General features: G+C 56.9%; 46 protein-coding genes (2 of these 46 cut by a window edge). 20 read left to right on the forward strand and 26 right to left on the reverse strand.

Translation table 11 applies throughout. From position 1 onward, the window contains the following. Positions 1–427 carry the 5' end (the start) of a metal ABC transporter ATP-binding protein gene (locus QD280_RS06040; RefSeq protein WP_347881954.1) on the reverse strand. 476 nt of this gene lie to the left of the window's left edge, so only the first 427 of its 903 coding nucleotides appear in the window; it begins with the start codon at positions 425–427; the stop codon falls past the left edge of the window. Positions 428–553: 126 nt separating this feature from the next. Between QD280_RS06040 and QD280_RS06045 the strand changes: the two genes are divergently transcribed. From QD280_RS06045 to QD280_RS06070, 6 genes are all read left to right on the forward strand, one after another. Then, entirely contained in the window at positions 554–1,618 is a 1,065-nt protein-coding gene (locus QD280_RS06045; protein WP_279838608.1) for a zinc ABC transporter substrate-binding protein, read from the forward strand. 79 nt (positions 1,619–1,697) lie between these two features. Continuing rightward, a complete protein-coding gene (locus QD280_RS06050; RefSeq protein WP_192837770.1) occupies positions 1,698–2,126 on the forward strand; it encodes a DUF4440 domain-containing protein in 429 nt (142 codons plus the stop codon). Between the two features lie 170 nt (positions 2,127–2,296). Beyond that, positions 2,297–3,196 (forward strand): GTP cyclohydrolase FolE2, encoded by a 900-nt coding sequence (gene folE2 / locus QD280_RS06055; protein WP_279838609.1) that lies wholly within the window; start codon positions 2,297–2,299, stop codon positions 3,194–3,196. Between the two features lie 513 nt (positions 3,197–3,709). Then, on the forward strand, positions 3,710–4,684 hold the full coding sequence (locus QD280_RS06060) for a TRAP transporter substrate-binding protein (RefSeq protein WP_279838611.1): 975 nt from the start codon (positions 3,710–3,712) through the stop codon (positions 4,682–4,684). Positions 4,685–4,687: 3 nt separating this feature from the next. Continuing rightward, positions 4,688–5,317 carry a TRAP transporter small permease subunit gene (locus QD280_RS06065; protein ID WP_279838612.1) on the forward strand — a complete coding sequence of 210 codons (630 nt, stop codon included), beginning with the start codon at positions 4,688–4,690 and terminating at the stop codon, positions 5,315–5,317. Beyond that, positions 5,314–6,597, forward strand: a complete 1,284-nt coding sequence (locus QD280_RS06070; protein WP_279838613.1) for a TRAP transporter large permease — start codon at positions 5,314–5,316, stop codon at positions 6,595–6,597. The genes QD280_RS06065 and QD280_RS06070 overlap by 4 nt, the downstream gene beginning before the upstream one ends. A gap of 174 nt (positions 6,598–6,771) precedes the next feature. Here QD280_RS06070 and QD280_RS06075 read toward each other — a convergent pair whose 3' ends face one another. Beyond that, positions 6,772–7,740: a DMT family transporter gene (locus QD280_RS06075; protein ID WP_279838615.1), complete on the reverse strand. Its 969-nt coding sequence runs from the start codon at positions 7,738–7,740 to the stop codon at positions 6,772–6,774. 177 nt (positions 7,741–7,917) lie between these two features. Between QD280_RS06075 and QD280_RS06080 the strand changes: the two genes are divergently transcribed. After that, a complete protein-coding gene (locus tag QD280_RS06080) occupies positions 7,918–8,838 on the forward strand; it encodes a LysR substrate-binding domain-containing protein (RefSeq protein ID WP_279832955.1) in 921 nt (306 codons plus the stop codon). 128 nt (positions 8,839–8,966) lie between these two features. On the opposite strand, the gene QD280_RS06085 is transcribed toward QD280_RS06080, so the two are convergent. From QD280_RS06085 to QD280_RS06140, 12 genes are all read right to left on the reverse strand, one after another. After that, entirely contained in the window at positions 8,967–10,547 is a 1,581-nt protein-coding gene (locus QD280_RS06085; protein WP_279838616.1) for an aldehyde dehydrogenase (NADP(+)), read from the reverse strand. Positions 10,548–10,589: 42 nt separating this feature from the next. After that, positions 10,590–11,654 carry an amidohydrolase family protein gene (locus tag QD280_RS06090; protein WP_279838617.1) on the reverse strand — a complete coding sequence of 355 codons (1,065 nt, stop codon included), beginning with the start codon at positions 11,652–11,654 and terminating at the stop codon, positions 10,590–10,592. Positions 11,655–11,697: 43 nt separating this feature from the next. Next, positions 11,698–12,633, reverse strand: coding sequence for a YncE family protein (locus QD280_RS06095; protein WP_192837778.1), 936 nt, complete (start codon positions 12,631–12,633; stop codon positions 11,698–11,700). Between the two features lie 101 nt (positions 12,634–12,734). Next, a complete protein-coding gene (locus QD280_RS06100) occupies positions 12,735–13,787 on the reverse strand; it encodes a TRAP transporter substrate-binding protein (RefSeq protein ID WP_279838618.1) in 1,053 nt (350 codons plus the stop codon). 146 nt (positions 13,788–13,933) lie between these two features. After that, positions 13,934–15,214 (reverse strand): TRAP transporter large permease subunit, encoded by a 1,281-nt coding sequence (locus tag QD280_RS06105; RefSeq protein WP_192837780.1) that lies wholly within the window; start codon positions 15,212–15,214, stop codon positions 13,934–13,936. Then, positions 15,211–15,915 (reverse strand): TRAP transporter small permease, encoded by a 705-nt coding sequence (locus QD280_RS06110; protein ID WP_279838619.1) that lies wholly within the window; start codon positions 15,913–15,915, stop codon positions 15,211–15,213. Before QD280_RS06110 ends, QD280_RS06105 begins: the two co-directional genes overlap by 4 nt. Before the next feature lie 145 nt (positions 15,916–16,060). Next, positions 16,061–17,104, reverse strand: a complete 1,044-nt coding sequence (locus tag QD280_RS06115; protein WP_279838620.1) for a TRAP transporter substrate-binding protein — start codon at positions 17,102–17,104, stop codon at positions 16,061–16,063. Between the two features lie 68 nt (positions 17,105–17,172). Next, positions 17,173–18,207 (reverse strand): amidohydrolase family protein, encoded by a 1,035-nt coding sequence (locus QD280_RS06120; RefSeq protein WP_279838621.1) that lies wholly within the window; start codon positions 18,205–18,207, stop codon positions 17,173–17,175. A 38-nt stretch (positions 18,208–18,245) separates the two neighbouring features. After that, a complete protein-coding gene (locus tag QD280_RS06125) occupies positions 18,246–19,244 on the reverse strand; it encodes a TRAP transporter substrate-binding protein (RefSeq protein WP_192837784.1) in 999 nt (332 codons plus the stop codon). Between the two features lie 167 nt (positions 19,245–19,411). Then, positions 19,412–20,425: an AraD1 family protein gene (gene araD1, locus QD280_RS06130; RefSeq protein ID WP_279838622.1), complete on the reverse strand. Its 1,014-nt coding sequence runs from the start codon at positions 20,423–20,425 to the stop codon at positions 19,412–19,414. A gap of 10 nt (positions 20,426–20,435) precedes the next feature. Next, a complete protein-coding gene (locus QD280_RS06135) occupies positions 20,436–21,608 on the reverse strand; it encodes an L-rhamnonate dehydratase (protein ID WP_024952543.1) in 1,173 nt (390 codons plus the stop codon). Positions 21,609–21,668: 60 nt separating this feature from the next. Next, positions 21,669–22,697, reverse strand: coding sequence for a 4-hydroxythreonine-4-phosphate dehydrogenase PdxA (locus QD280_RS06140; RefSeq protein ID WP_215823095.1), 1,029 nt, complete (start codon positions 22,695–22,697; stop codon positions 21,669–21,671). A gap of 224 nt (positions 22,698–22,921) precedes the next feature. On the opposite strand from QD280_RS06140, the gene QD280_RS06145 reads away from it, so the two are divergent. Further along, positions 22,922–23,650 (forward strand): FadR/GntR family transcriptional regulator, encoded by a 729-nt coding sequence (locus tag QD280_RS06145; protein ID WP_054556160.1) that lies wholly within the window; start codon positions 22,922–22,924, stop codon positions 23,648–23,650. A gap of 96 nt (positions 23,651–23,746) precedes the next feature. Here the strand turns inward: QD280_RS06145 and QD280_RS06150 are convergent, their stop codons facing one another. The 4 genes from QD280_RS06150 to QD280_RS06165 form a co-directional block, all read right to left on the reverse strand. Next, positions 23,747–24,370 (reverse strand): XRE family transcriptional regulator, encoded by a 624-nt coding sequence (locus QD280_RS06150; protein ID WP_279838623.1) that lies wholly within the window; start codon positions 24,368–24,370, stop codon positions 23,747–23,749. A gap of 250 nt (positions 24,371–24,620) precedes the next feature. Beyond that, positions 24,621–25,001 carry a nuclear transport factor 2 family protein gene (locus QD280_RS06155; RefSeq protein WP_279838624.1) on the reverse strand — a complete coding sequence of 127 codons (381 nt, stop codon included), beginning with the start codon at positions 24,999–25,001 and terminating at the stop codon, positions 24,621–24,623. A gap of 145 nt (positions 25,002–25,146) precedes the next feature. Next, positions 25,147–26,523, reverse strand: coding sequence for an FAD-binding oxidoreductase (locus QD280_RS06160; protein ID WP_279838625.1), 1,377 nt, complete (start codon positions 26,521–26,523; stop codon positions 25,147–25,149). Between the two features lie 153 nt (positions 26,524–26,676). Beyond that, positions 26,677–28,440, reverse strand: a complete 1,764-nt coding sequence (locus tag QD280_RS06165) for a BCCT family transporter (protein WP_279838626.1) — start codon at positions 28,438–28,440, stop codon at positions 26,677–26,679. Between the two features lie 680 nt (positions 28,441–29,120). Between QD280_RS06165 and QD280_RS06170 the strand changes: the two genes are divergently transcribed. Further along, complete coding sequence (locus QD280_RS06170; protein ID WP_279838627.1) at positions 29,121–30,851, forward strand: thiamine pyrophosphate-dependent enzyme; 1,731 nt, start codon at positions 29,121–29,123, stop codon at positions 30,849–30,851. A gap of 186 nt (positions 30,852–31,037) precedes the next feature. Here QD280_RS06170 and QD280_RS06175 read toward each other — a convergent pair whose 3' ends face one another. From QD280_RS06175 to QD280_RS06190, 4 genes are all read right to left on the reverse strand, one after another. Beyond that, positions 31,038–33,266 carry a YjbH domain-containing protein gene (locus QD280_RS06175; protein ID WP_279838628.1) on the reverse strand — a complete coding sequence of 743 codons (2,229 nt, stop codon included), beginning with the start codon at positions 33,264–33,266 and terminating at the stop codon, positions 31,038–31,040. Between the two features lie 65 nt (positions 33,267–33,331). Next, a complete protein-coding gene (locus QD280_RS06180; protein ID WP_279838629.1) occupies positions 33,332–34,273 on the reverse strand; it encodes a capsule biosynthesis GfcC family protein in 942 nt (313 codons plus the stop codon). Between the two features lie 109 nt (positions 34,274–34,382). Further along, the gene (locus tag QD280_RS06185; protein ID WP_279838630.1) at positions 34,383–35,219 is read right to left on the reverse strand and encodes a hypothetical protein; all 837 of its coding nucleotides are present in this window, start codon (positions 35,217–35,219) and stop codon (positions 34,383–34,385) included. A gap of 5 nt (positions 35,220–35,224) precedes the next feature. Further along, positions 35,225–35,911 carry a hypothetical protein gene (locus QD280_RS06190; protein ID WP_279838631.1) on the reverse strand — a complete coding sequence of 229 codons (687 nt, stop codon included), beginning with the start codon at positions 35,909–35,911 and terminating at the stop codon, positions 35,225–35,227. 1,833 nt (positions 35,912–37,744) lie between these two features. On the opposite strand from QD280_RS06190, the gene QD280_RS06195 reads away from it, so the two are divergent. The 11 genes from QD280_RS06195 to QD280_RS06245 all read left to right on the forward strand — a co-directional run bounded on the left by QD280_RS06195 (position 37,745) and on the right by QD280_RS06245 (position 55,420). Further along, complete coding sequence (locus QD280_RS06195; protein ID WP_279838632.1) at positions 37,745–38,908, forward strand: polysaccharide export protein; 1,164 nt, start codon at positions 37,745–37,747, stop codon at positions 38,906–38,908. 81 nt (positions 38,909–38,989) lie between these two features. Next, entirely contained in the window at positions 38,990–41,218 is a 2,229-nt protein-coding gene (locus QD280_RS06200) for a polysaccharide biosynthesis tyrosine autokinase (RefSeq protein WP_279838633.1), read from the forward strand. A 49-nt stretch (positions 41,219–41,267) separates the two neighbouring features. Continuing rightward, positions 41,268–42,563, forward strand: coding sequence for a sugar transferase (locus QD280_RS06205; RefSeq protein WP_279838634.1), 1,296 nt, complete (start codon positions 41,268–41,270; stop codon positions 42,561–42,563). A gap of 2 nt (positions 42,564–42,565) precedes the next feature. Continuing rightward, entirely contained in the window at positions 42,566–43,852 is a 1,287-nt protein-coding gene (locus QD280_RS06210; protein ID WP_279838635.1) for a hypothetical protein, read from the forward strand. 24 nt (positions 43,853–43,876) lie between these two features. Continuing rightward, a complete protein-coding gene (locus QD280_RS06215; protein WP_279838636.1) occupies positions 43,877–45,046 on the forward strand; it encodes a glycosyltransferase in 1,170 nt (389 codons plus the stop codon). A 1,333-nt stretch (positions 45,047–46,379) separates the two neighbouring features. Then, positions 46,380–47,567: a glycosyltransferase gene (locus tag QD280_RS06220; protein WP_279838637.1), complete on the forward strand. Its 1,188-nt coding sequence runs from the start codon at positions 46,380–46,382 to the stop codon at positions 47,565–47,567. Next, complete coding sequence (locus QD280_RS06225; RefSeq protein ID WP_279838638.1) at positions 47,564–48,988, forward strand: mannose-1-phosphate guanylyltransferase/mannose-6-phosphate isomerase; 1,425 nt, start codon at positions 47,564–47,566, stop codon at positions 48,986–48,988. Before QD280_RS06220 ends, QD280_RS06225 begins: the two co-directional genes overlap by 4 nt. A gap of 93 nt (positions 48,989–49,081) precedes the next feature. Further along, positions 49,082–50,248, forward strand: a complete 1,167-nt coding sequence (locus QD280_RS06230) for a nucleotide sugar dehydrogenase (protein WP_279838639.1) — start codon at positions 49,082–49,084, stop codon at positions 50,246–50,248. A gap of 523 nt (positions 50,249–50,771) precedes the next feature. Next, positions 50,772–52,670 carry an acyltransferase family protein gene (locus QD280_RS06235; protein ID WP_279838640.1) on the forward strand — a complete coding sequence of 633 codons (1,899 nt, stop codon included), beginning with the start codon at positions 50,772–50,774 and terminating at the stop codon, positions 52,668–52,670. A gap of 529 nt (positions 52,671–53,199) precedes the next feature. After that, positions 53,200–54,537, forward strand: coding sequence for an O-antigen ligase family protein (locus tag QD280_RS06240; protein WP_279838641.1), 1,338 nt, complete (start codon positions 53,200–53,202; stop codon positions 54,535–54,537). Positions 54,538–54,769: 232 nt separating this feature from the next. After that, on the forward strand, positions 54,770–55,420 hold the full coding sequence (locus QD280_RS06245) for a DsbA family oxidoreductase (protein ID WP_279838642.1): 651 nt from the start codon (positions 54,770–54,772) through the stop codon (positions 55,418–55,420). 328 nt (positions 55,421–55,748) lie between these two features. Here QD280_RS06245 and QD280_RS06250 read toward each other — a convergent pair whose 3' ends face one another. The 4 genes from QD280_RS06250 to QD280_RS06265 all read right to left on the reverse strand — a co-directional run. After that, positions 55,749–56,258 carry a glycine-rich domain-containing protein-like gene (locus QD280_RS06250; RefSeq protein ID WP_279838643.1) on the reverse strand — a complete coding sequence of 170 codons (510 nt, stop codon included), beginning with the start codon at positions 56,256–56,258 and terminating at the stop codon, positions 55,749–55,751. 2 nt (positions 56,259–56,260) lie between these two features. After that, the gene (locus QD280_RS06255; protein ID WP_279838644.1) at positions 56,261–56,566 is read right to left on the reverse strand and encodes a hypothetical protein; all 306 of its coding nucleotides are present in this window, start codon (positions 56,564–56,566) and stop codon (positions 56,261–56,263) included. Between the two features lie 62 nt (positions 56,567–56,628). Beyond that, positions 56,629–57,405 (reverse strand): hypothetical protein, encoded by a 777-nt coding sequence (locus QD280_RS06260; protein ID WP_279838645.1) that lies wholly within the window; start codon positions 57,403–57,405, stop codon positions 56,629–56,631. Beyond that, a protein-coding gene (locus tag QD280_RS06265) for a hypothetical protein (protein WP_279838646.1) crosses the window boundary here: on the reverse strand, positions 57,392–57,671 show its 3' portion. The gene runs 80 nt beyond the window's last position; 280 of the gene's 360 nt are visible here — the last part of the coding sequence; the start codon falls outside the window, past its right edge — the gene reads right to left on this strand; it ends in the stop codon at positions 57,392–57,394. Before QD280_RS06265 ends, QD280_RS06260 begins: the two co-directional genes overlap by 14 nt.

Below are 57,671 nucleotides of genomic sequence, written 5' to 3' on the forward strand. Positions count from 1 at the left end.
GCAGCAATATATCGGGCGAATCCATCAGGGCACGGGCCAGCAGAATACGCTGGAACTGTCCCCCCGAAAGATCGGCGATCTGCTGTTGCTCGACGCCAGGGATGCCGGCCTGCGCCAAGGCATTTGCCACCGCCGCGCGCGAATGGCGATGGGGCAGATTCAGGAAACGCACCACCGTCATCGGCAGTGTCGGGTCCAGGCTCAGGCGCTGGGGCACGTAGCCAATTCTGCAGCCTTGCTGACGATGAATCCGCCCGCTCGTCGGGGACACCGCCCCGATGATGCTGCGCAGCAACGTGGACTTGCCTGAGCCATTGGGGCCTACCAGGGTAACGATTTCGCCGCGCTCAACCTCGAGATCGATCGCATCGAGGATGCGATGCCTGCCGAGCGTGACACACAGATTCTTGATCGATAACAGCGACATTGGGACCTCTTGGCGCTGAAGAGTTGACGGGTCAGTGACCATTAATGTTATGTTATAACATATTGAGGGTGGCCATTGCAGCCTTCGATCTTCCTTCCGTGATTTCGCTTCTATTGGAGAACCGCCATGCGCCATCGGTTACTGCCTTCCCTCTCTCTGCCCCTGATGCTGGCACCTGCCATGGCAGTGGCCGAGGTGCCATCGGTCGCGGTGGACATCCCCCCGGTGCACTCACTGGTGGCACGTGTCATGGGGGAGCTGGGCAGCCCCGATCTGGTCATCCAGTCAGGCGCTTCACCGCATGGCTATTCCATGCGTCCCTCCGAGGCCAGGGCACTGTCCGATGCGGATGTGATGTTCTTCGTCAGTGGTGAGCTGACGCCCTGGCTTGCCAAGGCGCGTGCAACGCTGGCCGCGGATGCCGATGCCGTCGAGTTGATGGAGGTGCCCGGCACCCTGCACCTGACCTATCGTTCGGGCCCCACCTTCGAGGCACATCATCACGCTGATGAAGCGTCTTCCGCACATGGCGAAGAGCAGGGTGAAGAGCATGGCGAAGAGCACGACGGGCATCACGATCACGAAGCCCATGCGGATGACGATGAGCATCACGATGGCGATCACGAAGCCCATGCGGATGACGATGAGCATCACGACGAGCATGGTCACGACGGCGAGAATCCCCATGGCTGGCTGGACCCGGTAAATGCTCACACCTGGCTGGACGCCATTGCGGAGTCACTGGCGGCGCAGGACCCGGAGCACGCGGCGACCTATCGCAGCAATGCCCAGGCGGGGCAGCAGGAGCTCGAGGCGCTGACCGAGTCACTGTCAGCGCGTCTGGCTCAGGTGCAGGGCACTCGCTACATCGTCTTCCATGATGCCTACCAGTACTTCGAGCACCGCTTCGACGTGCCGGCGTCTGGTGCCATCTCGCTGGGCGATGCCTCCACGCCCAGCCCGGCCCGTGTCAAGGAGATCCAGGCGCGCGTGAAGCAGGACGACATCCAGTGCGTCTTCCGAGAGCCACAGTACAACCCGGCGTTGATCGAGAGCGTCTTCGAGGGGACCGGGGTCAAGACCTCCATCGTCTTCGAGCCGCTGGGTGTCGGACTGCCGCTGGGCGAGACGCTGTATCCGCAGCTGATCGAGCGCCTTGGGCAGGGCATCCTTGGGTGTGCCGACGCCTGATCGCCCCGTGACACGACGACGGGGCGCTGTCAGCCCCCGTCTTTCCTCAAGTGCCTCATCCTCAAGGGAGAGCCACCGCATGCCCCACCCGACATCCCCACCACTGAGTGAGCGTGACGCAGAGTTCTGCATCAATGCCGCGACGCGCACGCTGGAGCGCTGGGCGATCGCCGTCACGCGCGGGGAGAAGGAGACGCTTCTCTCGCTGTATGCAGAGGACGCGATTCTGGTGCCGACGGTCGCCGATGATGTGCGTGAGAATCGCCAGCAACGCCAGGCCTACTTCGATGGCTTTCTCGCCAATGAAGCACTGGCCTGCGAGTTGGGGGAGTACTCACCCCGAGTCAGCCGCAAGCTGGGTACCGTGGTGATCGGAGGGCACTACACCTTCGAATATCGCGCCGCTGACGAGACGGTCACGATTGCGGCCCGTTTTCTGTTCACCTTCGAGGAGATTCTCGGCGAGTGGAAGATCACCGGCCATCATTCCTCGCGACTGGCGGGATGATCCTGCGCTGACGACGAGCCGTCCGCGCTCTGTTGCTTCGGTCTCTGCTTTTGCAGCGCTCTGTTCTTCTCCTCTCGCTACACTCCCCACACTTCGGCTGAGCTCAGTGCCGCCTTCCTGCATCACGAGGGAGGCGGTCACTGACGAGGGCCGCTTTGGATATCTGACGAATGACCGCAATACTCCCCGACGTTTCCCTGACCGAGCGCTCGCGCTCCTTGAGTCCCCTGGAATGGGTGGGCATGCAGGGGATCGATCTGCCTGTACTCATCGAGGAGGGCGATTATCGCCGTGAATTGCATGCCCACGTGGATGCGCAGGTCGACCTGCCGATGCCGCACACCAAGGGCATTCACATGTCGCGCCTTTACTGCCTGATGGATGGGCTGGCGGAGGGCAAGCCACTGACTCCGGGCAACCTGCAGGAGGTGCTCGCTGCGATGGTGGCAAGCCATCACGACTGCGCCTCGCGCAATGCCCGCGTCAGGCTGGAATTCGCGCTGCTGGTGAAGCGTCCGGCGCTAGTCACGCCTAAGCTCTCTGGCTGGAAGTCCTACCCCGTCACGCTGGAGGCCAGTCTGCACGAGGGCAGGTTCACGCTGCAGGCCAGTGTCACGGTGGGGTATTCCTCCACCTGTCCGTGCTCGGCGGCCCTGTCGCGCCAGCTGATCGAGCAGGCATTCCTGGCGGCTCATCGCAATGACACCACGCTGACGCCTGAGCAGGTCGCCGAGTGGCTCACCCATAACGCCACCTTGGCCACGCCCCACAGCCAGCGTAGCGAGGCGCAGGTCCAGGTCGAGCTGAAGCCCACGGCGCAGGATCTGGGGCTGATCGCACTGATCGATGCCATCGAGCAGGCCGTGGCCACGCCGGTCCAGACGGCCGTGAAACGCGCCGATGAGCAAGCCTTCGCGGCGCTCAATGGCCAGAATCTGATGTTCGTCGAAGACGCCGCACGCAGGTTGATCAATGGCCTGGCGATCTCAGACGGCGAGGCACATGTCCACGTGCGGCATATCGAAAGCCTTCATCCGCACGACGCTGTGGCCTGGGGTCGTCGTGACTGAGTGACGCCGTGGCTGAGCGACGACGTGGCTGAGTGACGCCCAGCCGTGCTCTTGCCTGGCGCTCAATTCGCGTTCTCCAGCCCCATTCGCCCGTTATGCTTTTTCGAGATGTTGACGTCTCTGGTCCGCATGCACGCCCCGCCGAGGAAATCGGCGGGGCTTTTGGTTTTGCAGGGCTGAAAAACCTCCAGACACCGCTGCTGACGACAGCAGACGGTTGATGTCGGTATGTGGTTTGCCATCCAGTCCAGATGAAGCTGTGGAAGGAGGATTGTTGCGTATTTCGCTAGACAAAGGTCTATTTCTGCGGCGCTATGATTGACCGATGCGGCAGTGGACGACTAAGTTTTGTTTCATCTGGTATGGTTTGCAGTCCACTTGAGGGAGGTGGAATTTGAACGTGACGCACGTGAGTCAGTCTCGCCAACACAGACTCAGGTCCGGAGCGATCAAGCGGCAAGCCAGACCCGATACGTCCATACCCCACAACAGAACAATCAAAGGGATTCGACAATGAAGCGAGCCATGCTTGCCGCCACGCTGTTAGCCGCCGCCCTGGGTACCACCACTGCGCATGCCGAGAAGATCGTGTTTGCCATCGGCGGTAGCCCCAACAGTCTGCAAGGTCTGACTGCACAACATTTCGCCGATAGTTTGCAGGCACGACTCGGGGATGAGCATCAGGTCGAGTACTACCACAGCGGTCAGCTGGGCGATGAGCGCCAGCTGATCCAGAAGCTGCGCCTCGGCACGGTCGATCTGGCCGCGATTTCCTCGGTGATGTCATCCGTCTCGCCAAGCTTTGCGCTGTTTGACATGCCGTTCATGGTCAAGGATCGCGAGCATCTCAAGCGCATCGATGACGAGATCGTGATGACGGACCTGGCCGAGGATGCCAAGGCCAAGGGCCTCAAGCTGGTCTCCACCTGGGAGAACGGCTTCCGCCAGATCACCAACAATGAACATCCCGTGGTGGAGCCGAAAGACCTGGACGGGCTGAAGCTGCGCACCCCGCAGAGCGAATGGCGTACCGGCATGTTCACGGCGTGGGGTGCCAATCCGACACCGATGGCCTTCTCGGAAGTCTTCGTGGCACTCCAGACCGGGGTGGTCGATGGCCAGGAGAACCCGCTGTCCAACATCGATGGCGCCAAGTTCCAGGAGGTCCAGAAGTACCTGTCACTCTCCAATCATGTCTATTCGCCCATCTGGCTAACCAGCAGTCAGGCCGGCTGGAGCAAGATGCCCGAGGACGTGAAGGCCGCGATTGACGAAGTGTCCGCCGAGACCCAGAGCTGGGCCTTCGCCAAGGGTGCAGAGCTGGATGACAAGCTGCTGGCAAGCCTCAAGGCGGGTGGCATGGCCGTCAATGAGGTGGACCGGGATGCCTTCGTCACCGCGAGCGCGCCGGTCTATCAGGCGTTCTCCGACAAGGTCGACGGTGGCCAGGCGATGGTCGACCGGGCCATGGCACTGGCCAAGGAGTAAGTCATGAGCTCGCATTCCCATGCGGCCAAGGCAACCTTCCCCACCGAGAGTGGGGAAGGACTGACGGCCACGGCTGATGTGACCCTGCTGGACAGAGTCAATCGGGTGGTGGAGCGCTGCCTGGAAGTGTTCACCGTCGGGTTGCTGCTCTCGCTGACGGTGATCGTGCTGGCGGCGGTGGCCTTGCGCACCTTCGGTGGCTCCTTGCCCTGGTATGACGAGGTCGCCTCGATCAATCTGGCCTGGCTCAGCTTCTATGGCGCTGGCCTGGCGGCTCTGAAGCGTTCCCATATGGGCTTTCCGGGCCTGATCACCAAGGCGCCCATCGCACTGCGCAGTACGCTGTTCGTTACCTCTGAGCTAATCGTGATCGGATTCTTTGCCGTGGTGGGCTGGTTCGGTTACCAGGTGCTGGACGTGCTGGCGTGGGACTCCCTCATCGCCTTGCCGACCATCGGTCTGGATGTCACCCAGTCGGTGATTCCGATCAGTGCGGCGCTCTTCATTCTGTGTGAACTGCTGAGTCTGCCTCATGCCTGGCGCAAGATGTGTGCAGGCGTCAACAGCGAAGAGGAAGAGATCGCGGAAGCCATCCGTCTCGCCGAGCAAGACCTCAAGGAGCACCGTTCATGACGCTACTGATCATTATCGCGGCGCTGTTCGCACTGGTGTTGATCAACGTGCCCATTGCGGTCGCCATCGGCACCGTCGGGGTCGTCGGAGTGGTGATCTACATGGGCGTGGATGCGCTGGTGAACGTGCCACTGACGCTCTTTAATGGCGCCACCAAGTTCCCGCTGATCGCAATTCCGCTGTTTATTCTGGCCGGCGCGCTGATGAATACCTCGGGCATCTCCATGCGACTGATCAATCTTGTCACGGCCATGGTTGGATTCGTGCGGGGTGGTCTGGCGATGGTCAATGTCGGGGTGTCACTGTTCTTTGCCGAGATTTCCGGCTCGGCTGTCGCGGACGTGGCAGCCACGGGGTCGGTGCTGATTCCCGAGATGAAGAAGCGCAAGTACACGCCAGAGTTCTCGGCGGCCATTACGTCATCCTCCGCGTCATTGGCAATCATCATTCCGCCGTCGCTGTCGATGATCCTGTATGGCGCCATCGCGGATACCTCCATCGTCAAACTGTTCGTGGCGGGAATCATTCCGGGCCTGTTGGGGGGATTCGGCCTGGCAGTACTCTGCTACTACTATGCCCGCAAGTACGACATGCCGCGTGAGGCTGCCTTCTCGCTGTCGACACTCGGCAAGGCGTTCCGCGAGGCCTTCTGGGCCCTGACGCTGCCGGTCATCATTCTGGGCGGCATCTTCGGCGGCTTCGTCACCGCTACCGAAGGCGCGGGCATCGCCGTGCTGGCGGCACTGGTCATCGGGGGCCTGGTCTACCGTGAGCTGAACCTGCAGGTGCTGTATCGCGCGGTGATCGATGGCGTGATCCAGACTTCCGTCGTGATGCTGCTGGTCGCCACATCCGCGGTGCTGGGGCTGTTCCTGACCGAGATGCAGCTGCCGCAACAGCTGGCCCAGGAGATCACCGCGATCACCACGGACCCGGTGGCGGTGCTGGCGTTGCTCAACATCCTGCTGCTCCTGCTCGGCATGTTTCTGCATGGTGCCGCTGCCATCATTCTGGTGGTACCGATCGTGATGCCATTGATCCAGCAGATCGGCATCGACCCCATCCACTTCGGTCTGATCCTGACCCTCAATCTGGCCATCGGTCAGCAGACGCCGCCCGTGGCCTCGGTACTGGCCACCTCATGCTCCATCGCCAAGACGGACATGTGGGAAACCACCAAGGTCAATCTGCCGATGATCTTCGTGCTCTTCCTGGTGCTGATGCTGGTCACCTACGTGCCGGCGATTCCCATGAGTCTTGTCGAGCACTTCTATGGTTAAGCATTATGGCTGAGAGGGTAGTGGTGGAGACTGCCCGCCAGACATGCCAAGGCCGCCCTTTGAGGCGGCCTTGGCATGTCTGAAATAGGTGAGTGAAATAGGTGAGTGAAATAAGCGAGTGAAATGTGCGGGGAATGACCATCGGCCAACCCAGACTTCATCAGGTGGGGTATTTCACTGCTCTGATCCCGTAACAGGTACGCCTTTCGCAACCTCCCGAGGGCCGGGCACACGCTGCTCGGCGCGCAGCGTCCACATCACACCGCCGAGAATCAACAGCATGCCCAGCACTTCATTGCTCTGCGGCCATTGCCATGCCAGCAGATATCCGTAGAGCAACGCACAGCAGGTCTCGAAGATAATCATCTGTCCGCCTACCGACACCGGCAGGCGCTGGGCCGAGGAATTCCACAGGGCGTTGGCGATCCAGGAGCCCCCGACCGACATGAACAGGGCTGCGGCAGCGAAGGCCAGCCAGCGTTCAGACGAGAGCTCCAGCGGCAATATCCGCGGCTGCAAGACGGCGACCAGCACAAGAATCATCACTGCCACGACCCCGGTCGCGATGCCTTGCAGGGTGGACCACTCTCGCGCGGAAAAACGACCGGCCTTGAGCTGCTGGGCATTGCGCAGCGCGAACCATGCCCAGGACATCACGCCGAGCGAGCCACACAGCACGCCGATCAGGTCTCGCCACTCTCCCGCGCCCTGCAGGAAACGAAGCAGAACAGCCACGTTCATGCAGACGATTCCCACCCCGATCAGCGTCAGGGACAGGCTCACGGACAGGCGGCTCGCCTGAATATGGCGTCTCCCGATCAACATCACCGCCACCGGCACCAGCCCGTTGATCAAGGCCGCGATGGCCACGCCGGCATATTGGACGGCCGCCGTCAGCAGGATGAAATACGCCACATTGCCTGTCAGTGCCAACTCCAGCAGCAAGCGGGTATCGCGTGTAGTGAGGCGAGCGGCCAGACGGCGAGCATGGGGCAACGCGATCGCCGCGGCAAACAGCCCATAGAGCCCGAAACGCGCGCAGCTGATGACTACTGGATGGATATCGCCAAGCAGTGAGGGCAACACGATGACGCCTCCCCAGAGGGCGCCTGCCATGCCAGCATGGACTATTGCTTTCTTCATGATGAGTCGCCCTTGTCTTGATCAAGGGGCCACTCTAATGCGTTACTTCGTGATCAAGCAGCGACTTTGCCGCATCAAGCCATTCCATCAAGGAATGTGCGGCGAGAGAGCTGCCTGGAGCCATCCGCGCGAGCGCAATGACGAAGACAGACACAATTCCAAATACAGGGAGCCACCATGGCAGGACGTTTCCGCCATCTTCCCCCACTGGAGGGACTCGCGGCCTTCGAGTCCGTGAGTCGCTTGGGAAGCTTCACCCGCGCCGCCGATGAGCTGTGCCTGACCCAGAGCGCCATCAGCAAGCAGATTCGCGCGCTGGAAGCGTCACTTGGCACGCCGCTGTTCGTGCGCAAGGCGCGCGGTGTAACGCTCTCCAAGGCGGGAATGCTCTACCAGCAGCACATTCTCCCGGCGCTGCAAGGGCTCGAGATGGCCGGACAGCGCCTGCGCGCGCTCCAGCATCCTGACACCGTCAGCGTGCTGGCAACGCATGCCGTCTCCCAGTACTGGCTGTTCCCCTGCCTGTTGCGCTTCAGCGTCGAGCACCCCGAGATCACCGTGCACATCCACGCCAGCAACGAGATGGATGCCAGCATGGTGCCGGACCATGATCTCGCGATCCTCTATGGCGACGGCGAATGGCCAGCGTTGGGTGCCACGCCGCTGATTCACGAAGATATCTATCCGGTGGCGCGCCCGGATGTGATCAAGGAGCAGGGACTTTCGCTGGAAGAGCTGGCCCAGCGTCCGCTGATTCAGCTGGACTCCTCCTGGAACTGCATGGACTGGTCTCATTGGTTCGCCCATTTCGGTATTCGCTACCGCCCGCCCAAGTCCGACATCACCTTCAATCAGCTGACGCTGACCTACGCCGCCATTCAGCGAGGCGCCGGCATCGGGCTGGCGTGGGACTTCATGGCGGCGGAGGCCATCGCCAAGGGCGAGCTGGTACATGTCACGGATCATCGCGCGATCACCGGCCTCGCGGAGCATCTCGTGTTTGATCTCGATCGTCCGCTCTCGGACTCCGCGCGACTGTTCCGGGATTGGCTGATCGCCAAGGCTGGGGAGGGTGGTGTGACAGGGCAGAATGTCTGAGCAAGAGGGCTGAGCATGAGTCCTGGGCACAGTGTCTAGACATGAGCCCTGAACGAGAAAGAGCCACCCCGTGGGGTGGCTCTTCTGGCAGGTGTGGACTGCACTACACCTTGTTCAATGGCGGGGTATCACCCCTCCCGCTCGCCATCCACCAGTCGACTGATGCCAGAGGGCGCGTCGTGCTTGAGTTCCGGTGGCAGCAGGGCATCCGGCAGGTCCTGATAGCAGACCGGACGCAGGAAGCGGTGAATCGCGGCGGTGCCCACCGAGGTGGTGCGGCTATCGGAGGTGGCGGGCCAGGGGCCACCGTGGACCATGGCGTCACAGACTTCGACCCCTGTCGGCCAGCCATTGACGAGGATGCGTCCGGCGCGGCGCTCCAGCACCGGCAGCAGCTGACGTGCGGCGTCGTGATCGGCGTCATCCAGGTGCAGAGTGGCGGTCAGCTGGCCTTCCAGCGCGCTGCAGACCTGCTTGAGCTGAGCGAGATCATCGCATTCGATGATCAACGAGCTGGAGCCGAAGACTTCCGCCTGCATGGCCTCATTGGCCAGGAAGTCACTCGCCTGGGTGCTGAACAGCTGGGTCTGGCAGGGGCTGGCGATGGGCGAGTCGCTTTCGCCACTGGCCAGGCAGGTGATGCCGGCCTGTGAGGACAGGCTCGCCACGCCCTCGGCATAGGCCTTGTGGATGCCCGGCGTCAGCATGGTCTGCACCGGACTTGTCTGGATAGCGGGAATGGCGGCTTGCTTGAAGCGTTCCAGTGCTTCGCCCTTGACGGCCAGCACCAGCCCCGGGTTGGTGCAGAACTGACCGGCGCCCATGTTGAGCGAGCCGACGAATGCGCTGCCCAGCGCTTCGGCGCTGGCTTCCAGTGCGGCCGGCATCAGGATGACCGGGTTGATGCTGCTCATCTCGGCATAGACCGGAATCGGCTGCGGGCGCGCCTGAGCGAGGGCCAGCAGGGCGGTGCCCCCGCTGCGCGAGCCGGTAAAGCCGACCGCCTGGATCTCGGGATGCTTGACCAGCGCCTGGCCGACCTCATTGCCCGGGCCAAATAGCAGCGAGAAGACACCTTCCGGCATGTCGCAACGCTTGGCGGCGCGCGCCACGGCCTGGCCGACCAGTTCCGAGGTGCCCGGGTGAGCCGAATGCCCCTTGACCACCACCGGACAGCCTGCGGCCAGCGCGGAAGCGGTATCGCCACCGGCCACCGAGAAGGCCAGCGGGAAGTTGCTGGCCCCGAAGACGGCCACCGGGCCCAGCGGGATCTGACGCTGGCGCAGGTCGGCACGCGGCAGGGGCGCACGTTCCGGCAGCGCAGGGTCGACGCGCACACCCTGCCACTCACCGCGACGCAGTACCTTGGCGAACAGCTTGAGCTGTCCGCAGGTGCGGCCGCGTTCACCGTTCAGGCGTGCCTCGGGTAGGCCTGTCTCCTGCATGGCGCGCTGGGTCAGAGTATCGCCCAGCGCATCGATTTCCTCGGCGATGGTCTCGAGGAAGACGGCTCTCGCGTCGGGCGACGTGGCGCGATAGGCATCGAAGGCCTGACTGGCCAGTTGGCAGGCCTCTTCCACCGTACTCGCGTTGGCACCCGGATAGGCGGGCTCCAGACGTTCACCCGTGGCCGGATTGATGGCGTGGATCGCCTCGCCCTGAGCGGCGAAGCTGCGTTGTCCGATAAGCTGATGACCTTTGAGTGACATCGTGTCTTCTCCTTGATAAGTGAAGCCCTGAGGCAGGTTGAGTCAGGCCGTGGGTGTCGTGTGGGTTGCAGTAGAGAACGTAATAGAAGGTGTAGTAGCGGTGGAGCTGGGGACAGCGGCAGCATCCGTGGGCGATGCGATAGTGGCAATCGGTAGGCGATACCAGTGAATGGCGTTGTCGTGCAGTACCTTGTCGAGCGTGCGCTGGCGCAGGTCGGTGCTCGCCATCTGCTCAATGGCGCTGGTCACCAGCGCTAGCCAGTCGCCATAGCTGACCTTGAGGCCGGAGACCGGGAAGTTGCTGGCGAACAGACAGCGCTGGGCACCGAAGATATCCAGTACCTCACATAGCAGCTCACGATTGGCGCCGGCATCCCAGGCATGCCAGGGAGTGCCCAATTCCGACAGCTTGACGGCGACATTCGGGTTGTCGGCAAGCGCCCGCATGCCTGCGCGCCATTGGGTAAGGCCTTGCGGCGTGCGATCCCACGGCAGCCCGCTGTGGTTGAGGATGACGCGCAAGCCGGGGAAGTCCTCCAGCGTCGCGGCCGCCTCTTCTAGATGCCAGGCGGGCACGCGCAGGTCCCAGCTCAGGTCACGCTCCTTGAGCAGCGCCAGTCCCTCGCACCAGCGCGGGTCCTGCAGACTGCCGCTGGTGCCCGCCACCGATTGGCGGGTCTGCGGCGTGGCAGCGGTGACTGGCTTGGCGCGAACGCCACGAAACAGCGCCGATTCACATTGGGTATCCAGCTGAGCGGCGCACGCATCAGTGCCGAAGGCGGCCCAGCCGACATGCGCGCTCGGTAGCGCATGAGTGGCCTGCTGTCGGGTGATCCAGCGCGTCTCTTCCAGTGCCTGCGAGCGTGCGGCCTCGGCTTCGCAGTGCACACTGCCCACCAGCCGGAAGCCCTCAGGCACCAGGCGCTTCAAGTCCGCGGCCACAAAGGGTCGGCGGATCGCGGCGTAATCGCCGAGAAAGAAGTTCTCCACCGGCGACTCTTCCAGCCAGGGGTACGCCACCTGGCCATCCAGGGCCCAGAAGTGATGGTGCGCATCGATCAGCGGCTGACTGTGTGAAGGCTCGTGCCTGTATGTGGTATCCGTCATGACTGGCTCGTGTCCTGGTTGGAAGCATCAAGTGCCGATTGACTCAGTGGTCACGCACCAGCAGGCAGGACACGTCCGGCTCGGCGCGTGTCGCGAAGCTTCTGCGTACCTGGCCGCTCTCCAGATCCAGCACCGCGATGCGATCGCCCTTGAGCGAAACGAAGGCTTGCTCGCCATCCGGGTGGAAGCTCATCGCGATGGGAATTGCCTCAAGCTGGATGGTGCCCAGCGGCGCCAGCGCCTCATCGAACAATGACAGCGAGCTTTCCCCGTAATTGGTGGTGATCAGGCGCCCCTTGGGGTCACGGTAGATACGGTTGGGATCTCGACCGGTGGTCGCCGAGGCGCGCACGGTCATCGATTCGGTATCCACCGCCACGATGCTGTCGTCATCGCGGTTGCTGATGAACAGGGTATGGCCATCGGCGGACAGACTGTTGCCCTCCGGCTTGCGGCCCGGAATCATCGCGATGGGCGTGAAGGTGGCATCGTGAGGCTTGAATTTGGTGATGGTATTGCTGAGCAGATTGATGCCGTAGGCCCAGTCGCCGGTCTTGGTGAGCGCGAACAGGTGGGTCTTGTAGCCACCGGAGGACACGGCCAGATCCGGCGTGGTCTGGGTCAGGGGCGTGTTGAACAGCAGCAGGGTGTTGTGGCCTTCGCTCATGGCGTAGAGGCGATCCTGGTCATCGATGCCCAGGCCGTGGATGCGATAGTACGGCCAGGTACTGAGCGTATTGACCAGCGTGAAGGTCTCGAGATCGACCACGAATACCGAGCAGCCGCCCTGGTCGCCGATACAGTCGGCACCGAGGATGCCGTAGTGACCCACGAAGGCGTAGCGGCCGGTGGAATCCACCACGAACTCATGCGGGTAATCCGGCAGGCGCAGGTGGTGGAGTTCCTCGCCGCTGGTGGCGTCGAACAGACTCAGGGTGTGCGCACATTTCTGGTTGAGCAGCAGAACATCTCGGGACATGACATTTCTCCAATCAGCGAGGGTGCCGTCAGGGCCTGGTTATCAAGGGCTGGCGCCCTCGCTGGGGTGACAGATAGGGAAATCGAAAAAGCGCTTGGGCGTTACTGCGTCACGGCGGCCGTGGTCTTCTGCGTGCCTTGCGGCTCGACCTTGGCATCAACACCGACATCGGCGCTGGCCTGGCTGGCGCCCTGAATGGCATTGATCCAGTCGCGACCATTGGCGGCGATATAGCTGTCCCAGGTCGGCAGCACGACCTTCTGGAAGGCGGCGGTATCGACGTCGGTCTCGATCTTCATGCCCTTGTCGGCCAGTTCAGCGAGAATCTTCTGCTCGTTCTTCGCGTTCAGTTCACGCTGATAATCGCCGGCCTCCCGCGCCGCGCTTACCAGTACCTGCTGATATTCTGGTGACAGGCTTTCGAACTTGTCGTCGTTCATCACCATCAGCAGTGAGGTGTAGGCCTGGTTGGTCAGTGACAGGTAGTCCTGGACCTCATAGAAGCCCGCCGACCAGACGATGCTGATCGGGTGGTCCTGTGCGTCGACCGTGCCGGTTTCCATCGCGGTGTAGAGCTCGCCCAGCGGCATCGGCACCGGATTCGCACCCAGCAACGAGAAGGCCTCGATCAGCGACTTGTTGGAGTTGGTGCGCATCACCAGGCCATCGACATCGGCGGGCGTCTTGATCGGGTGTTTGGAGTTGGTCATCGCGCGGAAGCCGACTTCCCAGAAGGCCAGGCCCTTGAGGTTGTCTTCCTTGAGCAGAGCCAGGGCATCGTCGCCGACCTTGCCGTCCAGCACCTGATAGGCCGTCTTGCGGTCAGGGAAAATGTAGGGCAGATCGAAGGCGCCCAGCGCCGGCTGCAGACCCGCGAAGTTGGGGTTGCCGGACATCTCGATATCGATGGTGCCGCTGCGCACACCGGCGATCATCTGCTGGTCGCCCCCGAGCACACCATTGCCGAAGATGTTGACGGTGATCTCGCCATCCGTGCCTTCCTTGACCAGCTCGGCGAAGCGCTCGGCTGCCTGCTGCTGGGTATCGGTGGTCGGGGCGGCGTGGGCCAGCTTGAGCGTCATCTGGGCATGGGCAGCACTCAGCGGGGCGATCAACAGCAGGCTGGCGAGGGTCGTCTTGATCATGGGTGTCATTGAATGGCTCTCTTGTTGTCTTTGTTGGCGGCTGTCTTAGCGGGCGACTGTCTTTGTTGGCGACTGTCTAAGCAAGTGGCGTGTCGTTGGTGTCTTGCCTTCTTTCTGTCGTCTTTTGCGGCTTCGTGGTTGTGGTTGTCACGGGGTCAGTCGGTCATCCAGTAAAGCGGCGCGGTGATGATCTGCGGGAAGGCGACGAACAGCAGTAGAATCACCACATAGGCGAGGGCGAAGGGCGCGACGCCACTGACCGCCTTCTCGAACTTGAGGTTGCCGACGCTGGTGATCACGTTGAGCACGTTGCCGACCGGCGGGGTGATCAGGCCGATGGCGCAGTTGAGAACGAACATGATCCCGAAGTAGACCGGGTCGATACCGGCCAGCTTGACGATGGGCATCAGGATCGGCGTGAGCACCAGAATGGTCGGCGTCAGGTCCATCACCATGCCGACCACCAGCACGATGCCCATGATGGCAAGCATCAGGATGCGCGGATCATCGGCGAGCGGCTGCAGCAGACCGGCTACCATCAGCGGCAGCTGGGCGATGCTGATCAGCCAGGAGGCGACCATCGCCGCGGCGACCAGGAACATCACGATGGCGGTGCTGCGGGCGGCCTGGGCGAGCACGGCGTAGAGCTGGCTGAGGTCGAGTTCGCGGTAGACCACGGTGGCGACGAAGATGGCGTAGACCGCCGCGACCACACCGGCCTCGGTCGGGGTGAAGATGCCGCTCTTGATGCCGCCGATGATGATGACCGGCAGCATGATGGCCCAGAAGCTGTCCTTGAGTGCCTTGAGGCGTTCACGCCCGCTGGCCTTCTTCGTGACCACCAGATCTTCCTTGCGGGTCATGAACAGCCACATCACCACCAGGGTCACACCCATGATCAGCCCCGGCACGATGCCGGCGAGGAACAGCTTGCCGATGGAGATGCCACCGGCGACCCCGATGATGATCAGCGGAATGGAGGGCGGAATGATCGGCGCGATGATGCCACCGGCGGCCATCAGGCCGGAGGAGCGGCCCAGCGGGTAGCCGGCCTTGCGCATCATCGGCAGCAGCATGCTGGCCAGCGCTGCGGTATCGGCGACGGCAGAACCGGACAGGCTGGCCATGACGATGGCGGCGAAGATGGCGACGAAGCCGAGCCCGCCCTTGCGGTGGCCCACCAGTGACATCGCCAGCGTGACGATGCGCTGGGAAAGCCCGCCGCGCGACATCACTTCGCCGGCGGTGAGAAAGAAGGGAATGGCCAGCAGAGTGTAACTATCGGCGCCATTGACCAGGTTCTGGGCCAGGATCTGCGAGTTGAACAGATCCAGATGCAGCATCAGCACGATGGCACTGACCAGCAGAGCGAAGGCGATGGGGAGGCTCAGGCCGATGGCGGCCAGCAGGGAGCCGAGGAAAAGCCCGATGGTCATGGCGTATCTCCTTGCGAATCAGAGGCGTGGCTCGGCGCGACGCGCAGCGTGACAGCATGCAGTGCCAGCGGCGTCAGCAGACGCCAGAGCAGAATCAGGGACATCAGCACGCCTGCCATCAGACCGGCGAGATAGAAGACGCCGACCGGAATGCCGCTGATGGGAGAGAGGTTGCTCCAGTTGAGCACTGTCTGGGCGTAGCTGCCCTTGAGCAGCATCAGACAGCAGCCGAGCATCGCCAGGGTCACCAGCCGGTCCAGCCCGGCGCGCATGGTCGCTGGCAGCTTGTCGGCGAAGGTATTGACGCTCAGGTGCTCCTGGCGGATCAGCGCCGTGACCGCGCCCATGAAGGTGACCCACACGAACAGGAAGCGGGACAGCTCGACACTGATCGAGATGCCGCTGTTGAAGCCGTAGCGCAGCACCACATTGACGAACACCAGTACGATCATCGCCACCAGCGCCAGCACCATCAGCAGGGTCAGGGTCTTCTCGAGCCCCTTGAACAGCGCCGTGATGCCGACGGCAATGCTCGAGGGGGTGGCCGTGTCCTGCGGGGCTGTCTTTTCCTGCACAGTGGTCTTGTCCTGCGGAGCTGCCGTGTCCTGCGCAGCGCCAGCGGTCTTGCGGGACTCGTCGTGCGTGGCAGAGGGCGGTTTGATCGACATGGATAACGGCATCTCTTGGGTCAGTTTGTTCATGGTGTCATCCCCGAAGGAGGCATCTCGATGACGGTGCGGCAGCGCTGTCATTGCGCCCCTCTGGTTGCAGCGAAAAGGGCACTGCCGCGTGTCGGTGGCTGGGACTGATGACACAGGCGCTGATGACCGGGGCTGATGAAAGTGTTCAGCGCGCGTCGGCCAGGGCAGTCTGGAACTGCGTCACCACGTCTGCGTCAAGTGCCTGGGTGTGCTGCTGAATCACCGGTGCCAGGGCCTCACGCATGCGCTGGCGCTCACTATCCGCGACCACGTTGACGGCCATCTTCTTCTCAAGGGCACTCAGTAATTCCTCGTTCAGGGCGCGGCTCTGTTCGCGCTGATAGAGCGTGGCTTCACGGGCGGCCTCGCGGACCAACTGGCGCTGCGCCTCATCGAGTGACTGCATGAAGTCGGCCGAGGCGACCAGCACCAGGGCGTCATAGGCATGCGCGGTGCGCGAGAGGTACTTCTGGACCTCGAAGAAGCGCTTGGCGTCGATCACGGTGTAGGGGTTTTCCTGGCCATCCACCGTGCGGGTCTCCATGGCGGTAAACAGCTCATTGACCGACATGGGCACGGCGTTGGCTCCCAGCCCATTGAAGAGGTCGATGTAGAGCGCGTTCTGCATGGTGCGAATCTTGAGGCCTTCGATGTCCTCGAGCGTCTCGATGGGGCGGCGGCTGTTGGTCATGTGACGGAAGCCGTTCTCCCAGTACTCGAGTGCCACCAGCTGCTTGTCATCGAGGCTTGCGAGCAGGGCTCGGCCGGCCTCGCCATCCAGCACCGCGTCCGCATGTGCACTGTCATCGAACTGGAAGGGCAGGCTGACGATGTTGAAGTCAGGATTGAGACTGCTGAGGGTCGCGGTGGACGGTACGGTGAAATCCAGGGTCCCGGACTGCAGCATCGAGGTCATGTTGACGTCGTTGCCCAGAATGCCGTTGGAGAACACCTTGACGGTGATCTCGCCGTCGGATCTTTCCTCGACGAGTTGTGCGAACTTCTTGGCCCCCAGCGTCTGCGGGTGGGCATCCGGCAGGCTGGTGCCCATGCGCGCGGTGATCTCGGCGTGGGCAGTGGTCGCGAAGGTCAGCATCAGACCCAGCGCGGAGACTGTCTTGAGCAGGCCTGTCTTGAGCAGGGCTTTGTTGATCAGAGCTTTATGGGAAAGGGCGTGGCGGGTAAGCATGGCGAATTCCTCGCAAGTTGTTGTTATAGAAGATGTCGTTGTGGCAATCGCTGGCGTGGCGGTCGTCGTCATTCCGGCCCGTCGGTAGCGTTCAAGCGGTAGCGGCGCACGGCGTTGTCGCAGAACAGCTTGAGACGGTGTTCGGGACTCAAGGAGCGGCTGAGGTCCTTGAAGGCCTGCAACAGCGTATCGAGCGAGGTCACCAGCCCATCGACCGGGAAGTTGCTGGCGAACATCACGCGGTGGACCCCGAAATGGCGCAGCACGATGGCAAAGACCTCACGGTTGTCTTCCAGCCGCCAGGGCTGACCCGCGATACCCAGCCCCGAGAACTTGATCATCACCTGTGGCCAGGCGGCGACCTTGGCGAGGGCCCGTGACCACTGACGCAGGGTGTCGGGATGACGATCACCGGGCACACCGGCGTGATTGATCACCACCGGCATCTCGGGGTGGCGGTCCAGCAGTGGCAGCAGTTCCTCGAGGTGCCACCAGGGCACCTGTAGCTCGAAGATCAGCCCGCGCCGCGCGACTTCACTGACGCCGTACTGATAGCGCGGGCAGCGCAGCGAGCCGGGCATGGCGTGGGTGGCAAGCCTCGGATCGTGACGTTCCAGCGCGGCCGGCTTGTGGCGAATGCCCATGACCAGGCTGCCTCTGGGGGCACGTGGCTCACACAGCGTTGCGAGTTGCTCGGCGATGTCGTCCTGATCCAGCCAGGCCTGGGCGATCATGGCGTTCGGCCAGCCGGTCTCGCGGGCAGTCTCCTCGACCCAGCGCACTTCCTTGAGCGCATCGCCCCGCGCCCATTCCGCTTCCATGTAGACGCAGCCCATCACGCGATGCGCCTTTCCCGCCGCCATGAGGTGCTCGGCGGGCAGGTAGGGGCGACGAATCGCGGCATAGTCGCCGTAGCGGAAGGCAATCATCGGCTCATCGCACAGCCAGGGGTGGTAATTGCGCGTCGGGTCCCAGACATGCATGTGGGCATCGATGATCGGCAGGTCTTCATCCTGCTGCGTGGCCAGATAGCGCTCGCGTTGCTCGCCCAGTTCGGCAAGAGACGCAGGCATCACCGGGGATTGGAGTGAGTCAGAGAGCATGGCGAGCTTCCTTCCAGTGGCGAGTCAGGCGAGCGTAATCAGTGGGCGAGAGCGGCGTCGATGCGTTCCAGCAGCTCGCTGCCGTGCTTGGCGGTGAACTCGGCGCGCACCGGCTCGGCGACCTTGGCCCGCATGCTGGCGGTATCGGGTTCGCGCACGACCTGCATGCCCTGTTCCTCGAGGAAGGCCAGATCGCCCTGTTCATTGTCATGATTGAGCTGGCGCTGATAGCGGGCCGCTTCGCGGGCTTCTTCCTTGATCAGCGTCTGCAGTTCGGGGGCGAGGCTGTCGAACGTCTGCTTGTTCATGATCAAGGGCGCGGCGGTATAGGCATGCGCGGTCAGCGACAGATGGTCCTGCACCGAATACAGGTTGGCGGAGCGAATCAGGCTGACCGGATTCTCCTGGCCATCCACGGTGCGGGTTTCCAACGCGGTATAAAGCTCCGCGAAGGGCATCGGAGTCGGGTTGGCGCCGAGGGCCTGGAAGGCGGCGATATGCGCCGGGTTCGGGGTGGTGCGCAGCGTCAGGCCGCTGATGTCATCGGCGGTCTCTACCGCGCGGCGTGAGTTGGTCAGGTTGCGAAAGCCGATTTCCCAGAAGGCGAGCCCTTCGATCTGCTGAGGCTGCATGGCAGTCAGCAGGTCCTGACCGACCTCGCCGTCCAGTACCTGATAGGCCTGCTCGCGGGTGTCGAACAGGAAGGGCAGATCCAGCACGTTGAGCTCGCTGACCAGACCACTGAAGTAGGGATTGCCGGAGAGCTCCAGATCGATGGTGCCGCTGCGGACACCGGAAATCATCGCCTGGTCATTGCCCAGCTGGCCGTTGGGGAAGATCTTGACCGTCAATTCTCCCGCGCTGCGCTCGGCGAGACGTTCGGCGAAGCGTTCGGCGGCCAGATGCTGCGAATCGGTGACCGGGTGGGCATGCGCGAAGGTCAGCGAGGTGGCGGCAGTGGCGGTGCCTGTCATCGCCAGGCTGAGCAGGGCGGCGGACAGGAGGGTGGCGGTGGTGTGGTGGCGTGAGGTTGTCATGGCGAAACCCTTTTCTCGTTATTGTCGTGATGCATTGGCGGCGTGTTGACGCTGGTGCTGCTGTTGGTGCTATTGGTACTGCTGGTGCTGCCGGAATCAGGGCCGTGTGATGGCGGGGTTCTCAAGACCCTGATCCTTGCTCTACTTGTTGTGTTGATCGGCAGTGTTCACAGCACTGCCATGGCGGATGGCTGCTCCGCTTGGTTGTCGTGGGACTCGAAGGCGACCGGGTTGCGCAGCGCGCGGCCGAAGGCCGGCAGTTCGATCTCGAAGCGGTCTCCTTCCTGCACCTTGATCTGATCGGCGAAGCTCAGCGTGGCGGTGCCGAAGAAGTGCACATGCAGGTCACCGGGCGCGCGGAACTGGGCGTACTTGAAGTGGTGGTGTTCCAGGTTGGCCAGGCTGTGGGCCATGTTGGCCTCACCGGTCAAAAAGGGCTTCTCCCACAGGGTCTGGCCTTCGCGGGTGATGCGGCTGGTGCCTTCCAGGTGTTGGGGCAGTTCGCCGATCAGCAGCTCAGGCCCGTAGCTGCAGGCGCGCAGTTTGGAGTGGGCCAGCCACAGGTAGTTGGCGCGCTCGGTGATGTGGTCGGAGAATTCGTTGCCCACGGCGTAGCCGATGCGGTGCGGCTGGCCATTGGCATCGTTGAGGTACAGGCCGACCAGTTCGGGCTCCTCGCCGGCATCCTCGGCGAAGGCCGGCACGCTGATCGCGGTTTCCGGCGCGACCACGATGCTGCCATCACCCTTGTAGAACCATTCCGGCTGCGCGCCGACCTGGCCCGCGGCGGGCTTGCCACCCTCGAGGCCCATGCGGAACATGCGCATCGAGTCGGTGACATTGGCGTCATTCTCGCTCTGTGCCTGGGCGGCGGCATGCATGGCATCGCGGGTGTCAGCACTGCCCAGGTGGGTCAGGCCGGTGCCGGTGACGGTGCAGCGCGCGCGGTCGGGGTGGGTGACCGGCGGCAGCAGTTCGCGGCGATCGATCGCCTGCTTGTAGTCGACCAGGGTGTGCGAGTAGTGCTGTTCGAGCAGCGCGCTGAGCCCGATGCCCAGCTCGATGGCGCGGGTGGCCAGCTCATAGGTGCCACCGGGGAAGTCGAGCAGGCGCAGCTGGTCGCGGCTTTCGACCACGGCGACCCGCGGGCCATTGGCGGTGCGAAGTTGGACGAGTCTCATGATGGCTTCCTCACTCGATGATGTTGAACTGATCGAAGTAGTCGCTGTTCAGCTCGAGGCCCAGCCCCGGGGTCTCTTCGTCGAGATCGATGAAGCCGTTCACCGGCTCCGGGTCGCCCTTGAAGATGTAGTAGAAGAGCTCGTTGCCGATCTCGACATCATGCACCGGGAAGTATTCGCTCATCGGGGAGGCCAGTGAGGCCATGGTCAGGTGGTAGTTGTGCATCTGGCCGGCGTGCGGGATGACCGGCACGCTGAAGGACTCGGCGAGGGCGTTGATCTTGCGCGCGGCGGTGATGCCACCGACCCGGTTGGTGTCGTACTGGATGACGGAGACGGCGCGCTTTTCCAGCAGCTGGCGGAAGCCGTAATGGGTGAATTCGTGCTCGCCACCGGAGATGGGAATGCTGGTCAGCTGATTGAGTTCGGCGTAGCCATCGATGTCATCGGCGATCACCGGCTCTTCCAGCCAGCGCGGCTGGAAACGTTCCAGCTTCGGCAACATGCGCTTGGCGTAGTCCAGGTTCCAGCCCATGTAGCACTCGAGCATCAGGTCGACATCCTCGCCGATGACTTCGCGCACGGCGGCCACGCTATCCAGGTTGGCACGCACGCCCTCGACCCCATCACGCGGGCCGTAGCCGAAGCGCATCTTCATGGCGGTGAAGCCTTGATCCAGATAGGACTGGGCCTCTTCCTGCATGCCCTTGAGGTCGGTGCGGTAGAGCTTGGAGGCGTAGCAGGGAATCTTCTCCTTGGTACGTCCGCCCAGCAGCTTGAAGACCGGCTTGCCGACCGCCTTGCCCATGATGTCCCAGATGGCGATATCGACGCCGGAGATGGCGGCCATGCCGATGCCCTTGCGGCCCCAGGCGTGGGTGGAGCGGTACATGCGCTGCCACAGGTATTCGTAGTCGAAGGGGTCCTGACCGATGATCAGCGGCGTGAGGTACTGATCGATGATCGCCTTGGCGATGCGCGGCGCCAGCGCCACGTTGCCCAGCCCGACCAGGCCGTTGTCGGTCTCGATCTCCACTACCGTCCAGCCGTGGAAGCGGAAGGTGCCCATCGAGTCGCCCTTGTCCCACAGCTCGTCCATGGCGTTGGAGCAGAAGTGGGCGGTCGGGGGGACGGTGTGGCCTTTCCATTCGAAGACGCGGGTTCTGACGTTGGTGATCTTCATCGAATTATCCTTGTTGTGGATGGCGTTGATTCAGGTTCATGAGCGAGAGGCGCAAGCGCATCAGGCAGAGGCGGTCTCGAGACGCAGTGCACGCAGGTTGGTGCCCATGCGCTTGGCGATCGCGAAGGCATTGCGGGTCGGGTTGACGTCCGCCTTGCCCTGACCGGCGATATCGAAGGCGGTGCCGTGGGCCGGCGTGGTGATGGGGATAGGCAGGCCGCCCTGGACGGTGACGCCGGACTTGAAGCCCAGCAGCTTGATCGCGATCTGCCCCTGGTCGTGGTACATGGTCACGATGGCGTCGTACTCGCCATCGCGCGCCTTGATAAATATGGTGTCGGCCGGGAAGGGGCCTTCGACCGGGTAGCCCTGTTCATTGCAGCGCGCGACGGCCGGCGCGATGACGTCGATTTCCTCGCGCCCACAGGTGCCACCTTCGCCACCATGGGGATTGAAGGCGGCGACGGCGATGCGCGGGCGCTCGAAGCCAGCCAGTTTCAGCGAGTCATGAATCAGCTGGCTGGCGGCGATGATGCGCTCCTGGGTGACGTACTCGGCGGCGTCCTTGAGCGGGATGTGCGAGGAGATGCGCGAGGTCCACAGCGTCCCCAGGGTGTTGAACTCGCAGAAATAGCCCTCGACTCCCAGTTTCTCGGCGAAGAAGTGCAGCTCGTCCTCGTGGCCGAGGCCCCCTTTCTTCATCGACAGCTTGTTGAGCGGCGCGAAGCAGATGGCGTCGACTTCCTCGTTCTGGGCCGCTTCCAGGCAGCGAGACAGCACCGCGAGGGTCGAGGCGCCACAGGCGGCGCTTTCCTCGGCCAGCGTCACCTCCTGCTGCGCCACGCTTTCCACCAGCATCAATGACAGGCCTTCATGCTCGCGGGCCTCGGCGAAGCTTGCGACGCGTGGCAGCTGGGTGAAGAGACCGGCCTGGCGTTGGCCCTGCTCCCACAGCCACTGATCGCCGACCAGCACGCTGTGGGTCTCGGCGAATTGCTCGGGTTCCGCGACCAGGCGCGCGATCAGCTCCGGGCCGATACCGGCGGGGTCACCAAGGGTGAGGGCAATGACAGGGCGTGTTGCTGACATGTGAATTCCAGCCTTGTGAGAGTTGGCGTTGTTGTTGGTTTCTTCAATCAATTCGCACTTTATGGTCTGCTGGTTGGTTTACCAGACCAGTTGAGATAAAAATTAGCCGAGCCCACGCTGATCGGTCAAGGTTTTCTCGAAAATTGCGACCATGGTCGGTTTGTGGATGCGTGATATGCGGTTGTCGGTTATGCTGGTATGAAATCTATACCAGTGGAGGCTGCATGAAGCAGACGCCTTTCGCCTTCGAGAAAGCGCTGAAGAATCAGACCAAGAAGGAAATTCTCGCCGACAAGCTCATCGAGATGATCCTGACGGGGCTGCTGCGCGATGGAGATGAGCTGCCCAGCGAGCGTGAGCTGGCGCAGTTGTTTGAAGTGAGTCGTGAGACGGTGCGCGGGGGGCTGGCGCTGTTGACGGGCTATGGCCTCTTGAATGTCTCGCACGGCAGCAAGTCACGGGTCTGCGCCAGTGAGGCCGTGATCGACAGCTTCCGCAATCATCCCGCGCGTCAGCAGGGCGATGAGCTCAACAACCTGGATATCGAGAGCGTCTTCGAGAGCCGGATCGTGGTGGAATCGGCCATCGCCCGCCGCGCCGCGCGACATATCGATGAGGTGGGGCTCAAGAAGCTGGACGCCTTGCTGGAGGCCCAGTCACAGCACTTCGACTCGCCGGTGAACTTCCAGCTCTCGGATCAGAACTTCCATCACGTCATCGCCGAATACTCGCGCAACGAGATCCTGATCCGCTATGCCGATGAGCTTTATACCTACGCGCTCAACATTCGCCGCCAGGTCATGGCCGAACACGGCTCGATCAAGCGCAGCTATGAAGAGCACGTACGTATCGTCGAGGCATTACGTGCCGGTGACCCGGACGCCGCCGAACGCGCCATGCTCTCGCATATCGACAGCGTCTATTACACCACGCGCGACAAGATGCCCCACTGAGAGGGGGTATGAAGCACGAGAGGTATGCATAAGCGGTGAATATATAAGTGAAAAAAAATAAAAGGGCACGAACAAGCGGACCCTGAGCGCGCTGCCTCAGTATTCCACGCCCGTCATCACCCAGACGATGCGGGTCTCGGTCTCGCCTGGGTTGCGAATCCAGTGGGGTTCCTCTCCGGTCAGTGAGAAGCTGTCGCCCGGGTTGAGCAGGAAGACCTGTTCGCCGAGGGTCAGCTCCAGCTGGCCACTTTCCACATAGCCCGCTTCCTCACCGCGCCGCTCACGCGGTGTCTCGCCGCCGCTGCCACCGGGCTGCAGGCGGGTCATGATCAGGATGAGCTGACCGCTCAGGCGGGGGGAGAGCAATTCTTCCCGCGCGCCGATGGCGCCGAGGTTCATGGCACGGCGCTGATCCGCGCGCACGATGGTTTCCTGCTCGAGCGCCGAATCACTGCCCCCCGGCTGGAAGAACCAGCTGACGCGCACGTCGAGGGCATCACTCAGCGTCTGCAACACCCCGATGGGCAGCGAGGAGACGCCGCGTTCCACCTGGCTGAGGTAGCCGACGGATTTGCCGACGCGTTCCGCCAGTTGGCTGAGGGTCAGCTGGCGGGACTTGCGCAGGTCGCGCAGCTGCCTGCCGATACGGCGGTCTTCCTGTTCTGCATTGCTGAGCGTGTTGCCGGTTGATGCCTGTGAGGAGTCTGAGTCCGTGGTCATCCGGTTTCCTCTTGGCAATGGGCGCTGGCGGTCAATGCGTGGCGTTTCATGTGGATGAAAAGCACGCAGCGGTTTTCATCAGCAAGATTATCAGCATGCGGCGTCGAGAGATAAGCCTGTGTCGTTATCAAATCGTCGTGTCGAGGCGGGTCTTGATAGGGGGTTGAGATCGAGACTTCTGAGATAACGCTTGAGACGCAAAAGGCCAGTCATCGCGACTGGCCTTTTGCGTCTGTGCTGCGCGTGAAAATCACGCGGCTGGCGTAAAGGCCGGTCGCTGCTTGCGGAAGGCCTGTTTGCGGGTGATCTTGCCCTTGTCGATGGTGAAGAGATCCACGCTATCGGCCTCGACACGCAGGCCATCGGGCTGGGTCGCCATGAAGGTGCATTCGGAGACGACGCGCTGATCGGCGAAGAAGAACTCGCCCTTGGCCCACTGCACATCGGGCATGGTCGTCCAGGTATTCACGAAGGCGTCGCGCACGGCGGCCTTGCCGACGATACGCGTGCCGTGCGCCTCATCGCCGGACACGGTGTCGAAGACCACATCGTCGGCGAAGTATTCCATGACCTCATCGATGGCGTGGCGATTGAAGGCATCGAACATGGCGGTCATCTGTTCACGGTTCATGGTGCGTCTCTCTGGTGCTTGCATGCCGAAGGAGGCATGTCAGTGGGAGGTGCCGCGACGGGATTCGAGAGCGCCGCGGCGTGTCAGGAAGTGATAGCGGTAAGTGATAGGGGCGATCAGTGGCGGAACTCGCGCGGCGCGTGTCTCAACTCACCTTGTCCAGCACCTGGAAATACTTGTAGAGCAGGTGCTGGCCCATGCGTCGGATAGGCCTGAGCGGATGGGCGGGCAGCGGCGAGTTGAAGATCGGCAGATGGACCTCCGGCAGCGACTGCCCGGCGATCAGCGCGGCCAGCTGCCTGGAGGCATAGGCCGAGAACGACACGCCGTTGCCGCTGTAACCCTGGGAGTAGAAGATCTGCTGCTTGGGGTCTGGCTGCACGATGCGCGGCATCATGTCGTGGGAGATATCCATCCAGCCATGCGAGAACCACGGCGTCTCGATGCCGGCCAGCGCCGGGAACTTGCGCGCGATGGCCTCATGCACCACATCCAGATGCCGGGCGTTCTGCGCATCCGCGCCACTGATGGCACTACGCGTGCCGATCTGCAGGCGCTTCTCGGGCAGCAGTCGGTAGTAGTGGCGCAGCTTGCGGGTGTCCGTGGCGAAGATGGTGGAATGCAGGCCGCAGGCCTCGATCTCCTCGTCGGTCAGGGTGCGCGTCCACACCGAATTGGCCATGATCGGCATGTTGCGATAAGCGGTCAGCGAGTGAAGGTTGGGGCTGGTATAGCCCGCCGTGGCGATGCCCACCGCGCGTGCCTTGACCGTGCCGCCCGGGGTCTGCAGATAGTGGATGCCGTTCTCGGTCGTCCAGTGCTGTACCGGGCTGCTGGTGTGGATTCTGGCGCCATGGCGGCGCGCGATACGCGCGTAGCTGTAGGCCAGCTTGAGCGGCTGCACGGCGATGCCCTCGGGCTCGAGCATCGCGCCGTGACTTTCCTGATCGCCCATGAAGTCACGGTGCACTGACGCGCGGTCCAGCGTTCGGGTCCGGTAGCCGAGGATGTTGTTGCACAGACGTGATTCGGCCTCGAGATGCTGCATGGCCTGCGGGCTGTGGGCGATCAGCAGATTGCCCAGTGGCTGAGGCTCGCATTCCACCTCCGGGTCCTGGGTCAGGGACTTGAAGACCTCGAACCCCTCCAGGCTATTGGCGTGCAGCTGGCGCGCCATGTCGACGCCCCATTTCCTGACCCACTGGCTGCGGCTCAGGCGCCCCCAGGCCAGATGCCCCTGGCCGCCATTGCGGCTGGTGCAGCCCCAGCCGATCTGATTGGCCTCCAGCACCACTGCCTTGATGCCATGCTCACGCGCCAGGAACATCGCCGTGGCAAGGCCGGTGAAGCCGGCGCCGATCAGTACCACGTCTGCCTCCATGTCGTCAGTGACCGGGCCATCATCCTCGGGCGGCGGCCCTGCGTGGTAGCGCCAGTAGCTCGGCGCATAATCCACTCCTTCGCCCGGGGAGCTGTCCTTGAGAGGGTCGTAGTGAGGGTTGTAAGGCTGCTTGACAGTCATCGTGGGTCACCATCCGTCTTGTTGTTGGCGATCGTTGTCATTGGTGATCGTTGTTGGTGATCAGTGTCATTGGCGATCAATGGCGGTGCTGGTTCGTGCGCGTTGCGCTCGGGTGGCTTGCCTGCTCGAGTCGACGTGAGCCCGTCATGCCGCTCAGGTCGCGCCCGGGATGGGTTGGCTTCCCGACCCCGGGAGGGCGGGGGGCGTAGCCGTGGTACTTGGCGATGTACTGGGCGTGCTAGCTGGCGTGGCGGGTGTCACAGCGCTGTAGGCTTCCGGCTCAACGGCTTCGGCAGGCATCGGCTTTACCTGAGGGGCCGGCTGCATGGCCGTCGCGGGCTGTTCATGGGTCGCCTTGAGCATGCGATAGACCGAGAACATGTAAGCGATGCTGACGAGGAAGAAGGGCGCGCCGACCACGATCGCCAGGCTCTTGATGGCGTTGAAGCCACCGGCAAGCTGGAAGACGATGCCGGTGACGCCGATGATCACGCCCCACAGCAGCCGCATCAGGATCTTCGGATTCTCGTTGCCATTGGAGACCTGCATGGCCGAGAAGAACGAGGCCGAATCCGAGGTGGTGACGGCGAAGACGATGATGTTGAACAGCACCGCGAGGCACAGCCACCAGCCGCCGGGCATGCTCTGCAGCAACAGGTAGATGCCGGATTCCGGATTGCCCTGCACGCTTTCCCACAGCGGTACGATCTGATTGACCTCGGCATAGCCGGCCGAGCCGCCCCAGATGCTGAACCACACGATCGACAGCAGCATCGGCACCACCACCACGCCGAACACGAATTCGCGCAGGGTGCGGCCCCGGGAGATGCGCGCGATGAAACCGCCGCAGAAAGGAATGTAGGAGATGTACCAGAGCCAGTAGAAGATCATCCACCAGCCCACCCACTCGCGCTGTTCGAAGCTGCCTGCGTCGGTCCAGAACTGGTTGACGAACACCGACCCGAAGTAGTCACCGAACTGCTGGGTGATCATGTTCAGCAGGTACTGAGCCGGGGCGTGGCCGAAGGCCAGCAGCGCCAGCAGAATGGCGCCGGCCATGATCATGTTGAGCAGGCTGAGGTACTTGATGCCGCGCTCGATGCCGGTCGCCGCTGATGCCACATAGGCGATGATGATCACCAGCATCACCATGGCCTGACCGAAGGCGCCGAACTCGAGACCGAACAGCACCTTCAAGGCATAGCTGATGGAGGTGACGCCTAGGCCGATCATGGTGGCATTGCCGCCGATGGTACCGATCACGCCAAGCCCGTTGGCAAGCTTGCCCCACAGACTGCTGTTGCAGCGCTCCCCTAGAAGACCGTAGAGGCCGGTGGCGACCGTCAGCGGCTGCCCGAGGCGATAGGCTGGGAAGGCGATGGCCCAAGCGGCCACGGCAAACAATGCCCAGCCATTCATGCCCCAGTCCATCAGGGTATTGCGGATCGCGGTCGATACCCCGGCCTGCTGGCCGACTTGATTGAGGTCCTGCACATGCGAGGAGGTATAGAGGTGCGTCAATGGCTCGGCGACGCTGAAGAACACGAAGCCGATGCCCAGCCCGCAGCTGAAGATCATCGAGATCCACGCCACATAGCTGAACTCAGGACGTGAATCATCCGGCCCCAGGCGGATGCCGCCGAAGGGGCTGAGCAACAGATAGAAGCTGAAGATCAGCGTCGCGGCGACCCCGAGCACGAAGCTCCAGCCGAAATTGAAGATCAGGAAGTCGCGTATGCCGGACAGCGCCGCGCCGGTCTGCTCCGGCGCCGCCAGGGCATAGATCATGATCAGGGTGTAGATGCTGAGGACGGGCCAGAACAGCCCTTTATCGTAGTCGCCAAGCAGACCGGATGAGCGCGGAACGCCGTTGCTGCCAGCGCGCTCAGCCGCTGCGGGATTGCGTGTTGCTGTCACTGGGGTGCCTCCAGGAAGGGGCCCTGATGCTCCACGCCAGATCTCGTCAGACACCTGACAAGCCGACAGGAATATCGAGAGCAGATTTTATTGTTGTCATGGGAGCGGGGGCTGGGACGTCGCCCTTCATCGAACCGGCTAGGTCCCCATCCATCGTCAGTGAATGCGCTGCAGCTGATACAGCACTCGATGAATCTTCTCGCGTCACAAATGAAAATAGACGGCGAGTAAAATCGCGCAAGTGAAATTTTTCAGTATTTTTTCATTTATATGTAAATTGATTGTCTTCCGACATTAACTTCTTGAAATACAGAGAAAATAACGCCACTGCGCAGCCTGGCCCGATGGTGGCAGGCCAGCGAACAGAGGCAGGAGGGGGATAGAGAGCGGAGTCGAGGTAGGAGCAGGGAGGGGGCAGGGATAAGAGTCGGGAGGTGAAAAAGGGGACAGTGCTCATGTCCTGGTGTATCTCTCCCAGCACGCTAGGCCAGCTCGGGTATCGCTTGCTCAGGCATGAAGTTCACGCCCCATCACACGCAACGCCGTGTGCCAGCGTGAGTTTCGGGGCTGGCCATTGTTTTCCGCGGCTTGGACCCAAGGTCATGTTCACTGTTTATTCGAATGAGTGAATGCATTGCTCATCCTGACCCGAAAGTTCACCGGAAAAGGAAAGCACCTCCATGGCACTAACCACATCTTCGTCAGCGTCCGTCTCCGAGATCATCGTCGACTCACTGCTTGAGGCCGGCGCCAAGCGTTGCTATGGCATCGTGGGTGACACCATCAACCACTTCACCGACGCCATTCGGCGCTCCGAGATGGAGTGGGTACATGTGCGGCACGAAGAGGTGGCCGGTTTCGCGGCAGGGGGCGAGTCCTTCATCAGTGGCGAGCTCTCCTGTTGTGCCGGTACCTGCGGGCCGGGCAGCACGCACTTTCTGAATGGTCTGATCGAATCACATCGTAATGGCGCACCGGTGGTGTTCATTGCCTCGCAAATCGATACCAGCGAGATGGGCGTCGGCTTCCCGCAGGATGTGGATCAGAAGGCGCTCTATTCCCAGTACAGCGTGTTCTGCGAGTACCTGACCAACCCCGAGAATGCCCGCCGCATGGTCGCCATCGCGGCGCAGAAGGCATTGGCCGAAGGCGGGGTCGCGGTGCTGATCGTGCCGGGGGATCTCTTCACCCAAAAGCCCAAGGGCTCGCTGCCGTGGCGTGCCCATCGCTTCGCGCCGGTGATTCGTCCCGGCGAGCAGGAGCTGGCCGCCGTCGCCGAGGCGCTGAATGCGCCGGGTAAGGTGTCGATCTATGCCGGTATCGGCTGTCAGCACGCGCAGGAGGAAGTACTGGCGCTGGCACGACGGCTCAAGGCGCCAATAGCCTGGACGTCGCGCGCCAAGGACTTCATCGAGCCGAACAATGAACTCGAAGTCGGCATGACCGGCGTGTTCGGGCTGCAGGGCGGCTACGAGGCCGTCGCGGAATGTGACACCTTGCTGTTGCTCGGTTGCAGCTTCGCCTGGACCCAGTTCTATCCGGACAAGGCGACGGTGATTCAGGTCGACCTGGACCCCGGCAAGATCGGTATCCGCCACCCGGTGGATATCGGGGTCGTCGGTAGCGTCAAGGACACCTGCGCGGCGCTGCTGACCCGCGTCGATCCGCGTGATGACAGCGCCTGGCTCGACAGCTGCCGCAAGAAGTATCTCGAGGCGCGTGACGATGCCGCTGTCACCTCCGATGACGAGCGTCTGATCCACCCGCAGGAGCTGACACTGGCGCTGGATCGCCATGCCAGCGAAGACGCCGTCTTCACCGCCGATGGCGGCAGCCCGATGGTGTGGTGCCTGCGTCATATTCGGGCCAACGGCAAGCGCCGCACGCTGCCGAGCCTGATGCATGGCACCATGGCCAATGCCTACCCTCAGGCCATCGGCATCCAGAAGGCCTACCCGCAGCGTCAGGTGATCGCCATGTGCGGCGATGGGGGCCTTGCCATGCTGATGGGGGACCTGCTGACCCTCAAGCAGGAGAAGATCCCGCTCAAGATCGTCATCTTCAACAACAGCACGCTGGGCTTCGTCGAGCTCGAGCAGAAGGTCGAGGGCATCCTGGATACCTACACCGAGCTCGAGAACCCCGACTTCTCGCTGCTGGCACAGTCGATGGGGCTGTGGGGGCGTCGCGTCGAGGAGAAGCACGAGCTGGATGAGGCGGTGCAGAGCCTGCTGGCCCAGGACGGCCCCGGGGTGCTCGAGGTCAAGGTCAACCGCATGGAGCTGGTGATGCCGCCGCATGTGGAGGCCGGCCAGGTCGCCTCCACCGCGCTCTACTCCGCCAAGGCGGTGCTCAATGGCCGTATGGATGACGTGGTCGACCTGGTGCGCAACAACTTCACCAAACGCTGAGCGCATGACATGAGCCGGTAAGCTGCTCAGTTGTCTGTGCGAAGCTGATGCGAAAGAAGGCCCCGATCCTGTGGATCGGGGCCTTCTTGTGGGTGCGGCTATCGTCCTGTGACTCAGGTCAGTTCGTTACGTAGACCAGTGCATTACGTAGACCGCCTCGCGGCAACGAACAGCTCATGGCGTCGTTCACTTCCAGACCTGGGAAGCGAAGCCGCGCCAGTAGTCATCCATGTCGCGATAGCTGGTCATGTCATACAGGCTGAACTTGCGATTGAGGCGAGCGCCACCATCGCGGGTCAGCGGGTTCCAGGCCAGGCCGACAGTGTCGCGGCTGGAATGCATGAAGAACGCATCCAGCGGCAGCACGATGTAGAGGCCCTTGTCGAAGCTACCCTCGCCGAAGTCGTCGCCGGCATCGGTGAAGGTGGCCCAGGCGCCCATGCGTGCGCCATTGGCGAAGCCGCGTGAGACATCCAGCGTCATGCCGACATCTTCTGCCAGGTAGCGGCCGAAGCTGGCCTTGGCCAACACGTCTTCATAGCCGGTATCCCAGTAGATGCTGGCATGGCCAGTGGTGGTCGAGTAATCGCGCAGGCCGAACTGTTGATCGAACTCGCGCTGCTTGACCCAGTTCACATCGACTCCGTAGGCCAGTGGCGAACCCAGCGGGCGATAGAGCACCTCCGCGCCGACACCGGCATACATCATCTCCAGAATGCCGCCGTAGGCCATGCCGTACCAATCGCGCCCGAACTGGTGAGTGCGGGTGTACTGCAGGTTGTCGATGCCGACGTCGGTCTCTTCGATATAGCGACCGATATAGGAGCGAACCCTGGGCAGCTTGGAGTCCGAGATGTAATCGAACTTGTCGAAGTTGTCGAACAGGGTCAGCTGTGCCGAACCGGAGAGCCAGCCGTGACGATCGGTACGCCAGGCAGCGGAGCCGCGCAGATAGGCCTGATACAGATAGCCATCCGGGCCGCCGATGTTCTGGTTGAGGCCAGGCGAGAAGCCGGCGCTCCAGCGATCATCAGGATTCTCGAGCAGCACCTTTTCACCGCTGTAGCGGGCCGCACCTTCGCCATCCTCATCAGTCGGCTCGGTGGCCGCCAATGCATAGACGCTGTGGGTATAGCGCAGCTGCTGGCGCGCATCGTGTCCGGCGCTGACGACATCGGCGCGCGAGTGGACATCTTCGCGCGTGTCCAGGCCGCCAGACCGCAGGCGGTAATGGAAGCTCTCGAAATAGTCATCCAGTCGGTTGTGCAGCACGCGGTTGGCGCGCCCTTCGGCCTGAGCGGTGGAGCGGAAGCGCGTGCTCTCGCCACTGACGATCAGCGCCGTTCCCTCACGTGAGAGGCTATCGACACGAATGCCCGATTGCGCCTGGATCTCGCGGGAAAGTTCAGGCCAGCTGACCTGGTTGCGCGCGGGGGCCTCGGCATTCAGGCGCTCCGGCGGGCTATCCAGCTTGGCCTGCGAGAGCCCGGCGAGATCCACCCCGAAGTTGACGCCGAACATCGCGGTATTGCCACGCTCCCAGCCGGCCTTGACGGTCAGGTTGTCGGTCACACTCAGGCGGGCGCCCAGGTTGATCGGGCTGTCCTGCTCTTGATTGTTGTCCTGCGGCTCGCTCTGATAGTCATTGCCATCCAGCTCTGCCATCAGCACCAGCGGGTCCCACGGTGTCTGCCATTCCACGCCGCCGAAGATACCGACATCGCCCTTGAACAGGCTGTTGAGGGAGAACTCACCGCCCTGATCACCGCCGGTCTCGCCACGCCCGGGGCGGTCGTTGTAGTTGTCACGCACCCAGCCGAGCGGGTTGCTGATATCACCGCGTGAACCGAGATAGCCCCAGCCCAGCCCCAGCGTGAAGTCGAGGTCATACCAGCGCTTGCTGGCGACCAGGTATTCACTGCCGAACAGGCTGGTACCGCCCATGTCGCGCAGGCCGACCGCGACTTCGGGCAGATAACGGCTCTCTTCCCACAGGCGGAACTTGGCGTCGACACCCTTATCCAGGTAGTCACGGTCACCGGCGATGGCTTCGCCATACAGGCGGTTGGTGACTTCCGTGTAGCGGAAGCCGACCTCCAGCCAATCGAGCGGCTGCAGGCTGACGTTATAGCGTCGATACGGTTCGACCTGGCTATAGGAGAAGTGAATGCTGCCCGGTTTCTGCATGCGCGCGGTCGGGGTCTGCATCAGGCCGACACCACCGAAGTCCGATTGCCCATGCCCCAGGCCGCTGAGACGCGTCTCGATCGGCTGCGGACCATCCAGCAGGCCGGCGTAGCTCATCGGGGCCAGCAGCACGCCCGCACTGAGCATGGCCAGCTGCCGGATGGCGCGCGTCAAGGGGGTGAACCGGGCACGCGCCGGTGCCATGGAAGAGAAGTGCGAATGATCCATGCTGTCTGCTGCCATCCTTTGCCTGCCTGAGCACGAGGCGTCCTGCTGTGTCATTGTCACGTCGCTCATGGAGTGTCGCCCTGAGGGAGGGAGCCACTGTCCTTGTCATCGCGGTGATCACTGTCATTACGGTCATCACTGTCAGCGTATTGCCGCGCTACCTGTAGATAGTCGCGCTGCTGCGGCTCTCCCGTGATGGCGTCCACGCTGCGGCACTCCTTGCCCGGCCATTGCAGACTCAACCACTCGGGCAGGCTGCGATTGACCCAGGCGGCGGCCGCCGAGATACGCGGCATGTTGACCACGACACGGTCGCCCGGCGCCAGCGTATAGGGCTGGTCATTCCAGGCGCTGATGCCGCGGACGATGATTCTGCCGCCCAGCGTGATGACACTGGCGTGTTCCGAGTCCGCCTGCGCGCCCGGCAGGCCAGCGATGGCGTCGTGCAGCGTCAGCCCGGGGCGCCAGTCCAGCTGGCGCACGCCAACGGCACTCCAGAGCTGAATGCGCGTCTCGGTCTGACATTGGCCTATCCAGTCACCCGTCGTGAGCGGGATGTCCAGGCGCGGAAAACGCCACAGAGCGATGGGATCGATCCGCCCGACCTGACGCCCCTCGACCGACGTGCGGCCGATGATGCGCATCCAGTGCTTGAGGCCTTCAGCCGACAGCCGATCATCAAAGACGGCCTGCGAGCTCAGTTGACGCAGCTCGAAGAACAGGCGACGCCCCAGCTCACGTGTCCTGTCGCGTGTCTGTTGGGTGGCCACGAACGCATGCGGCCACTCGATACCATTGGCATTCGTCAGCACGCCGAGCTGGCGCGATAGCGCCTCACTGATGGTCAGTGTCTGGGCGCTGGCATCCTGGTCTTGGGATGGGCCTTGCGATGCTGCCGGAGTCTCGCTGGCCAGCGCTGCGCCAGGCAGCAGGAATGCACCGCAAGCAGACGCGAGCATCGCGACGCCAAGGGCGGCCTTCAGACGTTCATGCAGATAGCTTTTCACGACACCTCGACGGGCAAGAGACACGACACCTCGATGGACAGAAGACACACTGCCGACTCGTGCAGCCGGGGCGGCATGATCATGGCGCTGAAAGAAAATTTCTTGGCATTTACCACCAGCCACGCGCGACCTCCCAGCTCCAATAATGAGAATTCGGCCAGGGTTGAACATCCGCCGCCCAGATTCTTGGTGCCGCATTGGCATCAGTCGCGGGGGGGTCATTCACAGTAGCAACCGCATAGCGATTGACGCTACGCGAGCCATCTTGCCAGAGGATGTTTTCCTCACACTGGGCAACTGTCTGATCGCCCAACGGCAAGGCCTGCACGGCGGGAGCCGCGCATTGCCAGCTTGCCTGGCCCTGCGCATAGCCCTCTATCCCATCGGCGCGCTGCCAGCGTGAGTGAATCACGTAGCTGGGCGTGGATTCGCCCCTGTCCAGCGCAGACATCAGCGTGGCCAGTGATACGTCGCGTCGCATGTCCAGCAGGTCGGTGTCGAAGCCGGCGGTACCGCTCAGCCAGCCGTTCTCCAGACGCACGAAGGCATGATCCGCGGTTTCGAAACGTGCCAGCTCTGTCGTGCTCGAAGGCTGTCTTGCCATCGATTCAACAGGCGTGGCGGAAGAGGGCAGGGCTGCCAGAGGTGTCAGCCCTGTGTGTTCTTGCTGATAGGGCGCGTCCGTTGCGTCCATGTCTTTGCGGGTCGCTGTCTCCAGAGACGCCAGCACCACCATCCCGGTGTTGCCGTCATAGCTGAAACGCAGCGTGGCATAGGGCAGGGCGCGCGCACGCTCGGCATCGAATTGATCGCTGCCGAGTATTGCGCTGGCCGTCTGCCCCAACTGCCCCTGCTCAAGCGCCGAGCAGCCCCCAAGCATCAATGCGCCGGACACAAGCAAAGGGGCCGCCAGGCGGCCCCCCATCATGATGGATGTCGGCTTCATGGTGATCAGAAGGTACCTGTGGTGCCGGTGGTGCCAGTTGTGCCGGTAGACCCTGTGGTGCCAGTCGTTCCGGTCGTACCCGTTGTGCCAGTGGTACCGGTGGTGCCTGTCGTGCCCGTTGTACCGTCGCCATCACCCGGCTCGCCGCCTTCATCCGGATCACTGCCGTCATCGGGATCGGTCGTGCCGGTAGAGCCTGTGGTACCGGTCGTGCCGGTAGTACCAGTCGTGCCGTCGCCGTCACCCGGGTCCGTGCCATCACCCGGATCAGTGCCACCGTCGCCACCATCGCCCGGATCAGTGCCACCGTCGCCACCATCGCCCGGATCAGTGCCACCGTCGCCGCCATCACCCGGATCAGTACCACCATCGCCGCCGTCACCCGGATCAGTGCCACCGTCGCCACCGTCACCCGGATCAGTGCCGCCGTCGCCACCATCACCCGGATCAGTACCGCCGTCGCCACCGTCACCCGGATCAGTGCCGCCGTCGCCGCCATCGCCCGGATCAGTGCCGCCGTCGCCACCGTCACCCGGATCAGTGCCGCCGTCGCCGCCATCACCCGGAACAGTACCGCCATCGCCACCAGTGCTACCGCCACTGCTGCCGTCACCACCGGAGGCGACGGTAGCAGCGACGCCGACCGCCGCCGCCAGGCCAGCGGCGACAGCTGCAATGGTGCCAGCGGCCATGCCACCAGCGGCGCCAGCGCCTGCTGCCGCACCGCCAGTACTGCTGCTTCCTGTGCTGGTAGATCCTGTGCTGGAAGGTGCCGAACCTGTCTGAGCCGGTGCTTCACTTTCGGCACGGGCTATCCCGGCAACCAAAGGAGATAAGGCCAGTCCCGCGATGACCAATGTTGTAGCAGTACGTTTCATGTGCGTTCCCTTGTCTTCCCGTGTAGGAAATTCTCACGCTCTCTGTGTTGGCACAGGCGCTGATATGACTTGCTGGGCGATTGATTCTTTATAAGAAACAATAGAAGGTGTTGGAGACTTGTCGTGCACAACGTTCTATCGCCTCGTGAGACAGATTTCAATACGCGAATGTTGTGGAAATTAACAGAGTTCAGGTTGTTGGTCGACTGACATCTAACCGTAAACAACCATCGAATATGATGATCGCGGCATCATGCTTGACAAGAATGGCCTCGGGCTCTCGACAATAATCGCAAGAAATGCGAGTCGGTAAAAATTGGCCAATCTCGGAAGAGAGCATACGGGCTTGAATTCTGGGTCGTGAAACTCGTTATCTTTATCGGTAAGCCCATTTCAATACTGATTGATGATGCTTTGATGGGAAGGCTAGTCATTTTGTTATTGGTTAATTGGTACTTTGTGTAAATGTTTCGTTTCTGATTGATGCTGATGCGTATCGCGGTCAGCCGTGGCCGAGCTCGGTGTCTCCTTTTGGATACGCAATGATTCATGATCTAATGCCCTGCAATGCGGCTCCTGGCGCCCAGCGGTCCACATAATACTAAAAATATCAGTCATTTAGGTGTTATCGTCTCGCTTTCATGCCTTGGTGGGCGGCAGGGGAATATGAATAAAGGGTGGAACGAGAGTCCCAGAATGCAGTATCATGCGTCCCTTATTGAAAAGGCTGTGTTTCTTTTTTGCGACACAGGAAGGATGGGTCACCGGTGGAACGTCACGCCGTGTTGACGACACGCAGGAAGGATCTTGCGCTTGCGGTGCTGGTGTCACTACCAACGCCCGATAGATTCTCTCCTCAGCAGTGTCGGTAATAGGCTGTCATGGCGTGTCAGCCATTGGATTTGTAGTGACTGGTACCATCAAGGCAGTGCGAGCCGATAGGGTTGTACAAGTCTTATTAGTTCGAAACCTGAATCCTGTACTCATTTGAACAAAAACAAGTCCTCATCTGATAGCACTGGCGATCTACAAGACGATTGCTCTGCTAGGGTTTGTTGCGTCTTGAATTTCGGGATTACCTTTCTGGTTGTTAAGTATTAGCTAATTGAAATTTGTGCTCGATATCTGTCCACGAGTTCAGTGCGCCGGGTTTTCCTCAAGGGGAATGATCTTGCCTTGAATTCGTGTTGCCACTCGTAGCAAGGCTTTCTTGCGTCAGTGAAAGATTGATGCTGGCTGGGAAACAGGTGGCCAGGCACGACACAAGCTGGAAGACATCAAGATCTTCATGCCAGGGCCTCAGGGATGCGCCGTCAACCACCCTGGGGCGGTAGCGTGCCCAAAACCAGCTCACGCTCACGAAAGGTCATGGGGGCGGAGAGGCTTATCACCGGGCTTGCGCAATGCAGGCCAACATCAGACAGCTCAGCTCTCTGGCTGTCCTCGAGATTCACCCTGCGCATCCTTTTCTACATTTTGTCTCTTCACCCTGACTCTTCACCCTGACTGGCATGTCGGGTCTGGGCTGCTGAGCCTATTTTCGGTTGACGACTTTCGATTGACTACGTCGCGGCCTGACCACGACGCCTTCTCTTCCAGGGCAGCATGAGGCTGCCCATTCTATCTTGCAGTTTTCGGGGGTTTTACATGATCAAGGTCACCATGTTTGGCAAGGGCTGTGCGCTGTCGCCGCGTCCCCGCCTGGCAATGACCACCGCGCTGTTGATTGCCATGTTGTCTACCACGGGCTGTGCTTTCGCCCCCGGTGGCGATATGGACTATCAGACAGAAACGGCCCCGCTGGATGATGCGCTTGAGGTCAAGCCGATCACCTTTGGCATGGTAGATGCCCTGAATGACAGTCGTGGCCAGGGCCAGCGTGACAATCAGCTGCTTGAGCAGCAGCTGGCCGATTACGATTACCGCATCGGCCGCGGAGATGTGCTCAACATCATCGTCTACGATCACCCCGAACTGACCATCCCTGCAGGCTCTGAACGCAGCGCCATCGAATCCGGCAACAGCGTGCACAGCGATGGCACCATCTTTTATCCCTACATCGGGCGCGTCAAAGCAGCGGGGCTGACGGTCAAGGAACTGCGTGCCGTCATTGAGCGTCGCCTTTCTGGTTATATCGCTTCACCGCAGATTGATGTGCAGGTGGCGGCATTCAAGTCCCAGAAGGTCTACGTCACCGGCCAGGTGCAAACGCCGGGAATCCTGCCGATCACCAATGTACCGCTGACCATCCTCGATGCCGTCAATCAGGCGGGCGGCCTGTCACCGCTGGCCAACTGGCACGACGTGGTACTGACGCGTGATGACAGTGATGAACACTTCTCGCTGTACGACTTGCTGCAGAATGGCGCACTGAGCAACAACCGCCTGCTGCGCGACGGTGATGTGCTGCACATCCCGGATGTGGGCAATCAGAAAGTCTACGTGATGGGTGAAGTGCAACTGCCGGGCAGCCTGGCAATGGGCAATTCGCGTATTTCGCTGACAGATGCCATTGCCCAGTCCGGTGGCATCGATGAAGGCCAGGCCGATGCCAAGGGCATCTTCGTCGTGCGGCGTGCTGATACCAGCACCGGCAAGCTGGCGACCGTCTATCAGCTAGATGCCCGCGATTCAGCAGCCTTCGTGATCGGTGCCGAATTCATGCTGCAGCCTTCTGATGTGGTCTATGTCACCGCAGCGCCGCTCAGTCGTTGGAACCGTGTCGTCAATCAGTTGATGCCGACCCTGACCGCCGTCTATCAGGTGACTCGCTCCGCCAGTGATTTCGATGATTTGCGTAGTGATGATTGATCCGCGCCAGCATCTTATTTCCCTGTTCATTACCATCTACCACTGGTTCTCACGAGAGCCGCAGCACTCGAAGGGTGTTTCATGAATCAGACCCCGCAACATACGGCCACTGGGGCGATGCCAACGGCAGCCACTCGCGACAACGCTGACGATGCGATTGATCTGGGGCGCTTGTTTGGCATCTTGGTTGATCATAAGCAATGGATCATCGCGATTACTGGCCTGTTTGCCGTCATCGGGGTGATCTACGCACTGTTGGCGACACCTATCTACAAGGTCGATGCCCTGATACAGATTGATGACGCGCCTTCGACCAACCCGCTGGCAGACGTCAACTCGATTCTGGGTAAGGAGCCGCCGTCCCAGTCCGAGATCGAGATCATTCGCTCTCGAATGGTGCTTGGTCGCGCGGTGGACCTGCTCAACCTGGATATCACCGTCACGCCGAAGCGACTGCCGCTGCTGGGGGATTTCCTTGTGCGCCGCGGGGTGGAACGTCCGAATTTTGCTCAGGGCTGGGCAAGTACCTGGGCAGGGGAGAGTATCACTGTCAGTGAAATGCCTGTCGATGACGCCATGCTGGGTAGCACCATTACCCTGCGTGTTGTTGATGATGCACATTACGAGCTGATCCAAGACGGTGAGTTGCTGGGCAAGGGGCGCATCAATCAGCTGGACAGCTTTGCCGATGGTCAGCTCAATCTGCGTGTGACCTCCTTGAATGCTGCGCAAGGCGCGGAATTCGCGCTGACCCATATCAGCCGCATGCAGGCGATTGAAGATCTGCGTAGCTCCTTCTCCGTTGCAGAGCAGGGCAAGGAAACCGGCATTCTCTCTTGGTCGATGACTGGTGAGAATCCGCGTAAGCTGCAGCGTATCCTGAATACCATCGCGGATATCTATTATTCGCAGAATGTGCAGCGTCAGAGCGAAGAAGCGCGCAATAGTCTTGAGTTTCTCGATAACCAGGTACCCAAGGTGCGGGCCCAGCTGGATGCAGCGGAATCGCGCCTGAATGAATTCAGAACCTCGCGTGACAGTGTGGATCTCTCGCTGGAAACCCAGTCGGTGCTGGAGCGCATCGTCAATCTGGAAGCCCAGGTCAATCAGCTGGAACTGACCGAGGCAGAGATCGCCAAGCGTTATACGCCCAGCCACCCGACTTACAAAGCACTGCTCGAGAAGAAGGCGCAGCTCAAGCGTGAGATGGATAAGTTGAATGCCCAGGTGAAGAACCTGCCTGAAACACAGCAGGAAGTGCTGCGCCTCACGCGCAGTGTCGAAGTGACCCAGGCCATCTATGTTCAACTGTTGAACAAAGTGCAGGAAATGGAGATTGCCAAGGCAAGTACTGTCGGCAATGTGCGTATCCTGGACGATGCCGGTATCTTGCCGCAGCCTGTCAAGCCGAAGAAAGCCATGATTGTGATCATCGCGACACTGCTGGGTGGCATGCTCTCCGTGGGTGTCATCTTGTTGCGTGCAGCCTTCCGCCGTGGTGTGGAATCGCCAGACCAGCTTGAAGCGCTGGGATTGCCAATGTATGCCACCATTCCGCTCTCGGATGAGCAGGGCAAGCTGAGTCGCAAGGTAAAGCGTGCGACGGACAAGCACTCACGTCAGATTCCCAATGGCTTGCTTGCCGCGCGCAATCCGGCTGACCTAGCTATCGAGGCGTTACGCGGCCTGCGTACCAGTTTGCACTTTGCAATGATGGAAGCCCCTACCAATACATTGATGATTACCGGCCCCAGCCCGGGCATAGGCAAGAGTTTTGTTGCTGCCAACCTGGCGGCCGTCTGTGCCCAGTCAGGGCAGCGCGTATTGGTGATTGATGCCGATATGCGCAAGGGCCATATGCATTCCATCTTCGATGAGCGCTCCGAGTGTGGTTTGAGCGATTACCTGGCAGGCAAGAAGTCGTTGGAAGATATCATCCGCTCGGTTTCCGCACTTGAGACACTCTCCTACGTAGCGCGTGGCATTGCGCCCCCTAATCCCTCTGAGTTGTTGATGAGTGCACGTTTCCAGGACTTCCTGACTGCCGTCAGCGAGCGCTTTGACCTAGTCATCATTGATTCTCCGCCGATTCTTGCTGTCACCGATGCTGCCGTCATTGGTAAGCATGTAGGGACGACACTACTGGTGACACGTTTCGAAGTGAATGCGCCCAAGGAAGTGGAAGTCTCGCTCAAGCGCCTGGCAGCCTCGGGCATTGTAGTAAAAGGCGGAATACTCAATGCGATGGAGCGCAAGGCCGCAGGTGCCTATGGCGAAAATTACGGCTATTACAACTACAGCTATAAATGATTTCACTTCATTTTGCTATCAGCTGCATTGATTTCGAAGGGAACCAGATATGAAAGAAATAAGCTCTACTATGGAGCATCAGCGCCGTTATTCGCGTCATTACGAGCGCCTGCTTGCCAGCAAGCGTCTGCAGACATTTTTTGGTGTGCTATTGGTAGTGATATTACCGGCTATGTATCGCTGGGGGGTTGACTTCTGGAATACCTCCACGCTAGCACAATGGAATGCGATTTTGGGTACTGCTGCGGCCTTTACACTGTCTCTTACTCTGATCAATCGTCTATGTCAATTGCCGGGGACACGTTCCTTCACCTATGTCATCCCGACAGTGGCAGCTTCCTATACCTTGCTGATCATTATTTGCGGGGTATTGGAAATTGAAGTGTCTCGCCTCCAGGTCGGTATCTCATTCGCACTGGCGATCATCTTTGGCGGCGCTTTCTATTATGTCGATAGCAAACTGACCACCAAGCGTATGGCAGTGGTACCTTTCGGCAAGGCGCCTGCGTTGTGTGATGATCACAGCAAGTCAGTGTATTGGTATCAGCTGGAGGCCCCGACACTTGTGGGTATGAAGCGTATCGATGCAGTAGTCGCGGATTTACGTGCGGATCTCCCGGAAGAATGGCAACGCTTCCTTGCTGACTGCACGATTCACCGTATTCCGGTCTACCACGCCACCCAGGCGCATGAAATGATTACCGGTAAAGTGCTGCTGGATCACCTCTATGCCAACGAATTTGGCTCGCTGACACCGCGTGAAGACTATGAAGTCATCAAGCGTGGCATGGATATTCTCGCTGCCTTGGTTCTGATTCCGTTGTTGGCCCCCGTCATGCTGCTGACTGCGCTAGCCATTCGCCTGGATAGCCCCGGCAAAGCATTATTTTGCCAACCTCGGATGGGGTTCCATTGCCGCCCATTTACGGTCTACAAGTTCCGCAGCATGTATACCAACATGAAAGGCACTGGTTTCACCCAGGAAGGTCATGATCCCCGTATCACACGCGTGGGACGCTTTATTCGCAAGTGTCGTCTCGATGAGCTTCCCCAATTATTCAATGTCTTGAAGGGAGACATGAGTATGATTGGTCCACGCCCGGAATCCATGTCTTTGACGGAGTGGTATGAAAGAGATGTGCCATTCTTTCACTATCGCCATGTTGTTCGTCCTGGAATTACGGGTTGGGCTCAAGTAGAGCAAGGATATGCAGCAGAAGTTGAGGGTATGATTGAAAAGCTAGAATATGATTTTTATTATATAAAAAATTTCTCTTTTTGGTTAGATTTATTAATTTTAGTGAGAACTATTAAAACGGTTGTTTTTGGTTCAGGTGCAAGATAACCATGGTTTTTTTAAAACAAAACAAGGTTTTAATAACCTCATTTATAAATACAGCATTTGCTAGAGGGGTTTCAGCAATAGGTTCAATTCTACTTGTTATAGTAGTAGGGAAAAAATTTGGCGCCTCTGGTGTTGGTTTATTTGTTTTTGTGCAAACCATTTACTTAGGTGCTGCACTTTTGGCTCGATTAGGTATAGATGCTTATCTAGTAAAAAGAATTGCACAGTCATTAACACTAAAGCAAAAGATAGATATATTCTTTTCGTCCGTAAGGAGGACTTTCTTAACTAGTTTAATATTTTCTTTTGCTATTCTTGTACTGTCAGGCAGTATATCTAAATATTATAATGGCGAAAATTTGGATGAATATTTATATGTTGCCGTAGCTTTAGTGCCTTTTACCACATTATTGTTTGTTGCCATTGGTTTTATTAGAGGGATAAATAAACCTGGCTTAGCTAGTATTTTTGAAAATGGTTCCGTTTCATTAATTTCAGTATTACTGTTTTTATTGATTGAGGAAGTTTATTCAGACGCAACTCTACTTTATTTCTTCTTTTGTGTGTTGTTCTCAACCATTTTCTCATTGCTTTTAAGCTTACTCGTTGTAAAAAAAGACATAGAAATTGGGCTGGCTGATTTTATATATAATCTCTTTATTAAAGAGACAAGTGCAGACAAAGTGGTTAATTACGACTTTTTTTTTATTAGTGCTATTCAGTTTTCGCAACAGATAATACCAGTTTTAGTAGCATCATATTTTCTGACAGAAGCAGAACTGGGTTTATTGAAAGCTAGTGAGAAAGTAGCATTAGCAATAGGTTTTGTTGCGATGATAACAAATACAGTTATGCCTGCAAGGTTAGCTAGATCATTTTCAAAAGGTCACAATGCGGAATTCTTATATAATGTAAGGTTTGGGTTTTTAATAAACGCGATACTTGCTATTCCACTAGGAATAATTGCCGTCTTATATTCAGAAAATTTAGTTGCCATGCTCGGTGATGACTTTGTGGGGAGCGGATATCTACTTTGTATATTCGCATTAGCACAAACATATAATGTTTTGTTAAATCCATCGGTGTTTATATTAAATATGACTGGTAATGAAGGAGTAACCAAGAAGCTGTCTATATTTGCACTATTCTTATCTCTTACATCCATGCCTTTTCTTATGCTCTACTTCGGACTTTTTGGAGCAGCTTTGAGTATTGTTCTATATCTCATAATACAGAATAGCTTGGCGTTTTATAAAATGCTTAAAGTACTAAAAAACCTGGCCGCTTAAATTAATTCGAATTGAGGTAGAGTTATGAAAGTATTAATTTTTACATCTGATTTGTACCAAGGTGGGGTAGCTGAGTCGACCCGTAAGCTCGCAGATTATTTATCGAAAGAGAATGATGTTACTGTTTGCACTTACGATAACCTGCCTATTAACAAAATTATGAATAGATCAGTAAAGATCTCAAAGTTAAATTTACCTCTATCCGCTGGTTTTAGAAAAAATAAGATAAGTATACTGACAACAAAATTATTACGGATTATTTTATTGCCACTGGCATTTATAAAATTTTTTTACACTGTAATGAGGGCTAGGCCAGAACTCGTTTTTTCATTAACTTATATACCGAATATAATATCAGTGCATGCATGCAGATTGTTAGGTGTTAAATGTATCGTATCAGAGAGGCAAGATCCGATTCAAGATTTAGATCAGGGGACTATTTTTTCTAAAATTCTTAAAAATACTTATAGAAAAGCAACAGGAGTACATGTTAACTCACAAGGGATGATTGTCTCCGTAAAGAAATTTTATGAAATTAGTGATGAAAAAATACTTAATTTTGATAATTTTTTTGTCAAAGATGATATTGCAAAACAGTCTATGGAAGAATTAGAGCTAAACTTTTCTTTTAAAAAAGAAAAAATTTATTTAGTGACTTCTGGACGATTGAGTAAACAGAAAGGGCAGTGGCACCTTCTGGATATTATGAAGGAGTTAATTGAAATAGATGATTCTTACCAGCTTTTAATACTGGGAGAGGGTGAGCTAAGAAATGAGTTAGAAAATAAAATAAAATCCAATAATTTAAGTGGCCATGTTTATTTGCTGGGCAATGTTAATAATCCGCATAATTTTATCAATAAGAGTGATGTGTTTATTTTTCCATCTATATGGGAGAGTTTCGGTAACTCTCTAGTAGAGGCTATGGCCTTGGGGATACCAGTGGCTTCCACTGTTTGCGATAGCGGCCCAGGTGAAATAATAAATTATGGTGAATATGGGTATAACATGGGGATATTCCCCTCCTATGAAGAGGGGGAACTGGATAAAGATAAGCTTCAAGATTTAGTGAGTAATATACATTTAATCGCGACGGAAAATAATAAGTTATACTCTGAAATGAGCTTGAATGGATATAAAAGATATGACTTGTCAATAATGAGTCAAAAAATTGATAGTATATTTAAGTTATAATAGCGCGCGAGCAGGTGAGAGATGCAAGTCTATAAATTCATTGTTATAATTATCTGTGTTCTCTTCCCTGTTTGGAGCTTTCCTTTGTTTCCGGGAACATACTCTATAGGGTTACCACTATTAGCATCTTTTTTAGGGGGGGTAGCATTAGCCACTAATCTTAACAAAAGAAAAGTTAATCCTTTTCAATTTTTATTTTTACTTTTGTTTTTGATGGTGGTTATTTCTTCGTGTGTATTTTTCTTCGATAGTGAAGTAAATGTTAAAAATTTATTTATCGGGTTGTCGAGCTGGATTCTGTTCTTTTTGTCTATTTGTGGGTATTCGCATATATTTAGGGTGGTCGGGGAAGATAGAGTCATTTCATATTTTTCGACGCTCGGGTGTATAATAATATTAGTTGGCGTTTTAGAGTTTATATTAAAGTTTGTTATTGGGCACAGTGCTATCTTTTCACCGATAACATTGTTCTTATCCGGCGAGACTTCAACAAGAATAATATTGACTACAGCGGAACCTTCTTGGGCTGTCCAATTATTAGTATTTGTTACTCCATTCCTATACTATTCTTATCAAAAAAATAAAAGCTTATATGGTAAGTTGTCTATTTGCGGGGTACCTATAATATTCCTAGGAGCATTTTCCTTAACAGGGTATATGATAGTTATAATGTCGGCACTTATATATATACTAGTCAATTCAAGTTTGAGATCAATTCTAAGATATTTTTCAGTAATAACTTCGCTTTTATTAGTATCAGTACTTGTCTACATGTATATAACATCTCAGCCCGAATATTCGAGTCTATATTTCGTAACTAGAGTTGATAAAATCATATCTTTATTCAATAGTAATACAAGTTTTTTTGAGAATATTCTATTAGTAGATAATTCTTTATACGTACGACTTGGTTATCCTTACATGGCCTTAATGATGTCTTTAGATCACCCGCTTCTAGGAGTAGGTATGAACCAGTACGGGAATTTGATAGGCGAATATATACATATACTTAATGTTCCTTATTCTCAACTAAGCGATGAAGTTGTATCTCACCTAACTAATTTGAATGCTGATCCAAGGAATTTTTTCCTAAAGGTATTGCTAGACTTGGGGATAATACCTTTTATAATATTTGTATATATACTTATAAAGCTTTTTTTATCATCAAAAAAAATATCTTGTAAGCTTAAAAGGGATTTATGTCTTTCATTGCTATCGATTAATGTAGCAATGATGATGCAATTCTCTACACCTTATTTCGCTGTGTATTGTATTACGATATCTATCGTGATCAATATAATATGTAAAGACAATTGCTACAAAAGGTATTGTCATGTCGCGTAAAAGAATTATTGTCATCACACCAAGATTTCCATACCCGGTAATTGGAGGTGATAAACTAAGGATATATAATATATGCAAATCATTGTCGAAAAAATTTGATATGGTATTGGTTTCTCTATGTGATGAAAAAAGTCAGCTTTCCTATACTCCCCCTGATGACAATGTTTTTAATGAAATACACAAAATCTATCATCCATCTTGGAAGTCAAAAATCAATACTGCTTTAAGTGTTTTTTCGTCAAAGCCTCTTCAAGTCGCATATTATAAATCTTTGGCATTAGATAAAAAACTAAAAGGGATAGTCCAAAAAGATGATATTTTACTCCCTCATTTAGTAAGAACAACTGAGTATGCTTTTAAATTTGATAACATAGTGATTGCAGAGTTAACAGACTCAATTGCTATGAACTATAGCAGAATTGCTAAAAGTAATGGAAGTAAGACTTTAAAAGAGAGAATATTCGCATACGAATATAAAAAACTAAAAAAATATGAAGCTTATGTTACTGAAAAGTCAGATGTAGTCTCATTGATTTCAAGTGTAGACTGTGAGTTTATACCGACAAAAGAAAAGGATAAAAGCAAGTTTGTAGTGGCTAATAATGGTGTAGATTTCGATAATATGCCATATATATATGAGTGGAAAAATAGAGCTGAGAAAGTGATCTGCTTTATTGGGAATATGCATACTGTACAAAATTTAGATGCCGTGCGTTGGTTTTTAGATAATGTAATGCCTAGGTTAGGACACGAGTATACTTTTAAAATCATAGGTAAGATACTAGATAAAGATAAGCTGCTATTTGAAAGATATGACAGGGTTTATGTTACAGGTATGGTCGACTCTATTGAAGATAATTTACACGATGTAGATGTTGCTGTATGCCCTATGCGTTTAGGTGCAGGAGTACAGAATAAGATTCTCGAATATATGGCATATGGAATTCCTTCAGTTGTATCTAATCTCGGTGCAGAAGGCATAGGTAATGGTAAAGAAGAGATTTTCTTGAAGGCTAATTCTGTAGACGAGTATATTCATGAAATTAACAAGATAGTAGCTGATAGAGCTTATGCAGTAGATATCTCAAAAAAAGCCCGTGATTTTATCGAATTGAATCATAATTGGTGTTCTTCGCTAAAGCCATTGCTGCATAAAATACAAGGTGTAACTAAATGAGTGTAAGTGTCAGTGCAATAAAACCAATTGTTCTAGCTGGTGGAAGTGGTAGCCGTCTTTGGCCTTATTCCCGTCAGTTACATCCTAAGCAGTTCTTGCCACTTACCGGCGAGGGTAGCATGCTGCAAGAAACACTAAAGCGGCTGGAATCAATTGATCATACCGCACCACTGCTAATCTGCAATGAAGAGCATCGTTTTCTGGTAGCTGAACAAGTTCGTCAACAGGGCATAACGAATGCAAGCATATTACTCGAGCCTGAAGGCCGCAATACGGCGCCTGCCATAGCAGTGGCAGCGCTGCATGCCTTAGCGGAAGACCCGAATGCCTTACTACTGGTATTGGCGGCTGATCACCTGATTCGTGACGTTGAGAAATTTCACGAGAGCATCGGTCACGCACAAATGCTGGCTGAGCAGAATCAATTGGTTACGTTCGGGATAGTACCGACTCACGCTGAAACCGGATATGGGTACATTCAGCGTGGCGAAGGGCTCGATGATTTCGGTTTCCGTGTCAAGCGCTTTGTCGAGAAGCCAGACATCGATACCGCTGAAGATTATCTGGCCTCAGGTGGCTATTACTGGAACAGCGGGATGTTCCTCTTTTCTGCACAGAGCTACCTGGATGAACTGGAACGCTTCCAGCCAGCGATGGTTGAGGCATGTCGCGCGGCACTGGCTGGCGCGAGTCAAGATCTCGACTTTACCCGCCTGGATGCAGAAGCCTTCAAGGCCTGTCCATCAGACTCCATCGATTATGCCGTGATGGAGCGTACTGAGCAGGCGGCTGTTGTGCCCCTTGAAGCGGGATGGAGTGATATAGGTTCCTGGTCAGCGCTTTGGGATGTCAAGGAACATGATGCACAGGGGAATGCCTGTAATGGGGATGTCATGCTTCATGATAGTCATGGCTTGATGGTGCATGCAGATCATCGCCTGGTGGCTACAGTCGGTGTTGAAGACTTGGTCGTGGTGGAGACCAAGGATGCTGTACTGGTTGCTCACAAGGACCGTGTGCAGGAAGTCAAGAAGATCGTCGAACGCCTCAAGCACGATGGCCGGCAGGAGCATATCAATCATCGTGAGGTTTACCGTCCCTGGGGTGTCTACGACAGCATTGATAAGGGCGATCGTTACCAGGTCAAATGCATTACCGTTAAGCCTGGTGCGAAACTCTCCGTCCAGATGCATCATCACCGTGCTGAGCATTGGATAGTCGTCTCTGGGACGGCAAAAGTTACCATTGGCGACAAGACTCAGCTTGTCAGTGAGAATGAGTCAACTTATATCCCTATTGGCCAAGTTCATGCACTGGAAAACCCCGGTAAGATACCCCTAGAGTTGATCGAAGTTCAGTCCGGGTCTTATTTGGGTGAAGATGATATCATTCGTTTCAATGATCGTTACGGGCGCAGTTGAGGATGATCAGTCTGTACCTGCCAAGTAAGGTAACGTAAGGTTTTGTGTTAAACAGTTGCTTTGCTTTCAATTCATTTGATTTGGATCTGCTAAATGAAAATTGCCATCGCAGGCACCGGCTATGTCGGCCTCTCCAACGCCATGCTGCTCGCGCAGCATCATAAAGTAATCGCACTGGATATCGTGCCGGAGAAGGTCGAAGGGCTGAATCGTGGTGTCGCACCTATTGAAGATACCGAGATTGACGAGTTTCTGGCGCGTGGGGACCTGAATTTCCGCGCTACCCTCGACAAGGAAGAGGCCTACCGCGGTGCCGATTTCGTGATTATCGCGACGCCGACGGATTACGATACCACCACCAACTACTTCAATACTTCCAGTGTTGAAGCGGTGATTCAGGATGTGTGCGACATCAATCCTGACGCGGTGATGGTGATCAAGTCCACTGTGCCAGTAGGCTATACGGTAGAGGCGCGTGAGCGTTTCAATACCGAGAATCTGATCTTCTCGCCGGAGTTTCTGCGCGAAGGCAAGGCGCTGTACGACAACCTGCATCCGTCTCGTATCATCGTCGGTGAGCGCTCCGAGCGTGCCGAGGTTTTCGCTGGTCTGCTCAAGGAAGGCGCGATCAAGCAGGGTATTGATGTGCTCTTCACTGACAGCACCGAGGCGGAAGCCATCAAGCTGTTCGCCAATACCTACCTGGCGATGCGCGTTGCCTACTTCAATGAGCTGGATACCTACGCCGAGGCGCATGGTCTGGACGCCAAACAGATCATCGAAGGTGTGGGGCTGGACCCGCGCATCGGGCAGCACTACCACAACCCGTCATTCGGGTATGGGGGCTACTGTCTGCCTAAGGATACCAAGCAGTTGTTGGCCAATTATCAGGAAGTGCCCAACAACATGATCCAGGCCATCGTCGATGCCAACACCACGCGCAAGGACTTCATTGCGGAATCCGTGCTCAAGCGCAACCCGCAGGTGGTGGGGGTGTATCGCCTTGTGATGAAGTCCGGCTCTGACAACTTCCGCGCCAGTGCCATGCAGGGCGTGATGAAGCGCATCAAGGCCAAGGGTATTGAAGTTATCGTTTACGAGCCAGTGCTGGAAGAAGACACCTTCTTCGGTTCACGCGTCATGCGTGATCTTGAGGCTTTCAAGCTGGAAGCGGATGTCATCCTGAGCAATCGCATGGCGGAAGAGCTCGCTGATGTGGTCGACAAGGTCTACACCCGCGATCTGTTCGGAAACGATTGATACTTGAAGATTAAAAATCCGATACTGAACTTTTTGTTCAGGTTGCATCGTTTAAATATAGCAGAAAATCTATACTAAAAACGGGCTTTCTTTACAATTAATAACAGTGAGGATAGTGTTACTACAGATATAGTTTATATTACTGCACCCTGTCTTCTAAGTGAAAGGCACGGGTGCTTCAAGAAAGAGAAATAAAAGTATCTGTTCTCTAAGTTTGGCGCCAGCTTGTTCTAACTATTTAAAAATAAAGTTAGAGGTCTAGATCCTTATATACTTTTAATGATTGCATATAATCATAGAGCGGCGTATAAATATAATACTATAGGATGCCATTCCAGCCCTTAGTTACAAATGGAATTCGAGTCATTTTTCTTGATTATGGGATATAATTGATAAGAAAAAAACAAGCAAGTTATATGTTGTCTTTAGATTTTTAAACTCGGATTAACTTTTGGCGTTTAATAACAAATATTTAGCCATAGTGTAAATAAATTACAAATAACTTACCTGGTCGGTATACTTCATGCATTTTAGAAAAGACATAAACGGTTTAAGGGCAATAGCAGTAATTGCTGTGGTGCTCTTTCATTTTAATGAAGATCTCATGACTGGCGGTTTTGCAGGGGTCGACGTGTTTTTTGTTATATCTGGTTATTTGATGACAGGTATAATTTTCACTAAGTTAGAGATTAATAAGTTTTCTCTTTTGCAGTTTTATATTTCTAGAGCTAATAGAATCATCCCTCCTTTAGCTTTCCTATGTATTGTGTTGTTGATATTCGGATGGTTTTATCTTACCCCTATTGATTATAAAGCGCTAGGTAAACACATAGTTAGCAGTATGAGTTTTTTATCCAATATTATATATTGGAGTGAGTCAGGTTATTTTGATAATAGTTCCCACGAAAAGTGGCTTTTGCATACTTGGTCTTTATCTGCAGAATGGCAATTCTACATAATATACCCTTTGGTTTTATTGGCTATTAAGAAATGTATATCCACCGAGGCTATGAAGTTTACAGTGTTAGTTGGGGCGATATCGGGAGCTATCTTTTGCGCGATAGTCTCCTATAAATGGCCTAGTTTTTCTTATTTTCTACTACCTACTAGAGCTTGGGAAATGATGGTAGGCGGGGTTGCTTATCTCTATCCTATTAAAGCGACAATTAATAGGAAAAAAGCATATGAATACTTTGGTCTGACTCTAATAGTTGTATCATATGTTTTTATTACAAAAGATAATGTATGGCCCGGTTTCCTAGCTCTACTCCCAGTGCTTGGGGCTTTTGTTTTAATTCAAGCCAATAGAAGTGATAGCCTTCTAACTGGCAATATTGTATTTCAGGCCTTAGGGAAGTGGTCCTATTCCATTTACTTGTGGCATTGGCCTTTGGTAGTTTTCTTTAATTATTATAATATACATGACTTGACTTGGTTCGGTTTGATCTTATCTGTATTTCTTGGTTACTTGAGTTTCCATTATATTGAATCTCAAAGCTTTAAATTTAGCTTTGATAGGCGTGGTGTTTTATTGCTTAAGCACATTTCAGTGATTGGCTTGGTTAGCCTCACTGGTTTATGTGTTTACTTAACAAGGGGGGCAGCCTTCCATTATCCAGAGAGCGTAAGACTAGCTTCTAATGAGGGAGAGAACTCTTCCCCTTATAGTGAATCGTGTTTTAGAAGCAAAGGTGTTTGCTATTTTATTGATGGTGAAATTGTAGATTATTTGACTGATGTGGAATATATAATTTTTGGTGATAGTCATTCTTTGGCTCAGCTAAGCGCTATTATCGATTCAATAGGTAACAAGAAGTCTTTATATATCGGTAGCTCTGCATGTTTGTTTATTCCAGACTTAGGCTCATCGGTTTATGATATTTCACAATGTCAGACTAAAACAAGGAAGCTGTATGATGAGCTGATACCTGATAACGAGAATGCTAAGTTAGTTTCAATACACAGGATGAATATTTATTTCTCAGGTTATGGAGAAAATGAATCCGAAAATAAATACAAAGATATAAGATATGTATATGGCAATGAAAAAACTGTAAAATCCCAATATGTAGATACAATGTGCGAGTTATCAAGCACTCATGATGTATTTGTAACTAAACCTACCCCTGAGTTTTCATACAATATACCGCGCGAAGTCTCAAAAAGATTGATGTCCGATACCGATAATCCGATTCAGATCACTTTAAAGGAATATCAGGATAGAAATAAAAACACAGCAGATGTTTTTGAAAAATTGCAATTGTGCGATATTAAAGTGTTAGATCCTATAAAGTATATTTGCAGTGAGGAAATTTGTTTTACAAGTAAATCCGGGCGGCCAATATATAAGGATGATGATCATCTTAGTGAATTTGGCAACAGATTGCTTATGCCTATGTTTTCTTATTACCTAAGAAAATAAGTATAAATATGTCTGGGGTTAGTTCGGCTTTCGATAACACTTTTTTAATATTTTTAGTATTAAAGGTAAGTTGCTAAAATTCGAACAACCCTGAACCTTGTTGTTTTGTGGTCATTTAAAAGTGGAGGTTATTGTTGTGCGATATTGCTTGTGTTTAACCGTGTGGTCCCCTTAAAGGGAAGTTGTGATGCTTCGTTTTTTATGCACTTTACATTTCCTATGATTTGGTGAACTTTAATTCGTATTTTAATCTAAATTCCTGATGTAAAATAAATTTAGATTAAGAGAGAGATCAGTAGTTGCAAAACCATACGCCGCATCCTTGTGATGCGGCGTTTTCGTATGGGTTCACAGGGTACGGGGTAGAGGGAGCAGGTGATGACTTTCATGCTGCGCGCCTGATGCCAAGGAGGAGGGCAGTTGTGTCAGGCTATCCCGCTCATCAAGCTCACGATGGCGCTTTGCCGTATTCGATTGAGTTGCCCGTATCACCGTTCACATCGTCATCATTGGATCAGGAAGGCCAGGTATGCCGTCATTCGCTTCTGCTGCGCGCTCGGATTCATCCGGTGTTGCTCCGTATTTTTCCCCTATGATCTCGCGCGCCGTTTCCTGCAGTGTTTTCCTGTTCGGCTTGCTTAGCCTGGTGATGCCTTCTGGCTATAGCGTGGGACCGGCGTTGCTGGTGTTGATCAGTGGCTATTGTCTGCTGCGCGAGCCGCGCAGGCTGTTGAGGGCCGCCCACAAGCAAGACCTGGCAGTGATCGGCGTGGTGGCAGGCCTCGCGGCCCTGTTGCTGGTGAGCATCTTGCTGCAGGGTGATGCGTGGCAGACGACAGGCGTGCCGATTCGTCTGTTGTTGGCTGTGCCGGTGCTGTTGCTGATGTTGTCGTGCCCACCCTCGCTCGGCGCCATGTGGGGCGGGTTGATCCTCGGCAGTGTGCTGACCGGCAGTTGGGCGATGTGGCAGAAGCTGGTGTGGGGTGTGCATCGTGCGGGTGGCTTCACCAATACCATCAACTTCGGCGATATCTGCATGTTGATGGGGCTGATGTGTCTGGCAGGCCTTGGCTGGGCGATGAGTCAGGCGGGAGCTCGGCGGCGCTATTGGTTGCTGGCGCTGCTGATTGGTGGCGCATTCGGCATCATCGGCTCCTTGATGTCGGGGACGCGCGGCGGTTGGATCGGCTTCCCGTTTGCCGCCTGGGTGCTGTATCGCAGTTATGGTGAGGTGATCTCGCGGCGCGTGCTGCGGTTGGGCGTCTTCATGTGTGCCGGGGTGATCGCCCTGATGGTGATGACGCCGGCCACCGGTATCCAGCAACGTGTCGAAGCCGGCGTCTCGGATGTCACGAAGTACATGGAAGATCGCAATGCTAGGACCTCGGCGGGCGCGCGTCTCGAGATGTGGCGGGGCGCTTTCATAATGATTGCCGAGCAGCCGTGGCTGGGCAGGGGCGAGACAGGTTACGCCGAGGCGCGTGATGCGATGATCGAACAGGGCGTGCTGAGCCGTCATATCCAACCATTTGAGCACCCCCATAACGAGTTTCTCGATGCGTGGGTCAAGCGCGGAGTGTTGGGGCTGCTTGCGTTGCTGGCCCTCTATCTAGTGCCGCTGCGCCTCTTCTATCGTCGCCTGGACAGTAACGACCTGACATTGCGCTCACTGGCTGTCGCCGGGGTACTGCTGCCGCTGACCTTCCTCGACTTCGGTATGACCTGGGTGATGTTCTCCCAGGCCAGCGGCGTGATGGTCTACGCCTACTGGCTGGCGATCGTCTGGGGTACGTTGCGCGCTCATGAGCGTCGCCTTGAGGCAGCGCCACCTACCGCTTGTGATAAAGCTCAAGCCAAGCATGACTGATCGGGATGTCTGCATGGAATGTCAGACCTGAAGAGGCGACAGCGTTCAGCGCATGGCGCTCTCGAGATTCAGCGCTTGGCGCTCTGGTGATTCGACGCTCAGGCGACCTGGCACTCTGGAGAGGCTTTGACCTGAGCACGCACGGGGTCTACAGTACGCGCAAATTTGAGCAGTCGCTCACGAATATTGACGAGCGGTGAGGCGTGTTGCCTCGTCGCTCAGGAGAATGGATATGCAAGACAAGCTTAAGATCGACATTGTCTCCGATGTGGTATGCCCGTGGTGCATCATTGGCTACAAGCGCCTCGAGAGCGCCATTAAGTCACTGGGCCTGGAAGACAAGGTCGAGATCGAATGGCAGCCCTTCGAGCTGAACCCGGACATGCCGGCACACGGCGAGAATCTGCGCGCCCATATCGAGCGCAAGTACGGCACCACGCCCAAGGGCAGTGTCGAGGCGCGCCAGAACCTGGCCAACCTGGCGGCTGAGGAAGGACTGGTCTTCAACTACTTCGACGACATGCGCATGGTCAATACCTTCGAGCTGCACGTGCTGCTCGAGTACGCCGCCGAGCAAGGCATGCAGCATGACCTGATGATGCAGTTCTTCGCGGACTTCTTCACGCTGCAGAAGGACATGTCCGACCGAGCCGTGATGGCGGACTCGCTGGCAGCGGTCGGGCTGGACGCCACGGAAGGGCTAGCGCAGCTCGATGACGCCGAGGCACGTGAGCAGGTCGTCCAGCATGAGAACCACTGGAAGCAGATGGGCATCTCCAGCGTGCCCACCTTCGTCTTCAACCGTCGCAGTGCCCTGAGCGGTGCTCAGCCCAAGGAAGTGTTCGAGCAGGTGCTGAGCGAGCTGATGGCTGAGCAGTCTTGAGCCACTGACACCTGGTTCCGGCACTTATTCCTGTCGTGATAAAAAACGCGGCCCCGCTGAAAAGCAGGGCCGCGTTTTTGGTTCTGAGGTGTGTCAGTCACTCAGGAGAGTACAGACACACCACCGTCAAGAACGCTTGGGCGGATTGTTGCCACGGCCACCGCCGGAAGGGTTGCCGGTCGTGCTAGGTCCGTTAGTCACTTTCGGAGCCGGGGTTTTGCGTGCAGGGGATTTGGATGTAGTGGCTTGAGTCTTGGTAATGTTTTTCATTGTCTTGGATCTCTTTGTATCGATTGTTTGAAATAACTTTGAGTCGGCTGCCGGTCTATTACTGACAAGCTCCAGGGCCACCGCGACAGGCGCATGCGGATGGGACGTGACACTTATGGTCGCCACCACAACGCATTGCCTGTGACTCAGCGCCGCCGCCCGGATAGGCGCCAAAGTGCTTTTCATACAGCGCTACCGTCTGTGCAAAGGCATCCGTCAATTGCTGGTAGTCGTCTTCACCGTAGATGCCGAAGTAGGGGTAGTGGTCAATGAAGCGACCGAATACCTGGTGGCAGTCTTCGCGGTAAGCACGCGTGTCCAGGATGTGCGCATGCCATAAGGCATCGACTTCCTTGCTGGGCACGAGCGAGACAGCAGGGTAGAAAGCCTTGAGTGACAGGAAGCGGCGATACTCACGCTCCGCCTTTTCCCAGGACTCAACTGACATTTCGGCTTCGCTGGAGGCCGTGTACTTGTGCTTCAGACGAGCAAAGTCGAGACGGCTGACATTCACGTCCAGTCCGTGGCGATCCACGAGGGGTTGGTTCAGAGAAACGATGGCATTCATGATCAAGACTCCTTAGAGGGATGATTGCAGAACTTGATGTCCCGCCTTCGTTTCATCTCACGATCGAAGCTCTGACGACTGATCAATGCACAGGGCTCGTAGCCATTGGCGGTCAGCTGATAGAGCAGGCGCCAGGCATGGCCGATCTTGAAGCGCAGATAGCCTTTGCGGCAGCGCAGGCGTTTGCCGCCAAGTGACCGGTAGGGCGTGCCATTGGCCATGGCTTGATCTATCTGGATGGCCTTGGACTGGTAACAGCTGCTGACCTCATGGGGGCAGCGGGCGAGGATGGTATCGATGGTTGGCATGACTGGCTCCGTCTTGGTTGACGAAACCAGTATTTATTTGTGGATTCCACAACCCGCATGCTTCACAAATCTTTTTTGCGGAAGGTGTCCAGCAGTGCGTCGAAGGAGGTCGCATCCTCGTATCGTCGGATGATCAGCTTGCGATATTTCGCCAGGACCTCGTTGTCCGTCTCGATCGGGAGCGCTTGTTGATAGGCCTTTTCGAGATCACCACTCAAGTAGGCGGCCATCATGCTGTCTCCCTGGGAGAGGGCCGCCGTCTGAGCGGCCAGCCCCTTGAGTACGTTTCCCTGTAGATGGCCCAGCCCCATCTGCGGCAATGCATCAGCGAAGGGGTTGGGCAGTTCCTCCGTCTTCAGGTCGGCATCTGGCAAACGCTCCAGCAAGTGAATCAATTCCTGGCGCAACAGGCCCAGGCCCGCCAGGGATTGCCGCTCGAAGAACAGCTCACGTGCCCACTCGACCAGCTCGCTGCGCATCTTTTCCTGCTCAAGGAGCTGAATGACAACCTTGGGCTCACCGAAGATCCCCTGTAGCAGGATGGCGTTCCAGAGCAGGGTGACATCGCCAGGGTGGATTCGCACCCGGTTTCGACTGTCACAGCCGTGACCGAGCGGTGTGTAATCCAGACGCAGGTGTTGCGTCTTGCTGCGGTCAGGCCTGCGAGAGACATCATCCTTGTGCTTGAGGGAGGGGCTCAGTGCACTGACGAGCGTCTTGATGGAGTTCAAGAGTTTGCCGTGCCGACTGAGAGGCTTGCTCAACCCCACCTTGCGGCAGAGCAAGTCCTCGTACACAGAAGATATTTCGCGCCAGTTACCCTTGTCAGCTTCGCTCACAAGAGTACTCCAGCAATTCATTGAGCGAGATGCGCTTGCTGTAATCGACTGACATGCCCGCTACCTTTTGTGCCTGCGTGAACCAGTCACTGGAATAACACCTGTCATGGCGACGGTACTCATCCAGTACGCCCATGCAGTAGCCGGCCTGCAGGGCCTCTGACACGCTTGTCGTGACGCCAGCCAGGAGATTCTTCTCGTCCCTTTTGGCATAGATTCCGACCAGCTCGTGACAACTCTGGATCAAGCGCTCCGAGTGGTCTCTG

It is taken from the genome of Cobetia sp. 1AS1 (assembly GCF_029846435.1).
Lineage (GTDB): Bacteria > Pseudomonadota > Gammaproteobacteria > Pseudomonadales > Halomonadaceae > Cobetia > Cobetia amphilecti.

Bases quoted from the DNA above. Each gene is read 5' to 3' on its own strand.
- QD280_RS06045 (WP_279838608.1), top strand. From the start codon at position 554: ATGCGCCATCGGTTACTGCCTTCCCTCTCTCTGCCCCTGATGCTGGCA.
- QD280_RS06050 (WP_192837770.1), top strand. From the start codon at position 1,698: ATGCCCCACCCGACATCCCCACCACTGAGTGAGCGTGACGCAGAGTTC.
- folE2 (WP_279838609.1), top strand. From the start codon at position 2,297: ATGACCGCAATACTCCCCGACGTTTCCCTGACCGAGCGCTCGCGCTCC.
- QD280_RS06060 (WP_279838611.1), top strand. From the start codon at position 3,710: ATGAAGCGAGCCATGCTTGCCGCCACGCTGTTAGCCGCCGCCCTGGGT.
- QD280_RS06065 (WP_279838612.1), top strand. From the start codon at position 4,688: ATGAGCTCGCATTCCCATGCGGCCAAGGCAACCTTCCCCACCGAGAGT.
- QD280_RS06070 (WP_279838613.1), top strand. From the start codon at position 5,314: ATGACGCTACTGATCATTATCGCGGCGCTGTTCGCACTGGTGTTGATC.
- QD280_RS06075 (WP_279838615.1), bottom strand. From the start codon at position 7,740: ATGAAGAAAGCAATAGTCCATGCTGGCATGGCAGGCGCCCTCTGGGGA.
- QD280_RS06080 (WP_279832955.1), top strand. From the start codon at position 7,918: ATGGCAGGACGTTTCCGCCATCTTCCCCCACTGGAGGGACTCGCGGCC.
- QD280_RS06085 (WP_279838616.1), bottom strand. From the start codon at position 10,547: ATGTCACTCAAAGGTCATCAGCTTATCGGACAACGCAGCTTCGCCGCT.
- QD280_RS06090 (WP_279838617.1), bottom strand. From the start codon at position 11,654: ATGACGGATACCACATACAGGCACGAGCCTTCACACAGTCAGCCGCTG.
- QD280_RS06095 (WP_192837778.1), bottom strand. From the start codon at position 12,633: ATGTCCCGAGATGTTCTGCTGCTCAACCAGAAATGTGCGCACACCCTG.
- QD280_RS06100 (WP_279838618.1), bottom strand. From the start codon at position 13,787: ATGACACCCATGATCAAGACGACCCTCGCCAGCCTGCTGTTGATCGCC.
- QD280_RS06105 (WP_192837780.1), bottom strand. From the start codon at position 15,214: ATGACCATCGGGCTTTTCCTCGGCTCCCTGCTGGCCGCCATCGGCCTG.
- QD280_RS06110 (WP_279838619.1), bottom strand. From the start codon at position 15,915: ATGAACAAACTGACCCAAGAGATGCCGTTATCCATGTCGATCAAACCG.
- QD280_RS06115 (WP_279838620.1), bottom strand. From the start codon at position 17,104: ATGCTTACCCGCCACGCCCTTTCCCATAAAGCTCTGATCAACAAAGCC.
- QD280_RS06120 (WP_279838621.1), bottom strand. From the start codon at position 18,207: ATGCTCTCTGACTCACTCCAATCCCCGGTGATGCCTGCGTCTCTTGCC.
- QD280_RS06125 (WP_192837784.1), bottom strand. From the start codon at position 19,244: ATGACAACCTCACGCCACCACACCACCGCCACCCTCCTGTCCGCCGCC.
- araD1 (WP_279838622.1), bottom strand. From the start codon at position 20,425: ATGAGACTCGTCCAACTTCGCACCGCCAATGGCCCGCGGGTCGCCGTG.
- QD280_RS06135 (WP_024952543.1), bottom strand. From the start codon at position 21,608: ATGAAGATCACCAACGTCAGAACCCGCGTCTTCGAATGGAAAGGCCAC.
- QD280_RS06140 (WP_215823095.1), bottom strand. From the start codon at position 22,697: ATGTCAGCAACACGCCCTGTCATTGCCCTCACCCTTGGTGACCCCGCC.
- QD280_RS06145 (WP_054556160.1), top strand. From the start codon at position 22,922: ATGAAGCAGACGCCTTTCGCCTTCGAGAAAGCGCTGAAGAATCAGACC.
- QD280_RS06150 (WP_279838623.1), bottom strand. From the start codon at position 24,370: ATGACCACGGACTCAGACTCCTCACAGGCATCAACCGGCAACACGCTC.
- QD280_RS06155 (WP_279838624.1), bottom strand. From the start codon at position 25,001: ATGAACCGTGAACAGATGACCGCCATGTTCGATGCCTTCAATCGCCAC.
- QD280_RS06160 (WP_279838625.1), bottom strand. From the start codon at position 26,523: ATGACTGTCAAGCAGCCTTACAACCCTCACTACGACCCTCTCAAGGAC.
- QD280_RS06170 (WP_279838627.1), top strand. From the start codon at position 29,121: ATGGCACTAACCACATCTTCGTCAGCGTCCGTCTCCGAGATCATCGTC.
- QD280_RS06175 (WP_279838628.1), bottom strand. From the start codon at position 33,266: ATGGATCATTCGCACTTCTCTTCCATGGCACCGGCGCGTGCCCGGTTC.
- QD280_RS06185 (WP_279838630.1), bottom strand. From the start codon at position 35,219: ATGAAGCCGACATCCATCATGATGGGGGGCCGCCTGGCGGCCCCTTTG.
- QD280_RS06190 (WP_279838631.1), bottom strand. From the start codon at position 35,911: ATGGCCGCTGGCACCATTGCAGCTGTCGCCGCTGGCCTGGCGGCGGCG.
- QD280_RS06195 (WP_279838632.1), top strand. From the start codon at position 37,745: ATGATCAAGGTCACCATGTTTGGCAAGGGCTGTGCGCTGTCGCCGCGT.
- QD280_RS06200 (WP_279838633.1), top strand. From the start codon at position 38,990: ATGAATCAGACCCCGCAACATACGGCCACTGGGGCGATGCCAACGGCA.
- QD280_RS06205 (WP_279838634.1), top strand. From the start codon at position 41,268: ATGAAAGAAATAAGCTCTACTATGGAGCATCAGCGCCGTTATTCGCGT.
- QD280_RS06210 (WP_279838635.1), top strand. From the start codon at position 42,566: ATGGTTTTTTTAAAACAAAACAAGGTTTTAATAACCTCATTTATAAAT.
- QD280_RS06215 (WP_279838636.1), top strand. From the start codon at position 43,877: ATGAAAGTATTAATTTTTACATCTGATTTGTACCAAGGTGGGGTAGCT.
- QD280_RS06220 (WP_279838637.1), top strand. From the start codon at position 46,380: ATGTCGCGTAAAAGAATTATTGTCATCACACCAAGATTTCCATACCCG.
- QD280_RS06225 (WP_279838638.1), top strand. From the start codon at position 47,564: ATGAGTGTAAGTGTCAGTGCAATAAAACCAATTGTTCTAGCTGGTGGA.
- QD280_RS06230 (WP_279838639.1), top strand. From the start codon at position 49,082: ATGAAAATTGCCATCGCAGGCACCGGCTATGTCGGCCTCTCCAACGCC.
- QD280_RS06235 (WP_279838640.1), top strand. From the start codon at position 50,772: ATGCATTTTAGAAAAGACATAAACGGTTTAAGGGCAATAGCAGTAATT.
- QD280_RS06240 (WP_279838641.1), top strand. From the start codon at position 53,200: ATGCCGTCATTCGCTTCTGCTGCGCGCTCGGATTCATCCGGTGTTGCT.
- QD280_RS06245 (WP_279838642.1), top strand. From the start codon at position 54,770: ATGCAAGACAAGCTTAAGATCGACATTGTCTCCGATGTGGTATGCCCG.
- QD280_RS06250 (WP_279838643.1), bottom strand. From the start codon at position 56,258: ATGAATGCCATCGTTTCTCTGAACCAACCCCTCGTGGATCGCCACGGA.
- QD280_RS06255 (WP_279838644.1), bottom strand. From the start codon at position 56,566: ATGCCAACCATCGATACCATCCTCGCCCGCTGCCCCCATGAGGTCAGC.